Below are 48,524 nucleotides of genomic sequence, written 5' to 3' on the forward strand. Positions count from 1 at the left end.
TGCGGCGGCTGGTTTCCGCGGGCGGGCGCGCGGCGGCGGTGGCGGAGCAGTCGCTGGCGCTGCTGCCCGGCGACCCGCAGGGACGCCGCCCGAAGCCTTGAGCACCCGGTGCCGTCCAGCGCGCTAGAGACCGGCCACGCCCGTGATGCGGTGCAGGGCGAAGCGGTGGACGGCCGCTCTGGTCTCGTCGTACGCCGTCAGGTAGCCACCCTCCATCCTGGCCGGCTCCAGGATGCGCGAGGTCGCGTTGCCCTGCGAGTCGAGGTAGCCGATCCACACCCGCACGCCCTGCTTGATCGCCTCTTGCAGGGCCGAGATCGTGGCCGTGGCGGGCCCGCGCGGCACGTGGCCACCGGGAGCCTCCACGGGCTCGCGCCGCGTCAGGTGCGCCGCGTCACCGGCCCGCAGCGCGCGTACGGCCGCCGCCGCCACCTCGGGGTCGACGCCGTTGGGCGAGGCCACGGCACGGGCCGGGGCGGTGCCCTCGGTACGCCGGTTTTCGAGCTGGGAGATGATCACGTCGCCGTCGAGCGACTCTGCGACCGGCGCGTACCCCATGGCCCGCAGCGAGTCGACCAGCGCCGCCCTGGACGAGCGCGAGGCGATGACGGTCGGCGCGAGCCGCCGCAACCGCAGCGCGGCAGAACGGCGGTCGGCGGTGATCTGGTCGAGCAGCGCCGGGTCGTCGCACCGGACGTACGCCCCCGCCGTGCCCACCCGGATCCGCCCGTGCCGCCGGGCCACATCGGTCACCAGGTACGACAGCGTCTGCGGCACCGGCGTGGCCGAATGGCGGCCCAGCATCGCCACCAGCTCCTCGCCCCCGTGCCCGGCGTCGAGCGCGCGCCGGATCGAGCCCTCGCTGAACCGGTAGACCGTGGCGCCGCCCTTCGACTCGACGTCGGCGGTGAGCGTCATCCAGCGGTTCAGCTCGCTCGTGAGCGGCCCCGGCGCGACGGCGGTGAGGTCGGCCTGGAGCAGCACGTGGTCGACGGGCTCAGGCAGCAGCGGGGCCAGCACCTTGGCCGCCTCGCCGCCCTCGATCAGCGCCCGTCCGTGCGCGGACAGCGCGCCCAGCCCCGTCACGCCGACCTGCTCGGCCTCCCGCAACGCGAACTCGGTGAGCTGCTCCCGCAGCGGCCCCCGGCGGCGCGGCTGTTCCCAGGCCAGCCGTTCGAGCACCGCGTCGCGGTCGGGCGCCAGGCCGGGGGCCGCCGCCAGCACGCCCAGCGTGGCCGACCTGACCCCGGGCGCGGACGAGCGGCGCAGATCGGTGTGCAGGGCGTTGAGCGGCCTGTCGCGCTCGTCGCGCTCGCCCACCAGCCCAGGCAGCCGGTCCGTCTGCAACCACGTGGCCGCCAGCACCACCCACCGGTCGGCGGTGGACCTGACCCGCCACAGGTCGTAGCCGGAGGTCGGCAGCCACTCGCCGTCCACGCCGCCACCGGCCGCGATCAGCCCGGCCGCGTGCGCGACCTCGATCACCAGCGCCGCCACCCACTCGGGCAGGTCCAGCTCGCCCGCCGCGCGCTTCAGGTCGCGTACGCCCAGCCCGCCGGTACGCAGCACACCCGGCGGCTCGACGCTCCACCGCTCGCACAGCTCCTCGACCGACCTGACGAACATGAACGCCTGCCCGGCCGCCGTACGGTCGGCCAGCCCGCGATCGCGCGTCGCCCCCTGGAGCGGCGGCGGCACCGCCAGCAGGCCGCGGTGCACCCGGCCGCCGCGCAGGTGGAGCGCGACCTCGCGGGGCAGTGTCACGCTCTCTTCGCCGGTGGCCGCCAGCAGGCCCCGCGCCAGCAGTTCCTCGATGGGGGAGCGGGCGGAATCGACGCGTACCTCGCGCCTGGCGTTGGGCACCCGGCCGGTGGGCGGGCCCCAGACGAGCTGGTCGAGCGCGGCCCTGGCCTCCGGGGAGACGGACTCGACCAGCGCGGCGGGCGCGGCCAGCATGGCCGCCAGGCGTTCCCTGCCGGTGCCCGGCGTGCCGGGGGCGACGTCGTCAGCCATCTCGTCGAGTTGCTCGGGCGCGTGGTGCCGGAACGCGTCCACGGCCCTCGGGCCCAGCCCTGCGGGGTCGTCGAGCACCTTGCGTACGCCGGGGCCCAGATCGAGGGCGTCGTCGGGGCCGTAGACCAGCGCCAGATCGCGCAGCCTGTCGAGCGCGGCGGAGAGCGCGGGCCCGGGGTCGCCGGCCGGGCCGGTCATGGGCCCCGTCGGAGGATCCGTCGGGGGATCCGTCGAGGTGACGGTCGTGGGGCCGGTCGCCGGGAGGGTCGCCGCGCCGATGAGATCGCTGAGTGCGTCGCTCGACAGCGGCTCGTCGCACACCGCCAGCGTCTCGACGACGGCCAGCGTGAAGCGGTCGAGCCGGTCGAGCGCCCTTCCGATCGCCGAAGGGCTGGCCGCGCGCGCCGCGAGACCCTCCAGATGCGCGGGCACCGGGGTGATCAGCTCGGGACGCGCGGAGACGAGCGCCCGTAGCTGTTCGTCGGTGCGCCCCCTGATCCACTCCGTGAACTCCATCGTTGCCATGGTATGTCCCACCTGATTGGGGCAGCATTGCTGGACGTGATAGAGCGCGCGGACCAGTTGGTGCTGAACTTCGTCTCGCAGGCGGCCGACGCCGCCCACGGCGTGCTCAGGGCCGACCAGCGACTCGACTTCGCCAGGCGGCTGCGGGCCAGGATCGAGGACGAGCGGGGCGGCAGCCAGAACGCGCGCGAGGTGGCGAAGGTGCTGGCGCGGTTCGGCGATCCGGCCGCCCTGGTCGAGCAGGAGGCCCGCAGGCTCGCCGGGGAGGGCGTCGCCACGCGGCGCGACACGTTCCCTGCCGCCGCGAACCCTCCGGGCGGGGCGGGCTCGACCCGGCGCTTCCCGTCCGTCGTGGACGACTCCGCCGTGAACGATTCCGCCGTGGACGATCAGGACGCGCCGCCCGGCGTGCGGGCGTACCGCGAGGTCGCGCGGGAGCGGCTCGGCGGGCGGGCGCGGGGCGGGCGGGAGATGCCGTTCGCGGGGCTGCGCAGGGCGGCCATGTCCAGCGCCAACCCCATGGCCACCGGGGGTCGCGACGCCAGGACCATACTCAAGGAGCATCCGCGCGACGCGGCCGCGATGGCGATCCTGGTCGTCGCGGCGCTGCTGGTGCCGTTCGGCCTGGCGCCGCTGGCGATCTTCCCGGTGCCCGTGGTGGTGTGGGCGCTGGGCGCGGCGACGGTGCTGCTCAGCGAGGTCTGGAAGGTGCGCGACAAGCTCGTCGGGGTCGGGGCGCCGCTGCTGGGCTATTCGGTGGGCGGCGTGCTCGTCGGCGGCCTGCGGGTCGGGACCGAGGCCGGGGCGCAGGCGTTCGTCACGCAGTTCTTCGACGTGAGCGGCACGATGTTCATGATCGGTACGGGCCTCGGGGTCGTGTGGCTGGCCTACCGGCTGCTCGACGTCACCTGACCGGCGCGGGGGTGGGGAGCAGGCCGACGGCCAGGCGTACCCAGGCGGCGACGAACTGGTCCTTCTCCGGGTGCCCCGGCAACTCGCCCACGGTCTCCTGGAACAGCCGGTAGTGCACCACCGAGCCGCCGAGCACGGCCGAGATGCCCGTCCAGTCGACCTCGGCGTCGCGGTATTCGGGCTGGGCCTGGAACCAGGTGACGATGGCGTCGAACATCGGCTGCAGCAGCCCCTCGCGCACGACCGCGACCAGCTCGGGGAACTGGCTCAGGTCGCGGAAGAACACCCGGGTCAGCTCCGACTCCTCGCGTACCTTCGCCAGCCCGGCGCGGCACACGTGGGACAGGCGCTCCTCCAGGTCGACCGAGGACTCCATGGTGCTCAGCTCGGCCAGGCTCCCGGCCACCTGGCTCCGAGTACGGCTCGCGTGCTCGTTGACGGCCGCGGCGAGCACCTCGTACTTGGACTTGAAGTGCCGGTAGAGCCCGCCGGCGCCGGGGGACAGCCCTGAGGCGGCCTCGATCTCGGCCACGGATGTGGCGGAGTAGCCCCTCTCGGCGAACAGCCTGAGGGCCTCATCGACGATCCGCTCACGGGTCGGTCTGGTCATGTCTGCGCTGATACCTCCGTAAGGAGAGTAATCGCTCCGGCGGACCACGTTTCCTGCGGCACGCTGCGCGGGCGGCGTCACGGGGCGGCGCGCCGGATCAGGCCCGCCAGCGCCGAGCCGGCGATCAGCCAGACGAGGGCGGCCAGGCCGTAGTTGACCAGGGTGGTCCAGCGCGGGTCACCGAGCTGGAAGAGGTTGGCCAGCCCGAGGGACGACCACGTGGCGAGTGTCTCGGCGAACTGGTACCAGACGTTGGCCGGGTTGGCCCTGAACACGGTGAAGGCCGCGTACAGCAGCAGCGCCAGCGCGGTCACCCTGGAGACCAGGCTCACCACGTAGGCCACGGCCCCGACGAGCCGCCGCCACGGCGTCACGACGGGGCCGCCGGGACGCGCCGGCCGGTGCGGGCGCGGCGGGGCGGAGGAGGCGACGAGGCGGTCTCCGGCCTGAGGCGGTTGGGGGGTGTCTGTCACGGCCGATCCTCTCCGATAAGTAATTCCTTTCTTCCCATTCCCATGCTCGCGGAACAAGGGCCGTTACGCGGGGTAGGGGGTTGTTTGGCATCCTGCACATGTGATGACTGCGGTGGGATTCGACCTTGACATGACATTGGCCGACACGCGGACGGGCATCGCGGCCGTTTACGACGAGCTGGCCGTGCGATTGGGCGTGCCATTTGACAGCGCGGCGATCGTGGAGCGACTGGGGCCGCCGCTGGAGACCGAGCTGGCCAACTGGTTGCCGCCGGAGGAGGTTCCGGCGGCGGCCGATCTCTATCGGGAGATATACCCGAAAATAGGGGTTCCGGTGCACACGGCCATGGCGGGCGCGTACGAGGCCATCGGCGCCGTACGCGGGGCCGGCGGGCGGGTGATCGTGGTGACCGGCAAGAACGCCCGCGACGCCGTCGGCACCGTCGAAGTGCTCGGGCTGGCGGTGGACGAAGTGGTCGGCTCGGTTTTCGGAGCGGCCAAGGGATCGGCACTCGCGCGCTTCGGCGCGGCGGCTTATGTTGGTGACCATGTCGCGGACATCGAGGCGGCCCGCGCAGGCGGCGCCGTGAGCGTGACGGTCGCGACCGGCCCTTACACAGTGGGAGAGCTGCGTGATCACGGAGCGGATGTGACCTTGGGCGACCTGACCGAATTCGCCGCCTGGTTCGCGGGCTGGCGCGGGCACGATGAACTTCGGTAATTGTCCGGCATTTACCCGGTCGCCCTGGCGCTTCCCGGGGCATAACCTACTTCCATCTATCCTTCTTTTCGACTGTTTGAACGAGGTCCTCCTGTGCCGAGTGGCAAGGTCAAGTGGTACGACGCCGACAAGGGATTCGGCTTCCTCACCCGTGACGACGGCGGTGAGGTCTTCGTGCATTCATCCGCGCTGCCCTCCGGTGCGGGCCCACTCAAGCCCGGCCAGAAGGTCGAGTTCGGAGTGGCCGAGGGCCGCCGGGGCCAGCAGGCGCTGTCCGTACGGATCCTGGAGCAGCCGCCCACGCTGGCCAAGCCCAAGCCGAAGGGCAAGCGGAAGAAGCCGGACGAGATGGTGGTCATCGTCGAGGACCTGATCAAGCTGCTCGACGACCTGTCGACCTCGTACCAGCGGGGCAAGCACCCCGACGCGGCCCACACCAAGAAGGTCGCCCAGGTCCTGCGCGCGGTCGCCGACGACCTCGACGCCTGACCCCGCCCCCTGACCACGAACCCCTGACTCCCCAGCGACCCCTGATCCCCCAGCCCCACCCCCACCCCTGACCGCGACGCGGCCCTCGCACCCCCTGACCGCGACATCCGGCCCCCGCTCCCCGCGGGGGTCTCCCGGCCTCCACGGCCGGTGGCCCGCCGCGCGCAGGGAAGGCGTCAGGCGTTGGGGTTGGTGAGCGGTTTGGTGGTGTCGAGGGTGTCGGGAAGCGGTGGGTCGCCCGCACCGGGCCAGGGGCGGTCGGCGGGAGCCTCGGCGGCCGCCTCCGCGCGCTGACGGTGGAGCTTGCGCCTGGCGGCGCGCACCCGCCTGCCGCGGGCGACCAGCAGCCAGCCGAGCGCCACGGTGAGCACGGCGGCCAGCGTGACCAGCCCCGCCGTGCTGCTCTGGGTGAGCGACAGCACCAGCCCCACCAGGCCGCCGAACACCCAGGCGAGCTGGAGCATCGCCTCCACGACGCCGAACGTGGACGAGCGCACCTCCTCGCCGATCTCCCGCTGCACGATCGCGTCGAGGGCCAGCTTGCCCAGCTCCTGGGCGAACGCGGTCACCAGGGAGATGGCCAGCGCCGCCCAGATGCCGAAGAAGATCGCGGTCACGATGGCGGTGGCCACGGTGACGGCCAGCGTGACCAGCACGATGAGCTGCGGCGCGTTGTTGCGCGTCCAGTTCGCGACCGCGGCGCCCGCCAGGCCGCCCAGCCCGGCCGCGCCCGCCAGCAGGGCGATCGTCCGGGGAACGTCGAAGAACGAGTCACCCGCCACCCCGCCCGCCAGCCACGGCACCGCCGCGTCCTGGACCAGGAACAGCAGGAAGAACAGCAGGAAGCCGGAGAAGACGCGGATGGCCACGTTCGCCCACACGGCCTCGGCGACCGCGGGCCCCACCTTGAGCAGGGTGCGCCAGCGCGGGGCGGCGCCCTCCTCCTCCAACTCGGGGGAGTCGACGTGGCGCGGCAGGCGTACGGCGACGACGCCGAGCAGCAGGAAGGCGACCATCGCCACGCGCAGCACCGTCGCGCTGCCCAGCCACGCGGTCAGGCCCGCGCCGACCGGCACCGCCACGCCGGCCGAAACCAGCGTGAACAGCGCCACCCGCGCGTTGGCCGACACCAGCGTGATGTCGGCCGGCAGCACGCTCGGCATGATCGCCGCCCGCGACACGTTGTACGCCTTCGACAACACCAGCACGCCCAGCGCCCCGATGAACAACGTCGGCAGGTCACCGGGCCCCACGGCCGCGGCCATCGCGAAGCACAGCAGCCCCCGCCCGAACAGCGTGCCCGCCATCACGTAGCGCCGCCCCGACCTGAACCGGTCGAGTATGGGCCCCACGAACGGCGCCAGCAGCGCGAACGGCACCATCGTGATGACCAGGTAAAGTGCCACCGAGCCGCGCGCCTCGCCGACGGGCACGCCGAAGAACACCGTGCTGGCCAGCGCGACCGTGACGAGCGCGTCGCTCGCGCTGTTGCCGGCCGACAGCTCGATCAGCCGGCCGAGCCCGGTGCGCCCGGCCCCGTTGGCGTAGGTGAGCCGCCGCGTGGCCGTACCGACTTTTCGCGCGCCCTTGGCGGTGGCTTTGCCCGCCCGTACGGTGCCGCTCGCGGTGGCCCTGGACGCGCGCACGCTCGCGCGCCCCGCGTCGGCGGCGCCCCGCGCCACCCGCCGCGAGATTTCCCGTGCTCGGTCCCAGCCTCCCTCCACGACTACCAGTCTTACCCGATTAGTAGGCGATCTCAGTGGGGGATCCGCCGTTGTGGGCCCCACAGGTCTCGTCATGGGTGAGAATGAAGTGTGAGCGAACAGCACCTTTCGGCGAAGGCGGCTCCAGGGGCGGCGCGATGAGCCGCACCAGGGCCCGTGTCTCCGCTCCCGACCAGGCCTGTGTCGCCGCGGTCGATCTGGCCAGGGCCGCGGCCGAGGAGCTGGCGCGGCCGGGCGAGCCCGGTGAGCACCTCGGCTACGAGAGCGAGGGCGACCGGATCGTCACCCACCACTTCGCCTGTCTCGACCCGGCCTATCGCGGCTGGCGCTGGGCGGTCACCGTCACCCGCGCCTCGCGGGCGAAAAAGGTGACCGTCAGCGAGGCGGTCCTGCTGCCGGGCTCCGGCGCGCTGCTCGCGCCCGAGTGGCTGCCGTGGAGCGAGCGTCTGCGTCCCGGCGATCTCGGTGTGGGCGACCTGCTTCCGGCCGCGGAAGACGACGACAGGCTCGCGCCGGGTTTCACCGAGACCGACGACGATGCCGAGCATCAGGCGCTTTTCGAGTACGGCCTGGGCCGGGCACGTGTGCTCTCGGCCATTGGCAAGGACCGGGCGGCCAGACGCTGGCACTCGGGCGAGCACGGGCCGCACACGCCGATCGCACACGCCGCTCCCGCGCAGTGTTCCACCTGCGGGTTCTACTGGCTGCTCACGGGTGGCTTCCGGCAGTTGTTCGGGGTCTGCACTAACGAATACGCCCCCGACGACGGCAAGGTCGTGGCGGCCGACCACGGCTGCGGCGCCCACTCCGAGGCCGCCGTGCTGCCGCCGCCGGTCGAGCAGGCCATCCCGATCCTCGACGACCTGGGCTACGACCTCATGGAGGAGATGGAGGAGGAGGCGGGCTCGGTCGACGAATCGGCCTCCGAGGAGCTCGGCCACTCCTGAGCGTCGGCGCCGGCTGAGCCGACTACGGCTCTCCTGTCGGTGCGGGCCGCTAACCTACGGTGGCCCCCTACCCTCGACCAGGATCGTGATCGATGAGCGACACCTACGGCACTGACCGGATGCGCGCGGCCGTCCTTTCCGCATGGACGGCCTCGCCCGCCCGGTTCCGCGAAGACGCCAACGCGGAGGAGGACTTCGCGCTCGGCGGCTACCGCGACCGGCTGATCGTCGAGTTGGCCCAGAACGCGGCCGACGCGGCGCTGCGGGCCGGTGTGCCCGGGGTGCTGCGGCTGACACTGAGCGGCGACGTGCTGACGGCCGCCAACGTCGGCGCGCCGCTCGACGCGATCGGCGTGGAGAGCCTGTCCACCCTGCGGGCCTCGGGCAAGCGTGACGAGGCCGGGGCGGCGGGCAGGTTCGGCGTCGGGTTCGCGGCGGTGGTGTCCGTCTGCGACGCGCCCTCCATCGGCTCGCGCGGGGCCGGCGCGGTCCGCTGGTCCCGTACGGAGACCGCCGCCATGGTCGCCGAGATCCCCGCGCTGGCGGGCGAGCTGGCCGGCCGGGGCGGGCACGTCCCGCTGCTCAGGCTGCCCTTCGACGAGCCGCCGCTCCTCGACGTCCCCGAGGGCTTCGACACCCTCGTCCGGCTCCCGCTGCGCGATCGGGCCGCCGTCGAGGCGGTGCGGGGCATGCTGGCCGAGGCCAGCCCGGCGCTGCTGCTCGGCCTGCCCGCGCTGCAGCGCATCGAGATCGAGATCGACGGGTCCCCGCGCACGGTCGTCGCCGACGGCTGGCACGTGGTGTCCGAGTCCGGCGAGTTCACCCCAGAGGAGGTGGGCAGGCTCTTCGCCGACCGGCCCACCGAAGAGCGCGCCCGCCCCTACTGGGCGCTGCGCTGGGCGGTGCCCGTCACCGCCACCGGCGATCCCGACCCGCTGCCGGCCGCCGTGCCGCCGGTCGTGCACGCCCCGACGCCCAGCGACGAGCCCATCGACCTGCCCGCGCTGCTGATCGCGTCGTTCCCGCTGGCCACCGACCGGCGTCACGTGGCCAAGGGGCCGCTGACCGACTTCCTGGTCGAACGCGTCGCCGACGCCTACGTCCGCCTGCTGCGGGAGCTGCCGCGCACCCCCAGGCTGCTCGACCTCGTGCCGTCCCTGATGGGCAAGGGCGAGCTCGACGCCCGCATCCGCCGGGCCGTGCTCGACCGCCTGCCCGCGACCCCGCTGCTGCCCGCGCTGTCCGCGCCTGCGCCCGCCGTGCAGACCCCGTCGTTCGCCGATGCGCGGGTCTACGAGCCCGACGCGGAGTGGCACGTCGAGCACCCCACGCCCGAGCCCGAGGGCGACGGCTGGGTGCTGGCCGGCCGTGAGGCCGCTGTCGTGCCGTCGGCCTCGGCCGAGCTGCTCGCCGCCGTGGCGGGCTTCGTGCCCGGGCTGCTGCCGACCGGCTGGCCCGCCCGGCACCCCGCCATGGCCGCGCTCGGGGTGCGCAGGGTGGAGCTGTCCGACGTGGTCGACCTGCTGTCCGGCGAGGCCGTGGAGGCGCGTGAGCCGTCGTGGTGGCGCTCGCTGTACGAGGTGCTGCCGGTCGACGACCCCGAGTCGCTGGGCGCGTTGCCGGTGCCGCTGACCGACGGCCGGCTCGTACGCGGGCCGCGGGGCACGCTCATCCTGTCCGACGGGGGCGCCGAGCTGGATCTGACCCCGCTGGGGCTGCGCATCGTGCATCCCGAGGCGGCCCATCCGACGCTGCTGCGGCTGGGCGCCGCCGAGGCCACGCCGCGCACGGTGCTCGACGACCCGCTGACCAAGGCCGCCGTCGGCCAGTCGCTCGACAGCCCCGACCCGGAGCCGGTGGCGCGGGCCGTGCTGTCGTTGGTGGCGGCGTCGGGGCTGGTGCCAGGCGAGGCCCCGTGGCTGGCCGAGCTGGCCCTGCGCGGCGCCGACGGCGAGCTGTACCCGGCGGGTGAGCTGATGCTGGCCGAGGGGGCACTGGCCGGGCTGTTGGAGGCCGACACGCATCTGGGAGTGGCGGCGGCCGAGCTGGAGGAGACCTACGGCTCGCGGGTGCTGGCGGCGGCTGGGGTGCTCGACGGGTTCGCGGTGGTGCACGAGTCCGACGTGCTGCTCGACCCCGACGACTGCGACCACGACCTCGACGGCGAGGCCGAGTGGCTCGACCACGTGCTCGACCTGCTGCCCGAGCTCGACGTGCCGCCGCTGGTGCCCGAGTTCGTGGCGGTGCGCGACCTGGAGCTGGTGGCCGACTGGCCGGCGGCGCTCAAGCTGCTGACCACGCCGCCGCTGCGGGCCGCCCTGCACCCGCTGCGCGTCGAGGGCGTGGAGGTGCCGTCCTACACGGCGTGGTGGCTGGCGGGCCATCCGGTGCTGGGCGGTCGCAGGCCGCGGGAGCTGCGGCTGCCCGGGGCCGATCCGCTGCTGCAGGGCCTCTACGCCGACGCGCCCGCCGGGCTCGACGAGGCCGCGCTGTCGATGCTCGGCGTCCGTACGACGCTGGCGGAGCTGCTGGCCTCCCACGGCGGCCCGGAAGAGCTGCTCGACCTGATGGCCGACGAGTCGATCGAGGTCGACCGGGCCCAGTTGCGTGCCCTGTGGATCGCGCTGGCCGTGGTCGACCCCGCGCGGGTGGCGCCGCCGTCGCGGGTGCGGGCGGTGCTCGGCGGGGCGATCGTGGTCGCCGGGGCCGACGACGCCGTCGTGGTGGAGGCGCCCGACCTGCTGCAGCTCGTGGTCGACCGGCCGTTGGTGCTGGCCTCCTACGACCTGGCGGAGGCGCTGTCGGAGCTGCTCGACCTGCCGCTCGCCGGTGAGCTCACCTCGGGCGAGGTCACCTCAGAAGGGGTCACGCGGGAGGTGCCCGCCGAGGTGCGGTCCCTGCTGCCCGCCGCGCCCGAGACGTACATGGAGCACGAGAAGCTGCTGGTCGACGACGTGGAGTGCGCCTGGCGGTTCTTCGACGGCACCGTGCACTGCACCGGGGTCGACGGGCTGGCCAGAGGGCTGGCCTGGGCGACGGGGCAGTGGAACGACCGGTTGGCGGTGGCCGCGCTGCTGCGCGACCCGGGTGCGGTGCCGCTGCTGCTGGCCGAGGCCGACCTGTCCTGAGCCTGCGGTCTCCTGGCGCCTCGCCCGCGCCAGGCCCGCACCTCGGCGTCGTCGCCGCCGGGTGCGGGCCCGCCTGCGGGTGTCAGGCGGCGCAGGTGCTGCCGTCGGCGGGCACCTTGCCCTCCAGCACGTACGCGTTCACCAGCCCCGTCACGCACCCGTCGCCGGTCAGATAGGCGCCATGGCCCTCGCCCCCGTAGGTGACCAGGACGCCCGTCTTGAGCTGCTTCGCGAGTTTCGGGGCCCACTCGTACGGCGTGGCCGGGTCGCCCTTGCCGCCGATGACCACGATGGGCGCCGAGCCGGTGGCGTCGATGCGCTTGGCCGTGTCGTCCCCCTGCACCGGCCAGTGCGCGCACGTCCCGGTGACCCCTCCGGCGATCGACAGGATCGGGAAGATCTCGCGGATCTTCTCGTTGACCTCGGCGCTCTGCGCGGCGGTCGGCCGTTCGGAGTTGTCCGCGCAGTTGATCGCGCTCAGGCTCGTCATCAGCGTCGAGTACGTCCCGTCCGCCCGGCGGCCTGTGTAGGCGTCGGCCAGGGCGAGCAGGATGGTGGCGTTGCCCTTGCGCGCGGCGGCGACGGCCTGCTCCAGCATCGTCCAGCTCTGCTTGGCGTACAGCGGGGTGATGATGGCCAGTTGCCCCAGCGCGTACGTCAGCTCGCGGTCGCCCACCTTGATCGGCTTGGTCCTGAGGCCGTCGAGCAAGTCAGTGACCGTCCGCTCGACGGCGGCCGGGTCGGCCCCGAGCTCGCAGCTCTGCGCCACGCAGTCCTTGGCGAACGCGTCGAAGGCCCGGCCGAAGCCCGCCGCCTGGGTCAGGGCCCGCTCCTCGAAGGTCACCGTCGGGTCGAAGGCACTGTCGAGGACGAAGCGGCCGACGTTCTTGGGGAACTGGGTGGCGTAGACGGCGCCGAGGTGGGTGCCGTACGAGAGGCCGAAGTAGTTGAGCTGCTTGTCGCCGAGCGCGGCCCTGAGCAGGTCGAGGTCCTTGGCGGCCTGCACCGTGCCGACGTACGGCAGCACCTTGCCGGAGTCCCGCTGGCAGGCGGCGGCCAGTTCCTTGGCCAGCTTGTCCACGTCGGCGTCGGAATCGGCGCCCATGAGCTTGTCCACCTGGTCGCCGCACCTGACGCCCGAGCTGCGCTCGACGCCGCGCGGGTCGAAGCTGACCAGGTCGTAGCGGCTGCCCAGCTCGGCGAACGTGGTGGCGAGCGCGGGCATCGTGTCCACGCCCGAGCCGCCTGGGCCGCCGAAGTTGAACACGAGCGAGCCGAGCCGGTCGCCGGTGGCCTTGACGCGGATGAGCGCGAGGTCGATCTTCTCGCCGTCCGGCCTGGCGTGGTCGAGGGGGATCGGGATCGTGGCGCACTCGACGCCGGGGCCGGGGGTGGTCGGCTTGCCGTCGGGGCCGAGGAGGTCGGTGCACCTGCCCCAGGCGATCGCGCCCGCCGCTTTCCCGGGGGTGGCGGCCGGGGGGTCGGCGGTGCCGCAGGCGGTGAGGACGGTCGCGCCCAGAAGGAGTGTCACGATGGGCTTCTTCATGGGAAAAGCATGGTTTGACCGGCATATGCCGAGGTAGTGGGGGAAAACACCACTTCCAGGTGACTTCGGCGAACGGCCGGAGATGACGAATGTCAGTGTCCGTGAAGGACGCCTGTCAGCTCACCGGGACGGGCCTGCAGCCCATCGGGACGGGCCGCAGGCCATCGCCCGGTCGACGGCGTCGAGGGCCGGAGGGCGGATCGGCCCTCGTCAGCCGCGCCGGGGACGGCGGACGAACCAGATGCCGAAGAAGCCGAAGCCCACCCCGGTCACGCAAGTCCAGATCCACCACGTGTTCTCGGGGGCGGGGCGGAAGATCAGCAGCACGACCAGGGCGATCGCCCACAGGGCGGTGCCGGCGGCGATGGCGGCGGTGTCGTTGGTCTTGATCGGCTCAGGGTCGGGATGCCACTGCTTGTCCACGTGTTCAGCCTAGCTTCCAATCGGGTCTCGATCTCATCACTGGCTCTTTTCCGCAGTTCACCGCGACTGTCACTCTTCGCGTCGTGAGTGACACTCGTAATGCAATAGATCGTTTCTTCGCAATCTCCGCACGTGGTTCGACGGTCTCCCGTGAGGTGCGGGGAGGGCTGGCCACGTTCTTCACCATGGCGTACATCGTGGTGCTGAACCCGCTGATCATCGCCACCGGCAAGGACGTGGAGGGCCAGTTCATCGGTGACGGCACGGTGCCCAACGTGGCGCTGGTCGCGGCGGGTACGGCGTTCGTGGCCGGCGTGCTGACGATCCTCATGGGGGTCGTCGGCAAGGTGCCCTTCGCGATGGCGGCCGGGCTGGGCCTGAACGCCTTCGTCACCTTCACCATCGCCTCGGTGATGACCTGGGAGGAGGCCATGGGCCTGGTCTTCCTCGAAGGGGTGATCATCGCGATCCTGGTGCTGACCGGGCTCAGGACGGCGGTCTTCCACGCCATCCCGGCCCAGCTCAAGACCGCGATCAGCGTGGGCATCGGCCTGTTCATCGCCTTGATCGGCTTCGTGGACGCCGGTTTCGTGCGCAAGGCCGCCGGCACGCCCCTGGAGCTGGGCATCGGCGGCGCCCTCACGTCGTGGCCGATCCTCGTCTTCATCGTCGGGCTGCTGGCCACGGCCGCGATGGTGGCGCGCAAGGTCAAGGGCGCCATCCTCATCGGCATCGCCGGCACCACGATCCTGGCGATCGTCGTCGAGTCGCTGGCCAAGGCGGGCAGCTTCTCGGCCGACAACCCGGGCGGGTGGCAGCTCAACCGTCCCGTCGTGCCCGAGGAGATCTTCGGCTTCCACAACCCGCTCACGCTGTTCACCGAGTTCGACCCGTTCGGCGGGTTCGTCCGGGTGGACGTGCTGCTGGCCGCGTTGTTCGTGTTCACCCTGCTCATCACGGACTTCTTCGACACCATGGGCACCATCGTGGGCGTCGGCCGCCAGGCCGACCTGGTGCAGAAGGACGGCACGCTGCCGCGTACGAGGGAGATCCTGCTCGTCGACTCGCTGGGCGCGGCGGCCGGCGGCGCGGGCTCGGTCTCCTCGAACACCACCTACATCGAGTCGGCGGCCGGCGTCGGCGAGGGCGCCCGCACCGGCCTCGCCAGCGTGGTCACGGGGCTGTTGTTCCTGGTGGCGATCTTCTTCGCGCCGCTGGTCACGATCGTGCCCTACGAGGCCGCGGCTCCCGCGCTGGTGCTGGTGGGCTTCATGATGATGACCGCGATCCGCGACATCGAATGGAACGACTTCGAGATCTCCATCCCGGCGTTCCTCACCATCGTGATCATGCCGTTCACGTACTCGATCTCGAACGGCATCGGCGCCGGCTTCATCAGCTACGTGCTGATCAAGGTGGTGCGCGGCAAGGCCAGAGAGGTCCACCCGCTGCTGTGGGGCGTGGCCGTCCTGTTCGCCCTGTACTTCGCGATCGGTCCGATCAGAGCGTTGTTCGGGATCTGACCGAGGGCGGTTGAGGGAACATCGGAGCCGCTCCGCGCAAGTGGGGCGGCTCTGGAGTATCAAGGAGTGAGACGGACTTATATGGGGAAATATCTTGTCTTCCACTATAGTTAGCAAAGGTAATGACTCATGCTAACCAACACCCAGCCCAAGATGGACCTGCGCAGCGACGCGGGTCTCGCTTCAGCCCTGCGCGTTTCACTCGCCCGGCTGACCCGACGCCTACGACGACAGGCGGCAGCCCACTCGCTGACTCCCACACAGTTCGCGACGCTCGCCGCGGTGGAACGGCATTCCGGGATAACCCCCGGCGAATTGGCCGATCTCGAGAAGGTGCAGCCCCCCTCGATGACGCGCGTGATCGCCGCGCTAGAGGAACGCGGCCTGGTCGCCCGCAGCCCGCATCCGACCGACCGGCGTCAGGTGACCGTCTCGGTGACCGAGGCCGCGGCGAAGCTGCTGAAGGAGGAGCGGCGGCGCAAGGAGGCGTGGCTGACGCAGCGGCTGAAGGAGCTGTCTCCGGAGGAGCGGTCGATCCTGCGGCAGGCGGCGCCGATCCTGGAGAAGCTCAGCAGGATATAGAGCCTGAAGAACCCAAGACCGGGATGTTCCGGTCTCTCAAGGTTCGTAATTACCGCATGTTCGCAGCCGGGGGCGTCGTCTCCAACGTGGGCACCTGGCTGCAGCGCACCGCCCTCGACTGGCTGGTGCTCGATCTGACCCACGGCAGCGGCGCGGCGCTCGGATTCGCGACCGCGCTGCAGTTCCTGCCGATGTTGTTGTTCGGGATGTTCGGCGGCGTGCTCGCCGACCGCTACCCCAAGCGCCCCATCCTCGTCATCGCCCAGTCGCTCATGGCCGCGCTGGCCCTCACCATCGCCATCCTCACGATGACGGGCGCCGCCCAGGTCTGGCACGTGTACGTGATGGCGTTCCTGCTCGGGTTGATCTCCTGCGTGGAGATACCGTCGCGGCAGGCGTTCGTGGTCGAGATGGTCGGCCGCGCGGACCTGCCCAACGCGATCGCGCTCAACAGCTCCATCTTCAACCTGGCCCGCGTGGTCGGCCCGGCGCTCGCCGGTCTGCTGATCTACGTGCTCGGCGGCACTGGGCCGATCTTCCTGATCAACGCGCTGACCTTCGGCGCCGTGATCTCCAGCCTGGTCTTCATGCGCAAGTCCGAGCTGAACCCCGCCGAGCCCGTCCCCAGGGCCAAGGGCCAGTTGCGCGAGGGGCTCAAATACGTGCTCCAACGCGAGGAACTGCTGCTGCCGGTCCTGCTGATCGGGTTCGTGTCGATGTTCTCGCAGTCGTTCTCGATGTCGATCGCGCTGATGGCCCGCCAGGTGTTCCAGGCGGGGGCGTCCTCGTTCGGGCTGGCCTCCAGCATGTTCGCGATCGGGGCGCTCGGCGGCGCGCTGCTGGCGGCGCGGCGGGCGCGGCTGACGCGGAAGGTGCTGTTCCTGGGCGCGATCGGGTTCGGGCTGTTCCAGATCGCCACGGCGGTGGCGCCGTTCTATCCCGTTTACCTGGTTCTGCTGGTGCCGACCGGGATCGCGTTGATCACCATCAACACGGCCGCGAACGCCAGCGTCCAGATCGCCACGTCCCCCGAGATGCGGGGGCGGGTCATGGGGATCTACATCCTGGTGTTCACCGGCGGGACACCCCTGGGGGCGCCGCTGATCGGGTGGCTGTCCGAGCTGGGCGGGCCGCGCATCGGAGTGCTGCTGTCCGGCGTCCTGGTCCTGGTCGGAACCGGGCTGGCGGTGGTGCTGACGCGGTTGATCAGCTCGCGCGTCAGAAAGCCCGCGCTCGCGGTGGCATGAGTCGCGCGCCGTCGTCGCGATGGGTCTTGTCGTGAGGAGTCGCGATGGTCTTGTCGTGAGGAAGCGTGGGCGCGGGCAGAATCGGGTGGCATGAGGCTCTTCGCGGCGCTCGTGCCGCCCGACGCGATATTGGACGAGCTGTCGCACGCCATCGCTCCCCACGTTGGGCAGGTGCCTGGGCTGCGCTGGCCCGACCGGGCGACCTGGCACATCACGCTGGGCTTCTTCGGTGAGGTGCCCGAGGGGGTGCTGCCCGAGCTGGAGGTGCGACTGGCCCGCGCCGTACGCCGCCACCACGTGCTGGACCTGGCCTTCGACGGCTTCGGGGCGTTCTCGTCCGCGCGGCGGGCCCGCGTTCTCTGGGTCGGCGTCACCGGCGACTCCATGATCAGGCTGGCCGACTCGGTGAAGGCGGGCGCGCGCCGGGCCGGGGCCGTACAGACGGACGAGAAGCGGTTCCACCCGCACCTCACGCTGGCCCGCGCCAAGGCGGAGACGGACCTGCGGCCGCTGGTCGAGTCGTTGGCGGGCTTCAGCGGCTCGCCGTGGCGGGCCGAGCGCGTACGTCTCGTCCGCAGCCACACCGGGGCCCAGGTGAGGTACGAGTCACTCGCCGAATGGGCGCTGGCACCCGACGAGCAGAGCTAGGCTCCAGGTCGTGGATCGTCCTCGTCCCTGGCTGTTGCCCATCGTGCTGGGCCTGCTCCTGCTGATCGTGATCGTCGGAGCCGTGCTGAGCTGACCCCGCCCGCGCCTGCCCGGCCCGGGGTGCGGGGCGGCGCGACCTCCGAGACCCGCCGCCCCGGCGCGATTCACCAGGCGTAGTCTTCAGGGGCCGTGCGGTGACCGGGGAAGATCTCGTCGAGACGCGACAGCGCGGCCTCGTCCAGGTCGATCTCCAGGGTGCGCAGGCTGCCCTCGAGCTGCTCCAGGGTGCGCGGGCCGATGATCGGGGCCGCGACCGCACGCTGCTTGAGCAGCCAGGCCAGGGCCACGTTGGCCGGGTCCTCGCCCAGCTCGTCGCAGAACTTCTCGTACTGCTCGATCTGGTCGCGGTGCTTCTCCAGCTCCTTGACCATGTTGTCGGCGGCCGAGCGGCCCTTGTCTGCCTTGCGCAGCACGCCGCCGAGCAGCCCGCCGGCCAGCGGGCTCCACGGGATCACGCCGAGCCCGTAGTCCTCGCACGCGGGCAGCACCTCGAGCTCCGGCGCGCGCGTGAGCAGGTTGTAGTGCGACTGCTCGCTGATCAGGCCGGTGAAGTTGCGCCGGGCCGCCGTCTCCTGGGCCTTGGCGATGTGCCAGCCCGCGAAGTTCGACGAGCCCACATAGATGATCTTGCCCTGCTGCCGCAGGATCTCCATGGCCTCCCAGAACTCCTCGAACGGGGTGTTCCTGTCGACGTGGTGGGCCTGGTAGATGTCGATGTGGTCGGTCTGCATGCGCTTCAGCGAGGCGTCGCAGGCCCTGCGGATGTGCAGGGCCGACAGCCTGCCCTCGTTGGGCCAGTCGCCCATGTCGCCGTAGACCTTGGTCGCGATGACCGTCCGCTCCCGGCGCCCGCCGCCCTGGGCGAACCAGCGGCCGAGGATGTTCTCGGTGATCCCCTCGCCCTTGGCCCACCCGTACACGTTGGCGGTGTCGAAGAAGTTCAGCCCCAGCTCGTGGGCCCGGTCCATGATCGCGAAGGAGTCTTCCTCCGAGGTGCGCGGGCCGAAGTTCATGGTGCCGAGGCAGAGCGGGCTCACCTGGAGGCCGCTGCGTCCGAGGTTGACGTATTCCATGACTCAACCCTAAGGACCTGGAGTGTGCTCCAGGCCATAGACTCGCTTCATGATCTCGGACGACGTGAGCGCCCGGCCCCCATTGCCCCGTTCTACGTGATCGCCCTGCTCAGGACAGCGCTGCCGATCTGCCTGGCGATGATCGCGGGCATGGTGGGCTCGCTGACGGTCACCTCGGTGCTCGGTCAGCACGACACGGTCACCCTGGCCGCCTTCGCCGTGGCGACCGCGGTGCTCAACCCCGCGAGCGCGGCCGTCCAGGGTGCGCTGCGCGGGCTCGGGCCGTTCGTCGCGCCCTTCAGGGACGAGCCCGCGGCGGCCGTGCCGGTGGTGCGCGACGCGCGCTGGCTCAGCCTCGCCACGGGCACGGTGGGCGCCCTCGTGCTGCTCTGCGTGCCGCTGATCGCCGGGGCCGCGGGGGTGCCGCCCGAGGTAGTACGCGAGCTGGGCCTCCTGCCGTGCTTCCTGGCCGGCTATCTCGTGATCTTCGCCTCCACCGGCGGTGCGAGCACGATCCTGATCGCCCTCGGGCGCAGCCGCAACGTGCTCTGGCCCACCCTGGCCTTCGGGGTGGGGCTGGGCGCGCTCAGCGCCACGCTGGTGCCCCCGCTGGGCCTGCTGGGGGTGGGGATCGCCTGGGTGGTCTCGGGCGCCGCGTCGGCGGCCGTGGCGAGCTGGAACCTGCGCCGCGCGATCGGACGGCCCATCGGCCAGGGACGGCCCAGGATGCGCGAGATCGCCGAACTGGCGAAGGTCAGCGTCCCGCTGGCGGGCACCGTGCTCATCAAGTTCGCCGTGTTGGGGGTGGTGACCTTCGCGGCCGGCGCCACGGGCACCCGTGACACCGCCGCCCACGCGGTGCTGTCGCTGCTGACCGGCTTCATCATGCTCACCTCACTGTCCGTCGGCCAGGCCGCGGTGCCCGAGGTGGCCCGCGCCGCCGACCCCGCGGGGGCGCGGCGGGCCCACCGCACCGCGGTCCTGCTCGCCGTGTCGGGGACGCTGGTGGTGGCCGCCCTGCTGCTCGGGTTCGGCAGGCACCTGCTGGTGCTGTTCAGCGACGACGTGGCGGTGCGGGATCGGGTGTACGCGCTGCTGCCGCTGATGTTGCTGTCCGCGGCGTTCGACGCCGCGCAGGCGGTGCAGGGCACCGGGCTCACCGCCCTCAAGCGGTCGGCGGCCGGCCTGCTGAACTTCGCCGTCGCCTACGGCCTGCTCGTCCTGGCGGCCGTACCGGTCGCCAGGACCTGGGGGATCACCGGGCTGTGGACGGCCTTGGCGGCGGCCAACGGGCTGCTGGTCGTGCTGCAGGGCCTCGGGTTCCGCCGCCACAGCGCCAAGGTGGGCGCGCGGGCGGTCACCGGCACCAGCGCCGCGTGAGGCGTCGCCCGCCCTGGCACGTTCGCGGGTGGTGCATGATGGCGGCGTGGGGGACTTCGTGACCAGGATGCTCGCCGTCGTGGCGGCCGTCTGCCTGTGGCCTGCCGCTCCGGCCTTCGCGGCGGACGACGACGGGGCGGAGCGGCTGTTCACCTTCAAGGATTCGCGGATCACGGAGTCGAGCGGGCTGGCCGTGTCGCCGACGCGCGACGGGGTCTACTACACGCACAACGACAGCGCCGCCGCTCCGACGTTCTACGCCGTGGACGGCGACGGACGCACGCTCGCCACCTTCCAGGTGCGTGGGGCGGAGGCCCGCGACTGGGAGGGCATGGCGGCGACCAGAGACCCGCGGACGGGGCGGGGCGTGCTCTGGTTCGCCGACATCGGCGACAACCTCGACGGCGCGTGGCCGAACGTCTCCGTGTACAAGGTGACCGAGCCCCGCACGCTCCGCGACGCCACGGTGCCCGCCGTCCGCTACCGCTTCCGGTACGCCGACGGTGCCCGCAACGCGGAGGGCATCATGGTCCACCCGAAGACCGGGCGGCTCTACGTGGTGTCCAAGGAGTTCGCCGGGTCGGTCTACGAGGCGCCGAAGACGCTGCGTACCGACCGGGTCAACGTGCTGCGCAAGGTGGGCAACGCGCCCATCATGGCCACCGACGCCGCCTACGCGCCCGACGGCTCGTCCTACGTGATCAGGACGTACTTCTCCGCCACCCTCTACCGGCCCTCGGGCGAGACCCTCGCCAGGGTGACGATGCCGGAGTTGAAGCAGGCCGAGTCGATCGCCTACACGGCCGACGGGAAGGCGCTGCTCACCGGGTCGGAGGGGCCGGACAGCCCGGTCTACCGGGTGCCGATCCCCGGCGGGGCGGGGGCCACGCCGTCCGCCACGCCCAGCCCGGCCGCGGCCGCCGACGAGACGGGCGCCGCCGACGAGAGCGCCGACGAGAGCGCCGCAGCCGCGCCGGCCGCCGGCTCGGGCGGGCTGACCGTGCGGAACGTGGTCATCTGGCTGGCCGCGGCGGTGGGCGCGATCGGTGTGATCACGTTCCTGGCCCGGCGTACCCGCTGACCGTCGCCGGGGTGGTCAGGGTGTGCGGCGCATGGCGGCGGTGAAGAGGTCGCCGCGCAGGGCGCGTTCGACCACCTCGACCGAGCGCGACAGCCGCACCAGCCGGGGGCCTTCCTCCCGGTACGTGTCGAGCACCGCCTCGACGGCGTGCGGCGGCAGGTGGCCCTTGAGGTCGACGGCCGCCGCCCGGTAACCGGCGCGGGCCGCCTCGATGGCCGATCTGACGTGGTGGCGGGCCATGGCGGCCAGCGCCACCGGGTGCCGCCTGAGCACCTCGTACGCCCGGTAGTCCGGCGGCACCGCGTCGAGCAGCCAGGCCACGGCCGAGGTCTCCCAATCGGGCACGCTGGGCGGGCGGACCTCGGGAGGCCACTCCGGCGGGACGTACATGGGGACATCGTACTCATGTTCGATTCGCCCAGATATGGCGGGGAAGGCCGGTAAGCCGGAAAATCGTCATGTGACGGAAAAGATAGGAGTCGTGGGTGCGGGCATCGTCGGCCTGGCGGTGGCGCGCGAGCTGGCCGCGGCCAGGGGCGCCGAGGTCACCGTGCTGGAGAAGGAGGGCCGTGTCGGCGCCCACCAGACCGGGCACAACAGCGGCGTCGTGCACGCGGGCATCTACTACCCGCCGGGCTCGCTCAAGGCCAGGCTCTGCCGGGAGGGCGTGGCGCTGCTCAAGGAGTACTGCGCCGCGCACGACCTGCCGTACCACGAGGTCGGCAAGCTGGTCGTGGCGAGCACCCACGCCGAGCGCCCGCTGCTGAACGCGCTGGCCGAGCGGGCGCGGGCCAACGGCGTGCCGGGCATCGCCGAGCTGGACGCGCTCGCGCTGCGCGAGGTCGAGCCGCACGCGGTCGGCGTCGGCGCCGTCCACTCGCCGCACACCGCGATCTGCGATTTCCCGGCCGTCGCGGCGCGGCTCGCCCAGGACGTCGCCGAGCTGGGCGGCTCCGTACGCACCGGGCACCCGGTCAGGGCGATCAGGGAACGGTCCGGCAAGGTCGAGGTGCTGGCGGGGCGGCGCAGGTTCGCCTTCGACCGCCTGGTGGTGTGCGCGGGCCTGGGCACCGACGCGGTGGCCGGGATGACCGGGGCGGCGGGTGACGTGCGGATCGTCCCGTTCAGGGGAGAGTTCTACGCGCTCAGGGGCGCCGCCAGGGACCTGGTGCGCGGGCTGATCTACCCCGTGCCCGACCCCCGGTACCCGTTCCTGGGGGTGCACCTGACGCGGCAGATCGGCGGGGGTGTGCTGGTGGGGCCGAACGCGGTACTCGCCCTGGCGTACGAAGGCTATAAAAGACGAAATTTCCGTAATTTTCGGCAAATTCTTGGTTGGCCGGGCACCCTCCGCATGGCCAGGGCCCACTGGCGTACCGGGCTCAAGGAGGTCTACGGCTCCCTCGCCAAGAGCGCGTTCCTCAAGGGCGCCCGCCGTTACGTGCCCGAACTGACCGCCGCCGACCTGGAACGTGCCCCCGGCGGCGTTCGCGCCCAGGCGGTGGCCAGGGACGGCCGCCTCGTGGACGACTTCGTGGTGGACGTGCACGGCCAGGTCGTCCTCGTACGCAACGCGCCCTCGCCCGCGGCCACCTCAAGTCTGGCCATTGCCCGGCACATTGCCGGAATTGTCCCAGCACTCGTCCGATGAGGGCATCCTTGGATGTGATGGAATCACACCTGCTGATAGTCGAGGACGACCCCAACATCCTCGAACTCCTCGCCGCGAGCCTGAGGTTCGCGGGTTTCGACGTGACCACGGCGAAGAGCGGCCTCGACGCCGTCGCCGCGGTCCAACGCCACCGCCCCGACCTCGTCGTGCTCGACGTCATGCTGCCCGACCTCGACGGTTTCGAGATCGTCAAGCGGCTGCGCGGCGGCGGGTTGCACACGCCGGTGGTGTTCCTGACCGCCCGTGACGAGACCGAGGACAAGATCCGCGGCCTCACGATCGGCGGCGACGACTACGTGACCAAGCCGTTCAGCCTGGAGGAGGTGGTCGCCAGGATCCACGCCGTGCTGCGCCGTACGAGCGGGGAGTCACAGGCGGCCCCGCCCAGGCTGACGTTCGCCGACATCGAGCTGGACGAGGAGAGCCACGAGGTGTGGCGCGGCGGCAACGCCGTGGCGCTGTCGCCGACCGAGTTCAAGCTCCTGCGCTACTTCATGACGAACGCGGGCCGGGTCCTGTCCAAGCCGCAGATCCTCGACCACGTGTGGGACTACGACTTCCGGGGCGAGGTGGGCATCGTCGAGTCGTACGTGTCCGTGCTCCGCCGGAAGATCGACAACCGGAGCCCGCGGCTCATCCACACCCTGCGCGGTGTGGGTTACGTGCTGCGTCTGCCGCCGGGTCCCTAATGCGCGGCCTGCCGCTGAGGGTCAAGCTGATGGCGTCGATGCTGGCGCTCCTCGGCATCGGCATGTCCTTCATCGGCGTGGTGAGCGTCTCGGTGCTGCACGGCTATCTCCTCGACCGCGTGGACAGCCAGCTCGTCCTGCTGAGCGCGCGCATGGAGAAGAAGGTCAAGAGCGACTGGAAGAACGACAGGGAGACCGCGGAACGGCCCATCCTCATCGAGTCGGACGCGATCGCCCTGGTCAGGGAGTCGGGCGGGGCCCTCGTACCGATGCTGACCGACCGCGACGTGGACCTGAAGCCCAAGCCGGTGCTGGCGCCGTCGCCCGGATCCGACCCCTACACCGCGCCCGCCGTCCAGGGCGGCGGCGAGTGGCGGGTGCTGGAGACCGACAAGAAGTGGAGCACGCTCGTGGTCGCGGTGGACCTGGAGGAGGTGGACGCGATCACCCGGCGCCTGGCGCTCATCGAGCTGCTGGGCGGCGGCGGGATCCTGCTCATCCTGGCCGTGGCGGGCGTCACGATCGTCAGGCGCAGCATGCGGCCGCTGGGCGAGATCGAGCGTACGGCCGAGGCCATCTCCGGGGGCCAGCTCGGCCGCCGGGTGCCGGACGGCGACCCGCGTACCGAGGTGGGCGGCCTGGCCAGGTCGCTCAACGGGATGCTGGCCCAGATCGAGAGCGCCTTCGCCGCCAGGTCGGCCTCCGAGGCGGCGGCCCGCCGCTCTGAGGACCGCATGCGGCAGTTCGTCGGCGACGCCTCCCACGAGCTGCGCACCCCGCTGACCTCGATCCGCGGCTTCGCCGAGTACGCCAGGCAGAACCCGCAGGCCGACCCCGCCGAGCTGATGCAGCGCGTGGAGCAGGCCGCGGGCCGCATGAGCGTGCTGGTGGACGACCTGCTGCTGCTGGCCAGGGTGGACCAGCAGCGCCCGCTGCGGATGCAGCCCGTGGACATGCTGGCGCTGGCCGCCGACGCCGTGCAGGACGCCCGGATCCTCGCCCCCGACCGGCTGATCAAGCTGGACGTGGTCGGCGGCGCGGCCCTGATCGTCTCCGGCGACGAGGTACGCCTGCGCCAGGTCATCAGCAACCTCGTCACCAACGCCATCGTGCACACCGAGCCCGGCTCCCCGATCATCGTGCGGGCCGGGGCGCACACGGGCCGGCTCTTCGTCGAGGTCGTCGACAGCGGCCCCGGCCTGCCCCCCGAGCAGGCCGAGCACGTCTTCGAGCGCTTCTACCGGGCCGACTCGGCCCGCTCGCGCCGCCGCGCGGCCGAGGACCGGGGCAGCGGGCTGGGCCTGGCCATCGTGCGGGCCCTCGTCCTGGCCCACGGCGGCACGGTCACCGTGAACAGCTCGGTCGCGAACGGCTCCACCTTCCGCGTCGAGCTCCCGCTCGCCCTCGACTGAACCCGCTCGCGGGGCCCGCCGGACTCCCACTCGAATTGCAGTCGCCCTTCAGGAAACCCTCAGGTGCCTGAGTCACTCTAATGAGGTGACGAAACCCGAAGCGCTGATCATGGTAGTCGACGACGAGCCCAGCATCAGGGATCTGCTCTCCGCCAGCCTGCGCTTCTCCGGGTTCGAGGTTCTCACCGCCGCCGACGGCGAGGAGGCCGTGGAGGTGGCCATCCGCGCCTCGCCCGACCTCGTGGTGCTCGACGTGATGCTGCCCGACCTGGACGGGTTCGAGGTGGCCAAGCGCATCGACGCGCCGGTGTTGTTCCTGACCGCCCGCGAGGCGACCGAGGACAAGATCGCGGGGCTGCGGGTGGGGGACGACTACGTGACCAAGCCGTTCAGCCTGGAGGAGGTGCAGGCCAGGATCCGGGCGGTGCTGCGGCGTACGCGGGCGGAGGTCGCGCCCGCCAGCAAGCTCAAGGTCGCCGACCTGGAGCTGGACGAGGACGCCCGCGAGGTCTCGCGCGGCGGGCGGCAGGTGCGGCTCTCGCCGACGGAGTTCAAGCTGCTGCACTACTTCATGGTCAACGCCGGTCGCGTGTTGTCGAAGGCGCAGATCCTCGATCACGTCTGGAACTACGACTTCGGCGGCGACGCGGGCGTGGTCGAGTCGTACGTGTCGTACCTCAGGCGCAAGGTGGACGACGTCGAGCCGCGGCTCATCCACACCCTGCGCAGCGTCGGCTACGTGCTCAGAGAGCCGCCTCAGGGCTGAGCGGCGTCGTGGCGGCAGGCGTCACCAGGCGTCACGGAGGGCTGAACCCCGCCTCCCGTGGGTAGCGTGGGAATCATGGACCTGCTCGGCGCGCTCGAGTCGCTGCGAAGGCCGCTCGACCGGGAGCTGTTCCCGCTGGCCGTCGGCGAGGCCGCGGCCGACCGTCGCGCGCTGCGCGAGCTGACCGGCCAGCTCGACGACTACCTGCTGCCCCGGTTGCGCGCCATCGACGCGCCGCTGCTCGCCGTCGTCGGCGGATCGACGGGGGCGGGCAAGTCCACGCTGGTCAACTCGCTGGTCGGGGCCGACGTGGCGGAGCCGGGCGTGCTGCGGCCCACCACCCTGGTGCCCACGCTCGTGGTCAGCCCGGCCGACCGCTCCTGGTTCATGGGCCAGAACGTGCTGCCCGGCCTGTCCCGCGCCACCGGCGAAGGCCCCGGCGCGCTGCGCGTGGTGACCTCCGCCACGCTCGGAGCCGGGCTCGCGCTGCTCGACGCGCCCGACATCGACTCCGTGGTGACCGCCAACCGGGAGCTGGCCGCGCAGTTGCTGGCCGCCGCCGACCTGTGGCTGTTCGTCACGACCGCCGCCCGCTACGCCGACGAGGTGCCGTGGAGCTTCCTGCGCTCGGCCCGCGAACGCAGCACCGCGCTGGCTCTCGTCCTCGACCGGGTGCCGCCGGAGGCCGTCGAGCCCGTCTCGCGCGACCTCGGCCGCCTCCTGACCGAGAACGGCCTCGACGGCACCCGGCTGTTCACCGTCCCCGAGACCGCGCTCCCCGACGAGCAGGCCCGCCTGCCCGCCGCCGTGGTCGAGCCCATCTCCGCGTGGCTGACCGGGCTGGCCGCCGACGCCGCCGAGCGGTCGCGGGTCGTCCGCCAGACGTTGTCCGGGGCGCTCGACAGCCTGGCCACCCGCGTGCCCTCACTGGCCGTGGCGGTCGAGCGCCAGCAGAGCGCCTTCGAGGGGCTGCGGTCCATCGTGTGGGGCGCGTACGCGGGCGGGATGGCCGACTTCGACGAGGGCATGCGTGACGGGTCGCTGCTGCGCGGCGAGGTGCTGGCCCGCTGGCAGGACTTCATCGGCACCGGCGACATCATGCGCTCGCTGGAGACCCGCGTGGGCCGCCTGCGCGATCGCCTCGTCGGCTTCTTCACTGGACGGGTGCCCGCGGCCCAGCTCAGAGACGCCCTGGGGAGCGGGGTCGGGACCCTGATCAGGGGCGCCGCCGACGGGGCCGCCGAGCGCGCCCTGGAGGGCTGGTCGGCCGCGCCGGGCGGCCCAGGGCTGCTCGACCGGCTCGGGCCCATCGAGTCCGCCCGACTCGGCCGGGCCTCGGGCGACCTGGGCGCGCGGGTCGAGGCGGCGGTGCGGGGGTGGCAGGCGTTCGTGCTCGACCTGGTGCGCGAGGAGGGCGCCGAGCGGCGCACCGCCGCGCGGGTGGCCTCCTTCGGCGTGAACGGGGCCGGGCTGCTGCTCATGCTGGGCGTGTTCGCCTCCACGGGCGGGCTGACCGGGATCGAGGTGGGGATCGCGGGCGGGACGAGCGTGTTGTCGCAGAAGCTGCTGGAGGCGGTGTTCGGCGACCAGGCGGTGCGTTCGCTGACGGCGATGGCCAGGGAAGACCTGCGAGACCGCGTGCGTGACCTGCTGGCGGAGGAGTCGGATCGGTTCCTGGCCCAACTGGAGACGGCCGAGCCGCCGAGCGGCACGGCGGACGCCCTGCGCGCGGCGGCCCTGCGCATCGGCGAGCACCGCGCCGAGCTGCCCGTGGCGGTGACGGCCGAGCTGCCGCCCCCGGGCGACGCCGCCCCCAGTGATGACGCCCCTGAGGAGAGGCCGTGAAGCTGCTGCGCCGCAAGGAGGGGCCCACGCTCGACGCCAGGCTCGCCGCCCTGCGGGAGGCGGCCGCCCTGGGCGAGGGGCGGCTGTCCGAGCAGGCCGTGTCCGGCGCGCGTACGGTCGCGGAACGGGCCGGAGCGCGCCGCGAGCTGTCACTCGACCACACCGTCGTCGCGCTGGCAGGGGCCACCGGCAGTGGCAAGTCCTCCCTCTACAACGCCCTGGCCGGGCAGGACCTGGCGGCTGTGGGCGTCACCAGGCCCACGACCTCGACCGCCCAGGCCGCCCTGTGGGACGGCGCGGGGGCGGGCCCGCTGCTCGACTGGCTGGACGTCCCGCACCGCCACTCCGCCGACGGCGTCGCCGGGCTGTCCGGGCTCGTCCTGCTCGACCTGCCCGACCACGACTCCATCCGCCTGTCCCACAGGCTGGAGGTGGACCGCCTGGTGGAGCTGGTCGATCTGCTGGTCTGGGTGGTCGATCCGCAGAAGTACGCCGACGCCGCCCTGCACGAACGCTACCTGCGCCCGCTGGCCGGGCACCGCGACGTGACGGTGGTGGTGCTCAACCAGGTGGACCGGCTGCCCGCGGGAGCGGCGGCGCGCTGCCTCGACGACCTGCGCCACCTGCTGACCGGCGACGGACTGACCGGCGTGCCGCTCCTCGCCGTCTCGGCCCGTACGGGGCAGGGCCTGGACGAGCTGCGCACGCTCCTCGGGGACCGGGTCGCCGATCGCCGATCCTGGTCGGCCCGCCTGGCCGCGGACATCACGGCCGCCGCCGACCACCTCGCGACCGCCGGCCCTCCTGAGGGCTCTCCGGGAGGCGCGGCCGACGGCGGCGGTGCCAAGGCGATGGCGGGGATGGAGCGGGCGCTCAGCCGGGCCCTGTGGGCGGCGGCCGGGGTGCCGGTGGTCGTGGAGGCCGTGGCCAAGGGGCACCGGCATCGGGCCGTGGTCGCCACCGGGTGGCCGGTGACCAGGTGGCTCAGGAGGTTCCGTCCCGATCCGCTGCGCCGGTTGCGCATCGGCGGCGCGACGCCCGAGGGCCGTCCCGATCGGGAGATCGTCGCGCGTACCTCGGTGCCGGCGGCGACGGCCGGGCAGCGGGCGCAGGTCGACACGGCGATCAGAGACGTCGGCGAGGCCGCCGCGTCCGGGCTGCCGGGGCCGTGGGCCGCGGCGGTGCGGCAGGCGGCCAGGTCGCGCGCCCACGATCTGATCGACGCGGTGGACCGCGTGGTGGCCACGACCTCGGCCGGCGCCACGAGGCGGCCCAGGTGGTGGCGGGTGGTGAACGTCCTGCAGTGGCTGGTGTTCGCGGGCATGGTGGGCGGCGCGGGGTGGCTGGGCGTGCTGTTCGCGCTGGACTACCTGCGCCTGCCGCAGCCGCCGCTCCCGCACGTCGGCATGGTGCCGTGGCCGACGGTGCTGCTCGTGGGCGGTGCGCTGGCGGGCGTGCTGATCGCGCTGGTCTCCAGGCTGGCGGCCTGGGCGGGCGGGCGGCGCAGGGCCCGGCGCGCCTCGAAGGCCCTGCGCGGGGCCATCGGGAAGGTCGGCAGGGAGTTCGTGCTGGCGCCCGTCGAGGCCGAGCTGGACGCGTACGCCTGCTTCATGGCAGCAGTCGAGCTGGCCCGCGCCTGACCAGGACGGTCGCCAGCCCCGCGCCCACCAGCGCGAAGGCCGCCGCCGCCAGGAACGGCGCCGACGGGCCGAACCCCTCCCCGACCAACCCGGCCACCGCCGACCCCGCCGCGCTGCCCATCCCGAGCGCCGTGGAGACCCAGCCGAACGCCTCGGCCTGCGCGCCGGGCGCGTACTCGTCCACCAGGAGTGAGGCCGTCGTCAGCGCCGGATTGAGCGCCAGCCCAGCGGCGAACAGCACCGCCCAGAACAGCGGCAGCGGGCCGACCAGCACCAGCGGCGCCAGCGCGAGCCCGAGCGCCAGCAGCAGCCCCACCAGCCGCACCGGGACGGCCCAGCGCCAGGTACGGGCGCCGTACGCGGCGGCCCCTGCGATGCCGCCGAGCGACACCGCCGCCACCAGCAGCCCGGTCGCGGCGGGAATGTCGCGCGCGGTGGCCAGCGCGGGCACGCCTACCTGCACCGCTCCCATGGTGCCGCCGTTCAGCAGCACCACGGCCAGCAGCACCGCCATGCGGCGGTCGGCGAACACCCGTCCGCGCCCGTGCGCGGAGCCGTCGCCGCCCGCCCGCAGCGCCCACGCGAACGCCAGCGTGCCGGCCCCGGCCGCCGCCGCGACCACGCCCAGCGCCAGTGACGACGTGGCCACCGCGATCAGCACCCCGAACAGCAGCGGCCCGATCATCATGGCCAGCTCCTGCACCAGGAAGACCAGGCTGTAGGCGGCCGTACGGCCTTCGGCGGCCATCGCGCGGCCCCACTCGACCCGCATGCTGACGGAGATCGGCGGCAGCCCGGCGCCCGCCACCCAGGCCAGCGCCACCATGGGCCACCACGGCAGGCCGGGCTGGGCGCACCAGATCAGCGCCAGGAGCGCCGCCACATGTGCCAGGGCCGTGGCCGCGAGCACCTGACGGGCCCCACGCCGGTCCATGAGCCGCCCCTGCACGGGCCTGCCCATGCCCGCCCCCGCGGAGAACGCCGCCACCACCACCCCCGCCAGGATCAGCGAGCCGCTCGCGCGCTCCACCACGAGCACGATGCCGACGGGCGCGACCTGCTTCGTGAGCTGCGCCAGGAACCCGAGCACGGCCTGCGCCGCGACTCCGGGCAGGCCGAAAAGCCGCCGATACGGTACGCCTAATCCCATATGGGCACATTACCCACCAAGATCGGTGACCCCGAGTGAGCCGGCCACCGTGCCGAGTGCCGACAGCAGCGGGCGCAGGAGGGGGTGGGCGTCGGAGCCACGGCGTACGGCGGCGAAGACCCGGCGCTCGGGACCCGGCGTGTGCCGCACCACCACCCCCGGCAGCGCCATGTCGCGCAGCGCCAGCCGCGGCACCAGCGCCACCCCGGCACCCGCCCCGACCAGGGCCACCACGGCGCGGAAGTCGTCGGAGCAGTGCACCAGGTCAGGCGTGAACCCCGCCTGCTGGCACGCGAACGTGATCACGTCGTGCACCGGGTTGCCCGGATGGGGGCCGATCCAGGTCTCGGAGGCCAGCGACACCAGCGTGGCTGCCCCCGCCAGCGGATGGTCACGGGGGAGCACCAGGTCGAACGGCTCGGCGTACAGGGGTCGGCGGGACAGGCGGGGGTCGGCCGCGTCGGGGGCGCCCCGGTACTCGACCGCGATGGTCAGGTCGGCCTGCCCGTCGAGCAGCATGGCCAGGCCCTGGTCACCCTCGGCGTCGTGGACGCGTACGCGGATGCCGGGGGAGGCGGCGCGCAGGGCGGCGATGGCGGGGGAGAGCACGGCGCTGATCGCGGTGGCGAAGCAGGCCACGGTGACCTCGCCCGCCTCGCCCGTCGTGTACGCGGCGACCTCGGCCTCGGCCCGTTCGAGCTGGGCGAGCACCTCGTTGGCGTGCTGGAGCATGATCTTGCCGACCGCGGTCAGCCGCACCCCGCGGCCGTCCCGCGTGAACAGGCGGTGGCCCACCTCGTGCTCCAGCGCCACGAGCTGCTGGGACACGGCGGAGGGCGTGAGGTGCAGCGCCGCCGCCGCGGCGGTGACCGTGCCGTGGTCGGCCACCGCGCGCAACGTGCGCAGCCGCCGCGTGTCTATCACGCAGCGAGGATACTCAGCTTCTCGCCGCGACGAACGCGCGGAGTGGACGCTCGGCCTCCCGCCTGGACGAACGCGCGGATTCTCGCCTGGATGACCGCGCGGCGCAGACGCTCAGCCCCTCGCCTGGACGAACGCCCGTACCGCGCGGTCCACGTCCGCGGCCGAGTGCGCGGCGGAGAGCTGCACGCGGATGCGGGCCTGGCCGTGCGGCACGACCGGGTAGGAGAAGCCGATCACGTAGATGCCCAGGTCGAGCAGGCGCTCGGCCAGGGCGGCGGCCTCGGCGGCGTCGCCGATCATCACGGGCACGATCGGGTGGTCGCCGGGCAGGATGTCGAACCCGGCCTCGGCCATCTCACCCCGGAAGCGGGCCGTGTTGGCGCGCAGCCGTTCGCGGGCGTCGTCCGAGGTCTCCAGCAGGTCGAGGATGCGCAGCGACGCCGCGGCGATGACCGGGGCGAGGGAGTTGGAGAACAGGTACGGGCGCGAGCGCTGGCGCAGCAGCTCGCAGATCTCCTTGCGGGCCGCCACGTAGCCGCCGCTCGCCCCGCCCAGGGCCTTGCCCAGCGTGCCGGTGATGATGTCGACCCGGTCGCGTACGCCGTGCAGCTCCGGAGTGCCACGGCCGGTCGGTCCGACGAAGCCGACCGCGTGGGAGTCGTCGACCATGACCATGGCGTCGTACTGCTCGGCCAGGTCGCAGATCTCCCGCAGCGGCGCCAGGTATCCGTCCATGGAGAACACGCCGTCGGTCACGATCAGCCGCCGCCGCGCCTCGGACGCCTCCTTCAGCCGCGCCTCCAGCTCGGACATGTCGCGGTTGGCGTACCGCAGGCGCTGGGCCTTGGACAGGCGGATGCCGTCGATGATGCTGGCGTGGTTGAGCGCGTCGGAGATCACCGCGTCCTGCGCGTCGAGCAGGGTCTCGAAGACGCCGCCGTTCGCGTCGAAGCAGGAGCTGTAGAGGACGGTGTCCTCCTGCCCGAGGAAGTCCGACAGGCGGGACTCCAGCTCCTTGTGCACCTCCTGGGTGCCGCAGATGAACCGTACGGAGGCCATGCCGAACCCCCACCGGTCGAGCGCCTGCTTGGCGGCCTCGACCACCGTGGGGTCGTCGGCCAGGCCCAGGTAGTTGTTGGCGCAGAAGTTCAGCACCTCGCGACCGGCCACGCTCACCTGGGCGCTCTGCGGGGTGGAGATCACGCGTTCGGGCTTGAGCAGCCCGGCCTCGGTGATCTCGTCGAGCGTCGTACGCAGTTGCTGGCGTACGTTCGTGAACATCAGGCGCTCCAATCCAGGATGACCTTGCCGGTCCGGCCGCTGGCGGCCGTGTCGAAGGCGGCGTCGAAGTCTCGGTACGGGAATCGGTCGGTGATCACGGGGGAGAGGTCGAGGCCCTTCTCCAGCAGGACGGACATGTTGTACCAGGTCTCGTACATCTCTCGGCCGTACACGCCCTTGATCGTGAGCATGGACGTCACGACCGTGGACCAGTCGACGGCGAACTCCTCGGCCGGCAGCCCCAGCATGGCGATCTTCCCGCCGTGGGTCATGCCGGCGATCATGTCGCGCAGGGCCGTCGGGTTGCCGGACATCTCCAGCCCCACGTCGAAGCCCTCGCGCAGGTGGAGCAGGCGCATGCCGTCGGCGATGGAGGAGCGGGAGACGTTCAGGGCGAGGGAGACGCCGAGCTTGCCGGCCAGTTCGAGCCGCTCGTCGCTGACGTCGGTGATCATCACGTTGCGCGCGCCGACGTGCGTGGCCACGGCCGCGGCCATCAGGCCGATGGGGCCCGCGCCGGTGATCAGGACGTCCTCGCCGACGAGGGGGAAGGACAGCGCGGTGTGCACGGCGTTGCCGAACGGGTCGAAGATGGCGGCCACGTCGGGGTGCACGGGGGCGCGGTGCACCCAGACGTTGGAGGCGGGCAGGGTGACGTACTCGGCGAACGCGCCGTCCCTGTTGACCCCGAGCCCGATCGTGTTGCGGCACAGGTGGCGGCGGCCGGCCATGCAGTTGCGGCACTTGCCGCACACGATGTGGCCCTCGCCGCTGACGAGGTCGCCGACGGAGATGTCCTCGACGCCGGGCGCCACCTCGACCACGTGGCCGGAGAACTCGTGCCCGACGATGAGCGGGAGCTCCAGCGTGTGCCGCGCCCACTCATCAAATTTCCGGATATGCAGGTCGGTGCCGCAAATGCCGGTGCGCAGCACCCGGATCTTCACCTCGCCCGGGCCCAGCTCCGGCTCCGGCACGTCCACCAGCCACAGGCCAGGCTCGGCCCGCTCTTTGACCAGCGCTTTCATGCTCCGCTTCCCCCTCTACGAACCTAACGCACTGTGCCCGCTCCGCCGGGGACGTGTCCATCGAGGAGTTCTTAAGTGCCCCCACAGCTCCGCTTCACGCAACCCCGGCACCTGGGCGTGTCGTGCGAGGGCGTGTCGGTCTGAGCCGGTCGGGCAGCCCGCGTGTCCGGGTCGACGGGCACGTGATGGGATGGGCCTCGGCGCGTCCCGGCCGTGGGCGGCCCGGTTCGTAGCGGCCCGGCTCGAAGTGGCCCAGCTCGCAGCGGCCCCCGGCTCGAAGTGACCTCGGAAAGGACACCAGTGGAAGACCTACGCATCGGAGTCATCGGCCTGGGCCTGCGCACCAGCATCGCCCTGGCCGCGCACCGGCCGGGCGAGGGGGCCGTCGTGGCGGCCCTGTGCGACTCCGATCCGGCCGTGCTCAAGAGGCAGGCGGGCAAGTTCGAGGCGGAGATCCTGACCGAGGACCACCGCGCGCTGCTCGATCGCGACGACCTCGACGCGATCGTGGTGAACACGCCCGACGACACCCACGAGCGGATCGCCGTCGAGTGCCTCCGGGCCGGTAAGGCCGTCTACCTGGAGAAGCCGATGGCCATCACGGTGGAGGGCTGCGACAACATCCTGCGCGCCGCCCGCGAGAGCGGCACCCGTCTGTACGTCGGCCACAACATGCGCCACATGGGCGTCGTACGGCTGATGCGCGACATCATCGGCAAGGGCGTCATCGGCGAGCCGAAGACCGTCTGGGTACGCCACTTCGTGTCCTACGGCACCGACTACTACTTCAAGGACTGGCACGCCGACCGCACCCGCACCACCGGCCTGCTGCTGCAGAAGGCCAGCCACGACCTCGACGTGATCCACTGGCTGGCCGGCGGCTACACCACGAGGGTCAGCGCCTTCGGCGACCTCCTGCTCCACGGTGACCTGCCGCGCCGCGCGCCCGGCACGCCGCGTCCTGACGGCTGGCTCCAGGAGTACGAGTGGCCGCCCACCGCCCGCAAGGACCTGAACCACGTCGTGGACGTCGAGGACGTCTCGGTCATGAACATGCGCCTGGACAACGGGGTCATCGCGGCCTACCAGCAGTGCCATTTCTCGCCCGACTACGTCCGCAACTACACGGTCATCGGCACCGAGGGCCGCCTGGAGAACTTCGGCGACGGGCCGGGGGACACGGTCAAGGTCTGGAACACCGGGCCCACCGGGTATCGCGGCGACTGCGACATCGCGTACAAGGTGCCCGCGGCGCAGGGCACGCACGGGGGCGCGGACGTGGAGATCATGACGGAGTTCCTCAGGTTCGTCAGGGAGGGCGGGGTCACGGACACCTCGCCGGTGGCGGCCCGGATGAGCGTGGCCGCCGGTTACCTGGCCACGATGTCGCTACGGGACGGCGGACGGCCGTACGACGTGCCGGAACTGGACGCGGAGCTGGCGGCGTACTTCGACAACGGGCAGGTAAAACCTGGCGGCGCGGCCGGGCGCGGTTGAACAAGTTGGGTCTCCAGGGTGGAAACGCCGTTCTAACCGTGCAACACTGTTGCAGGATTGGAACATGGTTAGTCGAGGAAGACATCAACACAACGAGATCAACGCGGCCTTCAAGAAGGTTCGCGAGATCAAGCCGCTGACTGTGGTGGAAAGTCACAGTGGACACCGCTGGGGCCGGGTCGAATGCGTCTGCGGATCCACGCCCTACAAGGTCTGGTGCACGCCGCGCAACCCGGGCGACCACGCGAAAGGCATTCTCCGGTGGGCCGACGAGCACACGCGGTGCGGTGCCGACGAGGAGGAGTCATGACAACCTGGAACTTCCGCATCAACCTCAATCGAGAGCCCACCGACGCGGAGACAGACGCCCTGTTCGAGGCAGGGCTCGATGACGGCGCGGTCGCGGGTGGCCCCGGCGGCGGCGTCTACCTCATGTGCGACCGGGAGGCGAAGACCCTTCTGGACGCCATCGAGTCCGTGCTCATCGACCTTCGAAAGATCGAGGGCCTGTGGGCGATCGGCGTCGGCCAAGGCGACGGGGTGACGCTCGGGGATGCGTCGCGGCGGCACGGTGGGCGGACGCAGGCGAGTCTGCGGCAGCTCGCCGCCGGTCAGCGGGGCCCCGGTGGCTTTCCCGAGCCGGTCATCGAGGCCGACAACATCAGCATCTACTCCTGGGCCGAGATCTCGGAGTGGCTGCGTACGCGGATGGGCGACGACATCCCGCCGGTGAACCGGGACATCGCGCTGGCCGACGCGGCGGTCAAGCTCGCCTGCCGAGCCAGGGCCGCCCACCAGGAGGAACGGATCCGGCATCTGATCGACGTCGCCTGAGCCCGCGCGCATCACCCCTCGACAAACCAGAAGGCTCATCCCTCGACAAACCTGAGGCGCCTGCCGTCACGCGGCAGGCGCCTCGATCGTGAAACGTGTGACTCGTGAGACCGGTCAGGCATTCAGCGGTCCGGTCACTGTCCGGCCTCCTCGGGCTTTCTGTCCAGGTCGGGGAACGGGGACGGCTCCTCGACGCCCTGGGTGAGCTGGCGGGGGCCGCCCGGGCTCTCGGCCTCCTGGGCGTCCGCCACCGCCTCGGCCGCCGCCTCCGCGGCCCTGGCGACCTCCTCGTCCGTGGCCGACGTCTCCGGCACCTCGTCCCTGGTCGCCGCCGAGCGGGGCAGGGCCTCGGTGAACGCCTTCGAGACGCCCTGCAGCGCCGAGGTGACCTCGCTGGGGATCACCCAGAACGTGTTGCCGTCGCCCTGCGCGAGCTGCGGCAGCACCTGAAGGTACTGGTACGCCAGCAGCTTCGGGTCGGGGTCGTTGCGGTGGACGGCCTGGAAGACCTGGTCGATGGCCCGCGACTGGCCCTCGGCCTCCAGGATGGCGGCCGTGCGCTGGCCCTCCGCGCGCAGGATGCGGCTCTGCTTGTCACCCTCGGCCGTCAGGATCTGCGACTGCCGCTGGCCCTCGGCGTTCAGGATGGCGGCCCGCTTGTCGCGCTCGGCCCGCATCTGCTTCTCCATCGCGTCCTTGATGGTCTTGGGCGGGTCGATGGCCTTGATCTCGACGCGGTTGACCCGCAGCCCCCACTTGCCCGTGGCCTCGTCGAGGACGCCGCGCAACTGGCTGTTGATGGTGTCGCGGGAGGTCAGGGTCTTCTCCAGGTCCATGGATCCGACGACGTTGCGCAAAGTGGTGACCGTGAGTTGCTCGACGCCGGTGATGTAGTTGGCGATCTCGTACGCCGCCGCCCGCGGGTCGGTGACCTGGAAGTAAAGGACCGTGTCGATCTCGACGACCAGGTTGTCCTCGGTGATGACCGGCTGCGGGCGGAAGGACACGACCTGCTCGCGAAGGTCGATCATGGGATAGACCCGGTCGATGTAGGGGATGACGAAGTTCAGGCCGGGCTTGAGCGTGCGGTGGTAACGGCCGAGGCGCTCGACGTTGCGGGCCCGCGCCTGCGGGATGATCCGCACGGCCTTGAGCAGGGTCATCACCGCGAAGAGTATGACGAACAGTCCGACCAGCAGCAGCGGATCCATGGTTACTCCCGGGGATAGACGAGGGCTGTCGCCCCTTCGATCTCGATGATGTCGACGGTCGCCCCTTCGGGGATCACCAGGGTCTCGTCATAGGCGCGCGCCGACCATTCCTCGCCCCCGATGCGCACACGACCGTCGCGGCCCGTCACCTCGGCGACGACGTAGGCGGGCTTTCCGACGAGCGCCTCCACGCCGAACCGCTGCAACTGCGGTTGCCTGATATGCCGCATCGCGAACGGCCTGAGCACGAGCAGGCCCGCCGCGGAGGACACGGCGAAGAACAACAACTGCAGGGGAACGGGCAGTCCGATGGCCGCGGTCGCGGCGGTGAGCAGCGCCGCCACCCCCAGGAGGCCAAGTGAGGCCGTGAGGGTGAAGATCTCCGCCACACCGAGGACGACTGCGAGGATTACCCAGATGATCCATTCATCCATGTCGGCCCTCCTGATGGGACAACGGGCCTGGGTTCGCGAGTGGTTCCCCTTATCTACGGTAATCCCGATATCAACGCTCCGGCACCCCATAACCGAGGTCGCCGGTTTTGTACAACGCGCTTCCCTGCCGCCATTTCTCCCACGGAAGTTGCCAGAAACCCCATCCGTTGTCCCATTCGAGCCGGCGATCGGTGCCGACGATCGCGATGGGGTCGCCGCGCAGCGACGATTCGTAGAACCAGGCGGCCTGGTCGGGCCGGGCGTTGATGCAGCCGTGGCTGACGTTGGCCCGGCCCTGCGCCCACACGTTGTCCTTGGCGTGCACGTATTCGCCGCTGTTGGAGATGCGTACGGCGTGGTCGATCATCATGTCGTAATAGCCGGGCTCGCCCTTCTCCCGGCCGGGGGAGACCATCCGGACGGGGTTGCCCTTGTCCATCGTCAGGTGGATGCCGCTGGTCGTGGTGTATTCGGGGGTGGTGGCCAGGCCGGCGCTGATGGCCATGCGCTGCACGAGCTGCCCGTCGCGGTGGACGAGCATCTGGTGGGTACGGGTGTCGATGGTGCTGGTCTGCCTGCGGCCCACGGTGAAGACGAAGGTGGAGTCGGCGGCGCCGTAGAGGCCGCTGCCCGCGCGTACGCCCGCCAGGTGCGCGGTGACCGTCACCTTCTGCCGGGCCGTCCAGAGGCGGCGGGGGCGGTAGGCCACCTGCGTGTCGCTGAGCCAGCGCCAGGCGCCCTCGACCGGCGCCTGAGACCTGACCTCGAGCGCCTGCTCGACGTTCGCCTTGTCGTCGATGGGGGCGTCGAAGTCGATGATGATCGGCATCCCGGCGCCCACCGTCTCACCGGGCAGCGGCGCGGTGCCGGCCACCTGGAACGTCCTGACGGCCGCGCGGGTGCGGATGCGGCCCATCGCGACCGTGGTGGGCGCGCCCTCGCGGATGGCGGTGGCGGTGACCGTGTACTCGGCCGCGGGTTTGAGCGTCCAGTCCGTGCGCCACGTCGTATGCGAGTCGTCGAGCCGGCCCGACACCGGCTCCCCGCCCTGGTAGACCAGCACCTGGGTGAGCGTGCCGCCCTGGGCCGTGACGACCAGGCCGCGGTCGGGCCGGGCGCGCTTGGTGTCGAACGGCGGCCAGACCCGCACGACCGGCGGCGTCGACGGGGCCTCGGCCGTGACGGGACCACAGCCGCAGACCACGCCGCAGACCAGGAGAAAGGCGACACAGAACATCGCGGCACGACGCATGCGACTCCTGCTTTCCGAGGGAAGGGGAGAACCCAGGGTAGCGGTGTGTCAGCATCAAAGCACGCTGAGTAACCTATCCGATGGTTCCGGACACCTCCCCCAATGTCAGGCCGCCGGCGGTGGCGCGGATGGTGACCGTGTCGCCGTCCTGCAGGAACGCGCGGGTCTCGCCGCCGGACAGCTTGATCGGGTCGGTGCCGTTCCAGGTCAGCTCCATGAGCGAGCCGCGTTCGTCCCGCTCGGGGCCGGAGACGGTGCCGCTGGCGAACAGGTCACCAGTACGCAGCGAGGCCCCGTTCACGGTCATGTGCGCGAGCATCTGGTCAGGCGTCCAGTACATGCCCGAGTACGGCGGCCGCGAGACCGTCTCCCCGTTGAGCAGGACCTCCATCGCGATGTCCAGCCCCCAGTCACCCTGCCTGCGCAGGTAGGCGGGCGGCTGCGGGGCCTGGGCCCGGCCTGGGACGCGGGGCAGCGCCTCCAGCGGCGTGACCCAGGGGGAGACCGACGTGGCGAACGACTTGCCCAGGAACGGCCCCAGCGGCACGTACTCCCACGCCTGGATGTCACGCGCGCTCCAGTCGTTGACCAGCGTCACCCCGAACACGTGGTCCTCGAACGCCCCGGCGGGCGAGCCCAGCTCGGTCGGCACCCCCACCACGAAGCCCAGCTCCGCCTCGATGTCGAGCTTCTGGCACGGCCCGAACCGCCCCTGCCCGAGCTGCCCCTGGGGCCGCCTGATCGGCGTTCCGGACACCACGACCGTGCCCGACCTGCCGTGGTATCCGACGGGCAGGTGCCGCCAGTTCGGCTGCAGCGGCTCCGAGCCGGGGCGGAGGATCTTGCCGATGTTGCTCGCGTGGTCGATCGAGCAGTAGAAGTCGACGTAGTCGGCCACCTCGAACGGCAGGTGCAGCCGCACCTGGTCGAGCGGGATCAGGTGCCGCTCGGTGACGGAGAGGTCGCCGGTGAGCTTGTTCCTGATGAGTGTCCTGGTGTCGTGCCAGGCGGCCCGGCCCCTGGCCATGAACGGGTTGAGCGAGGGGGCCGCGAAGACCTCGTCGTGCAGGGCGGGGGCCAGGTCGAGCACCTTGTCCTCATACCGGACGCCGACCCTGGGCCGCTCGCCGGGGCCGGAGAAGACCCCGTACGGCAGGTTGTCCACTCCCCAGGTCACATGTCCTCCTCTTCGATCAGCCCGAGTGCGCGCAGGTCCTCCAGGGGCCTGCTGGTGCTGCACGAGCCGTAGCTCACCAGCAGGTGCCGGGCCCGTTCCGCGGTTTCCTCGCGTACGGTGCCCGCCAGCCGGACGAGGTTGCCGACGTCGGTCGAGCGCAGCACGGGCACCGGGTCGCGGCCCTCCACGGCCTCGCAGACGGCCAGCAGCAGGTTGAGGAAGCCGTGCCGGTCGACGCCGAGCGAGGGGTCGAAGTGGCGTACGGCGTGGTGCAGCCCGGCCGTGGCCTTGAACGCGATGTCGTTCTCGACGCACGACCGGATGAACTGCGCGAGCTGCTCGACCGCGGGGAACGCGTCGGCCGTGGTGCCGCCGCAGCGCACCTTCAGCGCGGCCTCGGGCGGCACGTCGGCCGACATCTTGCGGGGGAGCACCTCGGCGAAGAGCCGTACGCCGTCGGGCAGCCGCAGCCGCGCGACCAGCTCGGAGACCGAGGTGTCGGCGGGCAGCCTGATCTCGACGTAGTCCACGGGCAGGTCGGCGAAGTCGGGCAGCTCGCTCGTGTCGATGATCAGCCCGATCCGGCGCGGCCGGTAGTCCATCGCGCGCAGCCGGTCGAGGCGGCTGGCCGGGCACAGGAAGCGGTGCGTGAGCACCGGGCTGCCCCGCTCCAGGTCACGCCGGTTGCGGGCGAGGGCCTCGTCCATGTGCAGGGACGTCGGCGGGAACAGGCCCGCGTCGTCCACCAGAGCGGTGTAGAGCCTCATCGCGCCCAGGTCCAGGCGTAGCCGGGGTCCTCGCAGGACAGCGCGCCCTGGCCGAGGTCGAGCGGGCGGAAGGTGTCGACCATGACGGCCAGCTCGCTGGTCGTGCCGACGCCGCGCGAGACGGCCTCGATCACCGCCTCCACCGCCCCGGGCTGCGGCCCGTGCGTGAAACCGGCCGGATGCAGCGAGATCGAGCCGACGTCGATGCCGGAGCCCTGACGGGCCGAGTAGTCGCCGCCCACGTAGAACATGAACTCGTCGGAGTCGACGTTGTGGTGGTTGTACGGGATCGGCACGGCCTCCGGGTGGAAGTCGAGCGGCCGGGGACAGAACGAGCACACCACGAATCCCGGCCCCTCGAACGTCTGGTGCACCGGGGGCGGCGCGTGCGTCCGCTTCACGATGGGCTCGAAGTCACGGATGTTGAACGCGAACGGGTAGAGGTAGCCGTCCCAGCCCACGACGTCGAACGGGTGGTTGCGGTAGACGAGCCGGGTCAGCCCGCCCCGCGTACGCACCAGCACGGGCACCTCCTCGCCCTCCGCCAGCAGCGGCTCGGCCGGGGCGCGCAGGTCGCGCTCGCTGTAGGGGGCGTGCTCCAGGAACTGGCCGTACTGCGACAGGTAGCGCTTGGGCGGCCTGATGTGCCCGGCCGCCTCGATGGCCAGCACGTTGACCGGGCCCTCGGGCACCCACCGGTGGATGGTGCCGGTCGGGACGACGACGTAGTCGCCCTCGCCGGCCTCGATGACGCCGTACGTGGACTCGAAGCGCACCCGCCCCCGCTGCACGTAGACGCACTCGTCGCCCATGGAGTTGCGGTAGAGCTCGCTGGGCCGGTCGCTGGTGGCGTACGACAGCCGGACGTCGCCGTTGCCCGCCAGCGCCATCCGGCCGGAGATCAGGTCGCCCGCGCTGGACAGCTCCTGGGTGCGGAAATGGCGGGGCGAGAGCGGCAGGTTGGGCTCCAGCCGGCTGTCCAGCACCGGTGTGACCGCCTCCGCCTTGACGATCGCGGTCGGGAGATGGCGGTGATAGAGCAGCGAGGAGTCGGACGAGAAGCCCTCCTCGCCCATCAGCTCCTCCGCGTAGAGGCCGCCGTCCGGCCGCCTGAACTGCACGTGCCGCTTGCGCGGCACCTCTCCCACGACCCGGTAGTACGGCATCCGCCCCTCCATGGCTGTCCGTTTATCGGACGGAAGTGTCCTCTATACGGTAACTAACCGTCCGCCATTGGTCCGGAGATGTCAACCCAGCGCGGCGGCCAGCTCGGCGGCCGCGGCCACCACGCGCTCTCCCGTGGACTCCTCCAGAGGCCCGAACGTCACCACCCCGACCGACGCCTCCAGCCACGGCAGGCCGGTCACCGGCGCGGCGACGCCACGCGCCCCTTCCTGCAACTGCCCCTCCGTGGCGAAGTAGTCGTGCCGCCCCTCGCGCAGCGCCAGGATCGCCCGGCCCGCCGCGCCCTTGGCCAGCGGATGCCGCGAGCCCTCGCGGTAGGCCACGTGCATGTTGGTCCACGACGGCTCCACCACCGCCACGGCCAGCCCGTCGTCACCCTCCGCCACGGTCAGGTGGGCGGTCGCGCCCACCTGCTCGGCCAGCCGCCGCAGCGTCGGCACCGCCGCCGCCCGCAGCAGCGGCTGGACGGCCTGGGCCAGCGCCAGCACCCCGAAGCCGAGGTGCACCCGCCCCTCGGCGTCACGGCGGACGAACCCCTCGCCGAGCAGCGTGGTCACCAGCCGGTACACCACGGGCCTGCTCAGCGACAGCTCGGTGCTCAACTCGGTCGGTGTGCGCCCGCCCTTGCCGTCGGCGAGCAGCCGGAGCAGGCGGAGCCCGCGCTCCAGGGTCTGGGCGGATTCGGCGGCCATACGACCGATTATCCAGCGACCCCGCGCGGTTGAGGTGGGCCGATCCAGTGACCATGCGCGGTCGAGGTGGGCTGATCTAGTGACGCTGCGCGGTTGAGGGGGTACGTATCCGCCATCGCGGAGCCGGGGGGTAATGATGCGGCAATGGTGGGTTTTCCTGCTCGCCGGGTTGCTCGTGTGCGTCCTGTCCTCCGCCGTGTTCTCGCTCACCAGGCCCATGGCGCAGATGTCCCGCCGTACGCCGCTCGCGTCCGCCGATCGGAGCCTGGTGGAGGACACCTTCCACCTCACCGTGGGCATCGAGGTCAGCCTGCGGCTGCTGCCCGTTGACAGGGGCCTCGCCTTCCGCCCCGGCTATCTCGCCGTGGGGGTCAAGGTCGACCGCCACGGCCGCCTGTACGGCAAGCCGCACCGCCCCGGCAGGTACGTAGCCCCCGTCCAGCTCTGTTCAGGCCGGTCGTGCCGCCGGCACGACCTCACCCTCGTCGTGCTGGCCAACGTGCCCTGGGAGCCGCGCGAGCTGACCTTCCCCGGCAGGGTGGGCACGGCGCTCGACGGCGAGATCGGCATCAACGGCGGCCCTCCGGACGTGGTGCCCACCTTCACCGTCACCGACCCCGGCAAACTGCCCAAGGGCGTGAGCATCGGCCCCGACGGTCACGTGGGCGGCGTCCCGAGGGAGCCCGGCGTCTCCGAGGTGCCGGTACGCATCTGCGTGGCGGGCAACTGCGCGGGAGTCGTCGTACGGCTGATCATCGTGTGAACCTCTCTTGCGGCGGCACGGGGTCACCGGTCACCGTGGTCTCATGAAATCGGTCATTGTGGTCGGAGCGGGCATTTGGGGGTCGTCACTGGCCTTGCGGCTGGCCGAAACCGGCTGGCGGGTGACGCTGGTGGAGCAGCACCGGCCGGGCCACGTACGTCAGGCCAGCGCGGGCGAGACCCGGCTGCTGCGCTGCGCGCACGGCGACGACACGTGGTACGCCCGCCTCGCCTGGCAGGCCAAGGACGGCTGGCGCAGGCTGGGCGAGCGGGCCGGGGAGGAGCTGTACCTGGAGGCGGGCATGGTCTGGTTCGCCAGGACGCCGGACGGGTGGGAGCACGCCAGCGCCCAGGTCCTGAAAAATCTGGACATCCCGTGTGACGTGCTGGACGCGGCCGACGGCGGCAGGTTCTTCCCCGACTACCGCGGCGACGATCTCAGCTTCCTGCTCTGGGAGCCCCACGCCGGGGTGATCAGGGCCAGGCGGGCCACCCAGGTGACGGCCCGGCTGGCCCAGGCCGCCGGGGCCCGGCTGATCAGGGCGCGGGCGACGCCCGTGCCAGGGGCGGCGGCGGTCGAGGTGGACGGTGAGGTCCGGCACGCCGACCGGGTGGTGTGGGCGTGCGGGGCGTGGCTGCCGTCCCTGTTCGACGGGCTGCCGATCACGGTGACCAAGCAGGACACGCTGCACTTCGCGGTGCCGCGCGAGTGGTCGCTGCCCGAGACCCCCGCCTGGGTGGACCACGGGGCCTCGGCCTACGGGCACGGCGACGTGGACGGGACGGGCATGAAGGCGACCTCCGACCAGGAGGGGCGGCCGTACGAGCCGGAGCACGGCGAGCGCGTGGTCGACCCGGCCAGCGTCGAGCAGGCCCACGCCTACCTGCGGCGCAGGTTCCCCGCGCTGGCGGGCGCGCCGGTGCTGTTCAGCCAGGTCTGCCAGTACGCGCTCACGCCCGACGCCGAATGGCTGCTGACCGAGGCGTCCCCCGGCGTGTGGCTGCTCGGCGGCGACTCCGGGCACGGCTTCAAGCACGCCCCGGCCCTGGCCGGATACGTGGCCGGCGTACTGGACGGCGAGTACGGGCCCGAGCCGCGCTTCGGGATGCGCGAGCGCGCCCCCAGCCGCGGGCTGAGGACGAGCGGCCAGGCCGGTTAGAGGGCGGGCCCTACCCGAACTCGGCGGTCGCGTTCGGCGCGTTCGAGGCCGTGCCGGGAACGATCACGTCGCTTCGGCGTGCGCGACGGCCTGCGGCTGGGGCGCGCGCAGGTTGCGTACTCCCGGTGACAGCAGCGCGGCCAGCGTGGACACCGTGACGAGGACCGCGCAGCCGAGCAGCGCCTCCTCGGTGCCGAACACCCCCGCCGCGGGCCCGGCCAGCAGCAGCCCGATCGGGCCGAACATCAGCGAGCCGAGCATGTCGTACGAGCTGACCCGCGACAACGACTCGGCCGGGACCTCGCGCTGCATCGTGGTCTGCCACAGCACGCCGAACACGTCGATGGACACGCCCAGCACGAACGCCCCGGCCACGATCGCCCACAGCGGCGCGTCGACCCCGAGCAGCACGTACGGCAGCGCGGACGGCAGACACATCAGCACCGCCACCAGGATCGGCCGGCGCGGGCGCAGCCGCAGCGAGACCAGCACCCCGGCGACGGTCCCGATGGCCTCGCCCGCCAGGAACGCCGACCAGGCCAGCGGGCCGCCCAGCGTCTCCTTGGCCAGCAGCGGGCCGAGCACGCCGTGCCCGGCCTGGATCGCCATGATCATCACGGAGAACTGCGCGACCACCACCCAGATCCACTGCCGCGAGCTGAACTCCCGCCAGCCGTCACGCAGGTCGGCCAGCACCGAGTGGGACGTGCCGCGCGACCGTTCGACCTGATCCAGGCGCAGCAGCGCGATCAGCACGCCCGCGACGGCGAACAGCGCGCCGCTGACCACCAGCGCCCACCCTCCGCCGAACAGCACCACCGTGCCGCCGCCGAGCACCGCGCCGGCCATCCTGGAGGCGTTCGCGCCCAGGCCGAGCAGCGCGTTGCCGGCCTGCAGCCGGTCGCGGGGCACGACCTCGGGGATGATCCCGGTCAGCGCGGGGAACGTGACCGCCGTGGCCACCCCCGCCAACGCCGCCGCCGTGATCAGCGCGGGCAGCGGGGTCCAGCCGACGAGCAGCATCGCCGCCAGCGCGAAGAACGCGGCCGCCATGAGGAACTCGCCGACCATCATCACCCGCTGGCGCGGCAGCCGGTCCGCGATCACGCCGCCGACCAGCATGAACAGGATCATGGGCAGCGACTCGGCGGTGAGCACGGCCGACAGGGTCGAGGCGGTGGCCCCGGGCAGGTTGAGGATGCCGAACGCCAGTGCCACGGGGGCGAACGCGCTGCCGAGAACGGAGATCGTCCGTGCCGACAACAGCAGTGCGAAACGGCGGTCCCGGAGCAGCCCGAGATCGCGGAGAATATCGTGCACCGGCGCGAACCCCCTGCAAGCAGCCAAACTCCACTATTCTGTCGTAGTCCGCTGCGCTTGTCGTGGGGTTATTTCTCGTCACGCTGGCGACCTCGTCCGGACGATCAGGGCCGTGCCCGCTCTGGTCGTGCCCCGTGCGGGCGCCGGCCGTAGGTGAATGCCGGGGAAATTCAGCACGACTGGGACGGCCACCCAGCGTTGAGCATGGCGTGAAGAACGTCCCGAGTCTCATTGAACGTTATTGATCGTCCGGATATTGTGCGAGATGCCCGCGATCACCCCCAGGAAGTAAGGTGCCATGAGACGGCGGCTACGGCAGGTCTTCATCATCGGACTCACCCTCTCGCTCCTCGGCATCGGCGTCCCCGCGTGGTCCGAGGACGACGACAGAAGCTGCAACGACCTGATGGCCGCCGACACCCCGGCGTACGTCGTGTGCACCTGGATGGCCACCCCAGAGGAGGCCCTGGGCATCGCCCAGTTCTGGCTCGACAACGACGGCCAGAACATGGTCGACGCGGAGCCGCTGCCCCCGATCACGATCGACTGCAGCGAGCCCGGCAACGAGTGCCCGACCGACTCCGAGGGCGACGGCCAACTGCGCGGTGACGGCGACCCTGACGTCCCGGGCGCCGAGGACGGCGGCACCCCCGAGTGCCAGAACGGCGAGCAGTGCTACGTCGACCCGAGCACGATCAGCGCCGCCGAGAAGGCCTCCGCCCAGGAGACCCCGGCAGGCAAGGCCGCGCAGGCCGTCGCCCAGACCACCATGCGCGTCTGGATCGAGACCGAGCTGGCCGACGACTACAAGGCCGGCAAGCTCGCCGAGGCCGCCAAGAAGGTCGCCGCGCTGGCCGCCACGCAGCCCGGGGTCGTGGGCGTCAGGTTCACCTCGCAGCTCGGCTACAACCAGACCTTCACGACGGCCGAGGAGCTGGACAAGTTCGTCAGCGAGGCCGCGACCGCGCTGCGGACGCTGCTGCCGGGCAAGAAGCTGTCGGCGCACACGGTGGTGCCGGTGTTCGGCTGCGGGGCGAACGACACCTGCAAGGCCGAGATGACCAAGAAGTACCCGCTGCTCGACCCCGAGCGCATCGGCACCTGGCTGAACAAGGGCTACATCGACCAGCTCGCCCTCGACAGCGCCCACCTGGCCACCGGGTACGCCACCTGGAAGATCGACGCCACCGAGGCCCAGCGCAACCAGTGGATCCAGGTCCGCGCCCGCGCCTGGGACGCCTACGCGCAGATCTCCGCCGAGGACGCCTCCTTCGCCTCCGTCGGGTCCTCCCAGCTCACGGAGGAGCAGGCCACCAAGGCGATCAGCGAGCGCATCGCCGCCCCGCTCCAGGACGACGCCGCCGAGACGGTCACCGTGTGGAGCCGGTGGCAGGACAACCAGGGCCAGGTCAGCCGCGTGTACGGGGAGAAGTGGGGCTCCAGCGTCACCTGGGACCAGCTCAAGAAGCTCGGCTCCATCCGGCCCAGGCTCGCCACCGTGTACGACCCGGCCCGTCCCGAGGTGGACATGGCCACGGACCTGAAGAACCTCTCCGAGGTGTTCGGCCAGGTGTACCTGCACACCTCCTGACGCCGCTCCTCCCACGGCCGGGTACCGCCTCTCTCCGGGCGGTACCCGGCCTTTCTTCCGTACGGGCGCTCGGAAGGGTTCTGGAGCGCCGAGGGCGTGGCTCCGGCGTTACGGTCCCGTTACCGGGCGGTGCGGCCGTTGCCGCCGAGGGCGCCGCGTGAGAGTTTCGAACCCGCCAGGGATGGCCGTTCGGTGATCGACCCGTCACCGAACGTGACCGTCACGGGTCGCGCAATCTCACGAAAGGGGTTCACCATGACCGCGAACTTCGCCGAGCTGCCGGCGCCGGAGTCGGTACGGCTGATCGACTTCGAGGAGGCACGGGTCGTCCCGGGCATCGTGCCCGACTCGTTCATCCTGGTCGTCAGCGGCACCAAGCCGTACCTCAACATGACGGTGAGGCTGTCGCCGCTGGTCTACGTCACGCAGCCGGAGTACTGGGGCATCGAGGTCGTCGGCGCGCTGCCCGGCGTGGGGCTTCCGGCGACGGCACCGTACACGGTGGCGCTGCCGCTCGACGGCGTCCTCGGCACCAAGGGGATCGAGGTCGTCGGGGCCACCCGCCGCAAGACCTTCGACGTCCCGTAGGCGGGGCCCTTCGATCGGATGCTCATCATGGGTGAATTAAACCCCTGATGGGGGAGATTTCGGTATCTTGCGTAGTTTGAGATGACCGAAACCCGCGACAGAAGGGAACGGCACGTGTCCGACGATGCCGGCCTTCAGGCGCTCCGCGAGGCGGCGCGCCTATCTCCGGACAACTTCCCCCTCCGCCAGCACCTCGCCGGACTGCTCCTGGCCAAGGGCTACCTCGCCGACGCCGAGGCCGAATTCCGCGCCGCGCTCGTTCTCGCGCCCAAGCACCCGGACATCACGGCCGGGCTGGCGGAGACGTTCGTTCGGCAGAGCGCGTTCGGCGCCGCGCTGGCCGCGCTCGAACCGCTGCTGGCCGAGCCCGGCTACCCGCCCAGGTTCGGCGTGCTGGCCGCGCGGGCGCTGCTCGGAGAGGGCGATACGGGACGGGCGGGCTACCGCTACCACGAGGCGGTCTCCCGGGATCCGTCCGTGGCGGACGCGGAACTGGCCGCCCGCCTGGCCCCGGCCCGCCCGCCGCGCCGCCCCGGCCCGCC

44 protein-coding genes are annotated in these 48,524 nt (G+C 71.9%); 24 read left to right on the forward strand and 20 right to left on the reverse strand.

Annotation, left to right across the window (positions count from 1 at the left end; translation table 11 throughout):
* Positions 1-123: 123 nt before the first annotated feature.
* Positions 124-2,529 carry a helicase-associated domain-containing protein gene (locus tag ABD844_RS16145; RefSeq protein WP_344877657.1) on the reverse strand — a complete coding sequence of 802 codons (2,406 nt, stop codon included), beginning with the start codon at positions 2,527-2,529 and terminating at the stop codon, positions 124-126.
* Between the two features lie 45 nt (positions 2,530-2,574).
* Between ABD844_RS16145 and ABD844_RS16150 the strand changes: the two genes are divergently transcribed.
* The gene (locus tag ABD844_RS16150; protein ID WP_344877659.1) at positions 2,575-3,450 is read left to right on the forward strand and encodes a hypothetical protein; all 876 of its coding nucleotides are present in this window, start codon (positions 2,575-2,577) and stop codon (positions 3,448-3,450) included.
* Here the strand turns inward: ABD844_RS16150 and ABD844_RS16155 are convergent.
* Positions 3,443-4,060, reverse strand: a complete 618-nt coding sequence (locus ABD844_RS16155; protein ID WP_344877661.1) for a TetR/AcrR family transcriptional regulator — start codon at positions 4,058-4,060, stop codon at positions 3,443-3,445. The genes ABD844_RS16150 and ABD844_RS16155 overlap by 8 nt on opposite strands.
* A gap of 77 nt (positions 4,061-4,137) precedes the next feature.
* Positions 4,138-4,533, reverse strand: a complete 396-nt coding sequence (locus ABD844_RS16160) for a hypothetical protein (protein ID WP_344877663.1) — start codon at positions 4,531-4,533, stop codon at positions 4,138-4,140.
* A 103-nt stretch (positions 4,534-4,636) separates the two neighbouring features.
* Between ABD844_RS16160 and ABD844_RS16165 the strand changes: the two genes are divergently transcribed.
* Positions 4,637-5,254: an HAD family hydrolase gene (locus tag ABD844_RS16165; RefSeq protein WP_344877665.1), complete on the forward strand. Its 618-nt coding sequence runs from the start codon at positions 4,637-4,639 to the stop codon at positions 5,252-5,254.
* A gap of 93 nt (positions 5,255-5,347) precedes the next feature.
* Positions 5,348-5,743 (forward strand): cold-shock protein, encoded by a 396-nt coding sequence (locus ABD844_RS16170; RefSeq protein WP_344877667.1) that lies wholly within the window; start codon positions 5,348-5,350, stop codon positions 5,741-5,743.
* A gap of 176 nt (positions 5,744-5,919) precedes the next feature.
* On the opposite strand, the gene ABD844_RS16175 is transcribed toward ABD844_RS16170, so the two are convergent.
* Entirely contained in the window at positions 5,920-7,467 is a 1,548-nt protein-coding gene (locus ABD844_RS16175; RefSeq protein ID WP_344877669.1) for an MFS transporter, read from the reverse strand.
* 137 nt (positions 7,468-7,604) lie between these two features.
* Between ABD844_RS16175 and ABD844_RS16180 the strand changes: the two genes are divergently transcribed.
* The gene (locus ABD844_RS16180; RefSeq protein ID WP_344877671.1) at positions 7,605-8,414 is read left to right on the forward strand and encodes a DUF3027 domain-containing protein; all 810 of its coding nucleotides are present in this window, start codon (positions 7,605-7,607) and stop codon (positions 8,412-8,414) included.
* 92 nt (positions 8,415-8,506) lie between these two features.
* Positions 8,507-11,542 carry a sacsin N-terminal ATP-binding-like domain-containing protein gene (locus ABD844_RS16185; protein WP_344877673.1) on the forward strand — a complete coding sequence of 1,012 codons (3,036 nt, stop codon included), beginning with the start codon at positions 8,507-8,509 and terminating at the stop codon, positions 11,540-11,542.
* Between the two features lie 82 nt (positions 11,543-11,624).
* On the opposite strand, the gene ABD844_RS16190 is transcribed toward ABD844_RS16185, so the two are convergent.
* Together ABD844_RS16190 and ABD844_RS16195 are read right to left on the reverse strand one after the other, a co-directional pair.
* Positions 11,625-13,088 carry an alpha/beta fold hydrolase gene (locus ABD844_RS16190; RefSeq protein ID WP_344877675.1) on the reverse strand — a complete coding sequence of 488 codons (1,464 nt, stop codon included), beginning with the start codon at positions 13,086-13,088 and terminating at the stop codon, positions 11,625-11,627.
* 210 nt (positions 13,089-13,298) lie between these two features.
* Entirely contained in the window at positions 13,299-13,511 is a 213-nt protein-coding gene (locus ABD844_RS16195) for a DUF2530 domain-containing protein (protein ID WP_344877677.1), read from the reverse strand.
* A gap of 83 nt (positions 13,512-13,594) precedes the next feature.
* Between ABD844_RS16195 and ABD844_RS16200 the strand changes: the two genes are divergently transcribed.
* From ABD844_RS16200 to thpR, 4 genes are all read left to right on the forward strand, one after another.
* Positions 13,595-15,034, forward strand: a complete 1,440-nt coding sequence (locus ABD844_RS16200; RefSeq protein ID WP_344877679.1) for an NCS2 family permease — start codon at positions 13,595-13,597, stop codon at positions 15,032-15,034.
* A gap of 129 nt (positions 15,035-15,163) precedes the next feature.
* A complete protein-coding gene (locus ABD844_RS16205; protein ID WP_344877681.1) occupies positions 15,164-15,616 on the forward strand; it encodes a MarR family winged helix-turn-helix transcriptional regulator in 453 nt (150 codons plus the stop codon).
* A 23-nt stretch (positions 15,617-15,639) separates the two neighbouring features.
* A complete protein-coding gene (locus ABD844_RS16210) occupies positions 15,640-16,863 on the forward strand; it encodes an MFS transporter (RefSeq protein WP_344877683.1) in 1,224 nt (407 codons plus the stop codon).
* A gap of 90 nt (positions 16,864-16,953) precedes the next feature.
* Positions 16,954-17,511, forward strand: a complete 558-nt coding sequence (thpR, locus tag ABD844_RS16215) for an RNA 2',3'-cyclic phosphodiesterase (protein WP_344877685.1) — start codon at positions 16,954-16,956, stop codon at positions 17,509-17,511.
* 164 nt (positions 17,512-17,675) lie between these two features.
* Here the strand turns inward: thpR and ABD844_RS16220 are convergent, their stop codons facing one another.
* A complete protein-coding gene (locus ABD844_RS16220; RefSeq protein WP_344877687.1) occupies positions 17,676-18,644 on the reverse strand; it encodes an aldo/keto reductase in 969 nt (322 codons plus the stop codon).
* A gap of 24 nt (positions 18,645-18,668) precedes the next feature.
* Here ABD844_RS16220 and ABD844_RS16225 point away from each other — a divergent pair, with 24 nt between their 5' ends.
* Together ABD844_RS16225 and ABD844_RS16230 are read left to right on the forward strand one after the other, a co-directional pair.
* Entirely contained in the window at positions 18,669-20,024 is a 1,356-nt protein-coding gene (locus tag ABD844_RS16225) for an MATE family efflux transporter (protein ID WP_344877689.1), read from the forward strand.
* A gap of 46 nt (positions 20,025-20,070) precedes the next feature.
* A complete protein-coding gene (locus tag ABD844_RS16230) occupies positions 20,071-21,105 on the forward strand; it encodes a hypothetical protein (RefSeq protein WP_344877692.1) in 1,035 nt (344 codons plus the stop codon).
* Between the two features lie 15 nt (positions 21,106-21,120).
* Here the strand turns inward: ABD844_RS16230 and ABD844_RS16235 are convergent, their stop codons facing one another.
* Entirely contained in the window at positions 21,121-21,495 is a 375-nt protein-coding gene (locus ABD844_RS16235; RefSeq protein WP_344877694.1) for a hypothetical protein, read from the reverse strand.
* 34 nt (positions 21,496-21,529) lie between these two features.
* Between ABD844_RS16235 and lhgO the strand changes: the two genes are divergently transcribed.
* From lhgO to ABD844_RS16265, 6 genes are all read left to right on the forward strand, one after another.
* Positions 21,530-22,756 (forward strand): L-2-hydroxyglutarate oxidase, encoded by a 1,227-nt coding sequence (gene lhgO, locus ABD844_RS16240; RefSeq protein WP_425568582.1) that lies wholly within the window; start codon positions 21,530-21,532, stop codon positions 22,754-22,756.
* Positions 22,757-22,773: 17 nt separating this feature from the next.
* A complete protein-coding gene (locus ABD844_RS16245) occupies positions 22,774-23,466 on the forward strand; it encodes a response regulator transcription factor (RefSeq protein ID WP_344877698.1) in 693 nt (230 codons plus the stop codon).
* Between the two features lie 29 nt (positions 23,467-23,495).
* Positions 23,496-24,878: a HAMP domain-containing sensor histidine kinase gene (locus ABD844_RS16250; RefSeq protein ID WP_344877700.1), complete on the forward strand. Its 1,383-nt coding sequence runs from the start codon at positions 23,496-23,498 to the stop codon at positions 24,876-24,878.
* 109 nt (positions 24,879-24,987) lie between these two features.
* The gene (locus tag ABD844_RS16255) at positions 24,988-25,644 is read left to right on the forward strand and encodes a response regulator transcription factor (RefSeq protein ID WP_344877740.1); all 657 of its coding nucleotides are present in this window, start codon (positions 24,988-24,990) and stop codon (positions 25,642-25,644) included.
* A gap of 75 nt (positions 25,645-25,719) precedes the next feature.
* Entirely contained in the window at positions 25,720-27,489 is a 1,770-nt protein-coding gene (locus tag ABD844_RS16260) for an ABC transporter (protein WP_344877702.1), read from the forward strand.
* Complete coding sequence (locus tag ABD844_RS16265) at positions 27,486-29,129, forward strand: YfjP family GTPase (RefSeq protein ID WP_344877704.1); 1,644 nt, start codon at positions 27,486-27,488, stop codon at positions 29,127-29,129. Before ABD844_RS16260 ends, ABD844_RS16265 begins: the two co-directional genes overlap by 4 nt.
* Here ABD844_RS16265 and ABD844_RS16270 read toward each other — a convergent pair.
* The 4 genes from ABD844_RS16270 to tdh all read right to left on the reverse strand — a co-directional run bounded on the left by ABD844_RS16270 (position 29,098) and on the right by tdh (position 33,512).
* Positions 29,098-30,279: an MFS transporter gene (locus tag ABD844_RS16270; RefSeq protein ID WP_344877706.1), complete on the reverse strand. Its 1,182-nt coding sequence runs from the start codon at positions 30,277-30,279 to the stop codon at positions 29,098-29,100. The genes ABD844_RS16265 and ABD844_RS16270 overlap by 32 nt on opposite strands.
* Positions 30,280-30,288: 9 nt before the next feature.
* Positions 30,289-31,203, reverse strand: coding sequence for a LysR family transcriptional regulator (locus ABD844_RS16275; RefSeq protein ID WP_344877708.1), 915 nt, complete (start codon positions 31,201-31,203; stop codon positions 30,289-30,291).
* 111 nt (positions 31,204-31,314) lie between these two features.
* Entirely contained in the window at positions 31,315-32,484 is a 1,170-nt protein-coding gene (locus ABD844_RS16280; protein WP_344877710.1) for a glycine C-acetyltransferase, read from the reverse strand.
* Positions 32,484-33,512, reverse strand: a complete 1,029-nt coding sequence (gene tdh, locus ABD844_RS16285; RefSeq protein WP_344877711.1) for an L-threonine 3-dehydrogenase — start codon at positions 33,510-33,512, stop codon at positions 32,484-32,486. The genes ABD844_RS16280 and tdh overlap by 1 nt, the downstream gene beginning before the upstream one ends.
* 300 nt (positions 33,513-33,812) lie before the next feature.
* Between tdh and ABD844_RS16290 the strand changes: the two genes are divergently transcribed.
* Both ABD844_RS16290 and ABD844_RS16295 read left to right on the forward strand, forming a co-directional pair.
* Positions 33,813-35,009 carry a Gfo/Idh/MocA family protein gene (locus tag ABD844_RS16290; protein WP_344877712.1) on the forward strand — a complete coding sequence of 399 codons (1,197 nt, stop codon included), beginning with the start codon at positions 33,813-33,815 and terminating at the stop codon, positions 35,007-35,009.
* Positions 35,010-35,315: 306 nt separating this feature from the next.
* Entirely contained in the window at positions 35,316-35,843 is a 528-nt protein-coding gene (locus tag ABD844_RS16295; RefSeq protein WP_344877714.1) for a hypothetical protein, read from the forward strand.
* A 134-nt stretch (positions 35,844-35,977) separates the two neighbouring features.
* Here ABD844_RS16295 and ABD844_RS16300 read toward each other — a convergent pair whose 3' ends face one another.
* The 7 genes from ABD844_RS16300 to ABD844_RS16330 form a co-directional block, all read right to left on the reverse strand.
* On the reverse strand, positions 35,978-37,054 hold the full coding sequence (locus ABD844_RS16300) for an SPFH domain-containing protein (protein WP_344877716.1): 1,077 nt from the start codon (positions 37,052-37,054) through the stop codon (positions 35,978-35,980).
* 2 nt (positions 37,055-37,056) lie between these two features.
* Positions 37,057-37,488 carry an NfeD family protein gene (locus ABD844_RS16305; RefSeq protein WP_344877718.1) on the reverse strand — a complete coding sequence of 144 codons (432 nt, stop codon included), beginning with the start codon at positions 37,486-37,488 and terminating at the stop codon, positions 37,057-37,059.
* Between the two features lie 70 nt (positions 37,489-37,558).
* Entirely contained in the window at positions 37,559-38,740 is a 1,182-nt protein-coding gene (locus ABD844_RS16310) for a L,D-transpeptidase (RefSeq protein ID WP_344877720.1), read from the reverse strand.
* A 73-nt stretch (positions 38,741-38,813) separates the two neighbouring features.
* The gene (fahA, locus tag ABD844_RS16315; RefSeq protein ID WP_344877722.1) at positions 38,814-39,917 is read right to left on the reverse strand and encodes a fumarylacetoacetase; all 1,104 of its coding nucleotides are present in this window, start codon (positions 39,915-39,917) and stop codon (positions 38,814-38,816) included.
* Complete coding sequence (locus ABD844_RS16320; protein WP_344877724.1) at positions 39,914-40,684, reverse strand: hypothetical protein; 771 nt, start codon at positions 40,682-40,684, stop codon at positions 39,914-39,916. The genes fahA and ABD844_RS16320 overlap by 4 nt, the downstream gene beginning before the upstream one ends.
* Positions 40,681-41,850 carry a homogentisate 1,2-dioxygenase gene (locus ABD844_RS16325; RefSeq protein WP_344877726.1) on the reverse strand — a complete coding sequence of 390 codons (1,170 nt, stop codon included), beginning with the start codon at positions 41,848-41,850 and terminating at the stop codon, positions 40,681-40,683. The genes ABD844_RS16320 and ABD844_RS16325 overlap by 4 nt, the downstream gene beginning before the upstream one ends.
* Before the next feature lie 81 nt (positions 41,851-41,931).
* Complete coding sequence (locus ABD844_RS16330; RefSeq protein ID WP_344877728.1) at positions 41,932-42,561, reverse strand: helix-turn-helix domain-containing protein; 630 nt, start codon at positions 42,559-42,561, stop codon at positions 41,932-41,934.
* 133 nt (positions 42,562-42,694) lie between these two features.
* On the opposite strand from ABD844_RS16330, the gene ABD844_RS16335 reads away from it, so the two are divergent.
* Together ABD844_RS16335 and ABD844_RS16340 are read left to right on the forward strand one after the other, a co-directional pair.
* The gene (locus ABD844_RS16335; RefSeq protein WP_344877730.1) at positions 42,695-43,324 is read left to right on the forward strand and encodes a hypothetical protein; all 630 of its coding nucleotides are present in this window, start codon (positions 42,695-42,697) and stop codon (positions 43,322-43,324) included.
* A 43-nt stretch (positions 43,325-43,367) separates the two neighbouring features.
* The gene (locus tag ABD844_RS16340; protein WP_344877732.1) at positions 43,368-44,483 is read left to right on the forward strand and encodes an NAD(P)/FAD-dependent oxidoreductase; all 1,116 of its coding nucleotides are present in this window, start codon (positions 43,368-43,370) and stop codon (positions 44,481-44,483) included.
* Positions 44,484-44,546: 63 nt separating this feature from the next.
* Here the strand turns inward: ABD844_RS16340 and ABD844_RS16345 are convergent, their stop codons facing one another.
* Complete coding sequence (locus ABD844_RS16345; RefSeq protein ID WP_344877734.1) at positions 44,547-45,803, reverse strand: MFS transporter; 1,257 nt, start codon at positions 45,801-45,803, stop codon at positions 44,547-44,549.
* Positions 45,804-46,101: 298 nt separating this feature from the next.
* On the opposite strand from ABD844_RS16345, the gene ABD844_RS16350 reads away from it, so the two are divergent.
* The 3 genes from ABD844_RS16350 to ABD844_RS16360 form a co-directional block, all read left to right on the forward strand.
* Complete coding sequence (locus ABD844_RS16350; RefSeq protein ID WP_344877736.1) at positions 46,102-47,394, forward strand: hypothetical protein; 1,293 nt, start codon at positions 46,102-46,104, stop codon at positions 47,392-47,394.
* A 255-nt stretch (positions 47,395-47,649) separates the two neighbouring features.
* Complete coding sequence (locus ABD844_RS16355; protein WP_344877738.1) at positions 47,650-47,982, forward strand: hypothetical protein; 333 nt, start codon at positions 47,650-47,652, stop codon at positions 47,980-47,982.
* A 114-nt stretch (positions 47,983-48,096) separates the two neighbouring features.
* The coding region (locus tag ABD844_RS16360) for a tetratricopeptide repeat protein (RefSeq protein WP_425568583.1) at positions 48,097-48,524 on the forward strand (428 nt) is incomplete at its 3' end.

The organism is Nonomuraea antimicrobica, assembly GCF_039536965.1.
In the GTDB taxonomy this organism is placed as follows: domain Bacteria; phylum Actinomycetota; class Actinomycetes; order Streptosporangiales; family Streptosporangiaceae; genus Nonomuraea; species Nonomuraea antimicrobica.

Coding starts and splice junctions, on each gene's coding strand:
- ABD844_RS16145 (WP_344877657.1), bottom strand. CDS start 2,529: ATGGAGTTCACGGAGTGGATCAGGGGGCGCACCGACGAACAGCTACGG.
- ABD844_RS16155 (WP_344877661.1), bottom strand. CDS start 4,060: ATGACCAGACCGACCCGTGAGCGGATCGTCGATGAGGCCCTCAGGCTG.
- ABD844_RS16165 (WP_344877665.1), top strand. CDS start 4,637: ATGACTGCGGTGGGATTCGACCTTGACATGACATTGGCCGACACGCGG.
- ABD844_RS16180 (WP_344877671.1), top strand. CDS start 7,605: ATGAGCCGCACCAGGGCCCGTGTCTCCGCTCCCGACCAGGCCTGTGTC.
- ABD844_RS16185 (WP_344877673.1), top strand. CDS start 8,507: ATGAGCGACACCTACGGCACTGACCGGATGCGCGCGGCCGTCCTTTCC.
- ABD844_RS16190 (WP_344877675.1), bottom strand. CDS start 13,088: ATGAAGAAGCCCATCGTGACACTCCTTCTGGGCGCGACCGTCCTCACC.
- ABD844_RS16205 (WP_344877681.1), top strand. CDS start 15,164: ATGCTAACCAACACCCAGCCCAAGATGGACCTGCGCAGCGACGCGGGT.
- ABD844_RS16210 (WP_344877683.1), top strand. CDS start 15,640: ATGTTCCGGTCTCTCAAGGTTCGTAATTACCGCATGTTCGCAGCCGGG.
- thpR (WP_344877685.1), top strand. CDS start 16,954: ATGAGGCTCTTCGCGGCGCTCGTGCCGCCCGACGCGATATTGGACGAG.
- ABD844_RS16220 (WP_344877687.1), bottom strand. CDS start 18,644: ATGGAATACGTCAACCTCGGACGCAGCGGCCTCCAGGTGAGCCCGCTC.
- ABD844_RS16235 (WP_344877694.1), bottom strand. CDS start 21,495: ATGTACGTCCCGCCGGAGTGGCCTCCCGAGGTCCGCCCGCCCAGCGTG.
- lhgO (WP_425568582.1), top strand. CDS start 21,530: ATGGCGGGGAAGGCCGGTAAGCCGGAAAATCGTCATGTGACGGAAAAG.
- ABD844_RS16245 (WP_344877698.1), top strand. CDS start 22,774: ATGGAATCACACCTGCTGATAGTCGAGGACGACCCCAACATCCTCGAA.
- ABD844_RS16250 (WP_344877700.1), top strand. CDS start 23,496: ATGGCGTCGATGCTGGCGCTCCTCGGCATCGGCATGTCCTTCATCGGC.
- ABD844_RS16255 (WP_344877740.1), top strand. CDS start 24,988: ATGGTAGTCGACGACGAGCCCAGCATCAGGGATCTGCTCTCCGCCAGC.
- ABD844_RS16260 (WP_344877702.1), top strand. CDS start 25,720: ATGGACCTGCTCGGCGCGCTCGAGTCGCTGCGAAGGCCGCTCGACCGG.
- ABD844_RS16270 (WP_344877706.1), bottom strand. CDS start 30,279: ATGGGATTAGGCGTACCGTATCGGCGGCTTTTCGGCCTGCCCGGAGTC.
- ABD844_RS16280 (WP_344877710.1), bottom strand. CDS start 32,484: ATGTTCACGAACGTACGCCAGCAACTGCGTACGACGCTCGACGAGATC.
- tdh (WP_344877711.1), bottom strand. CDS start 33,512: ATGAAAGCGCTGGTCAAAGAGCGGGCCGAGCCTGGCCTGTGGCTGGTG.
- ABD844_RS16295 (WP_344877714.1), top strand. CDS start 35,316: ATGACAACCTGGAACTTCCGCATCAACCTCAATCGAGAGCCCACCGAC.
- ABD844_RS16300 (WP_344877716.1), bottom strand. CDS start 37,054: ATGGATCCGCTGCTGCTGGTCGGACTGTTCGTCATACTCTTCGCGGTG.
- ABD844_RS16305 (WP_344877718.1), bottom strand. CDS start 37,488: ATGGATGAATGGATCATCTGGGTAATCCTCGCAGTCGTCCTCGGTGTG.
- ABD844_RS16310 (WP_344877720.1), bottom strand. CDS start 38,740: ATGCGTCGTGCCGCGATGTTCTGTGTCGCCTTTCTCCTGGTCTGCGGC.
- ABD844_RS16320 (WP_344877724.1), bottom strand. CDS start 40,684: ATGAGGCTCTACACCGCTCTGGTGGACGACGCGGGCCTGTTCCCGCCG.
- ABD844_RS16325 (WP_344877726.1), bottom strand. CDS start 41,850: ATGCCGTACTACCGGGTCGTGGGAGAGGTGCCGCGCAAGCGGCACGTG.
- ABD844_RS16330 (WP_344877728.1), bottom strand. CDS start 42,561: ATGGCCGCCGAATCCGCCCAGACCCTGGAGCGCGGGCTCCGCCTGCTC.
- ABD844_RS16335 (WP_344877730.1), top strand. CDS start 42,695: ATGATGCGGCAATGGTGGGTTTTCCTGCTCGCCGGGTTGCTCGTGTGC.
- ABD844_RS16340 (WP_344877732.1), top strand. CDS start 43,368: ATGAAATCGGTCATTGTGGTCGGAGCGGGCATTTGGGGGTCGTCACTG.
- ABD844_RS16350 (WP_344877736.1), top strand. CDS start 46,102: ATGAGACGGCGGCTACGGCAGGTCTTCATCATCGGACTCACCCTCTCG.
- ABD844_RS16355 (WP_344877738.1), top strand. CDS start 47,650: ATGACCGCGAACTTCGCCGAGCTGCCGGCGCCGGAGTCGGTACGGCTG.